The 56238-nt window shown below is 70.7% G+C and carries 50 protein-coding genes and 4 pseudogenes; 22 read left to right on the top strand and 32 right to left on the bottom strand.

All coding sequences use genetic code 11. From position 1 onward, the window contains the following. Positions 1-14 precede the first annotated feature (14 nt). From ACLQ25_RS00590 to ACLQ25_RS00580, 3 genes are all read left to right on the top strand, one after another. Entirely contained in the window at positions 15-1307 is a 1293-nt protein-coding gene (locus ACLQ25_RS00590) for a sensor domain-containing protein (RefSeq protein WP_425728045.1), read from the top strand. Continuing rightward, complete coding sequence (locus ACLQ25_RS00585; protein ID WP_425728044.1) at positions 1295-1960, top strand: response regulator transcription factor; 666 nt, start codon at positions 1295-1297, stop codon at positions 1958-1960. The genes ACLQ25_RS00590 and ACLQ25_RS00585 overlap by 13 nt, the downstream gene beginning before the upstream one ends. 100 nt (positions 1961-2060) lie before the next feature. Then, entirely contained in the window at positions 2061-3122 is a 1062-nt protein-coding gene (locus ACLQ25_RS00580) for a Gfo/Idh/MocA family oxidoreductase (RefSeq protein ID WP_425728043.1), read from the top strand. A 3-nt stretch (positions 3123-3125) separates the two neighbouring features. Here the strand turns inward: ACLQ25_RS00580 and ACLQ25_RS00575 are convergent, their stop codons facing one another. The 4 genes from ACLQ25_RS00575 to ACLQ25_RS00560 form a co-directional block, all read right to left on the bottom strand. Further along, positions 3126-3347: a hypothetical protein gene (locus tag ACLQ25_RS00575; RefSeq protein ID WP_425728042.1), complete on the bottom strand. Its 222-nt coding sequence runs from the start codon at positions 3345-3347 to the stop codon at positions 3126-3128. A 231-nt stretch (positions 3348-3578) separates the two neighbouring features. Next, positions 3579-3737 (bottom strand): GntR family transcriptional regulator, encoded by a 159-nt coding sequence (locus ACLQ25_RS00570; RefSeq protein ID WP_425728041.1) that lies wholly within the window; start codon positions 3735-3737, stop codon positions 3579-3581. Between the two features lie 248 nt (positions 3738-3985). After that, on the bottom strand, positions 3986-4207 hold the full coding sequence (locus ACLQ25_RS00565) for a hypothetical protein (RefSeq protein WP_355050387.1): 222 nt from the start codon (positions 4205-4207) through the stop codon (positions 3986-3988). Positions 4208-4363: 156 nt separating this feature from the next. After that, a complete protein-coding gene (locus ACLQ25_RS00560) occupies positions 4364-5434 on the bottom strand; it encodes a hypothetical protein (RefSeq protein WP_425728040.1) in 1071 nt (356 codons plus the stop codon). Between the two features lie 4 nt (positions 5435-5438). Between ACLQ25_RS00560 and ACLQ25_RS00555 the strand changes: the two genes are divergently transcribed. After that, positions 5439-6437, top strand: coding sequence for a hypothetical protein (locus ACLQ25_RS00555; RefSeq protein WP_425728039.1), 999 nt, complete (start codon positions 5439-5441; stop codon positions 6435-6437). Between the two features lie 11 nt (positions 6438-6448). On the opposite strand, the gene ACLQ25_RS00550 is transcribed toward ACLQ25_RS00555, so the two are convergent. Both ACLQ25_RS00550 and ACLQ25_RS00545 read right to left on the bottom strand, forming a co-directional pair. Next, complete coding sequence (locus ACLQ25_RS00550) at positions 6449-9115, bottom strand: AAA family ATPase (RefSeq protein ID WP_425728038.1); 2667 nt, start codon at positions 9113-9115, stop codon at positions 6449-6451. Positions 9116-9201: 86 nt separating this feature from the next. Next, positions 9202-10290 (bottom strand): NYN domain-containing protein, encoded by a 1089-nt coding sequence (locus ACLQ25_RS00545; RefSeq protein ID WP_425728037.1) that lies wholly within the window; start codon positions 10288-10290, stop codon positions 9202-9204. Positions 10291-10511: 221 nt separating this feature from the next. Between ACLQ25_RS00545 and ACLQ25_RS00540 the strand changes: the two genes are divergently transcribed. Continuing rightward, on the top strand, positions 10512-12551 hold the full coding sequence (locus ACLQ25_RS00540) for a glycosyl hydrolase family 28-related protein (RefSeq protein WP_425728036.1): 2040 nt from the start codon (positions 10512-10514) through the stop codon (positions 12549-12551). Positions 12552-12592: 41 nt separating this feature from the next. Here the strand turns inward: ACLQ25_RS00540 and ACLQ25_RS00535 are convergent, their stop codons facing one another. The 4 genes from ACLQ25_RS00535 to ACLQ25_RS00520 form a co-directional block, all read right to left on the bottom strand. Continuing rightward, positions 12593-13258 (bottom strand): CG0192-related protein, encoded by a 666-nt coding sequence (locus ACLQ25_RS00535; protein ID WP_425728035.1) that lies wholly within the window; start codon positions 13256-13258, stop codon positions 12593-12595. A gap of 15 nt (positions 13259-13273) precedes the next feature. Continuing rightward, the gene (locus ACLQ25_RS00530; protein WP_425728034.1) at positions 13274-14362 is read right to left on the bottom strand and encodes a cellulose binding domain-containing protein; all 1089 of its coding nucleotides are present in this window, start codon (positions 14360-14362) and stop codon (positions 13274-13276) included. Between the two features lie 48 nt (positions 14363-14410). Continuing rightward, the gene (locus ACLQ25_RS00525) at positions 14411-15457 is read right to left on the bottom strand and encodes an NAD(P)H-dependent flavin oxidoreductase (RefSeq protein ID WP_425728032.1); all 1047 of its coding nucleotides are present in this window, start codon (positions 15455-15457) and stop codon (positions 14411-14413) included. 94 nt (positions 15458-15551) lie between these two features. Continuing rightward, a complete protein-coding gene (locus tag ACLQ25_RS00520) occupies positions 15552-16664 on the bottom strand; it encodes a hypothetical protein (protein WP_425728030.1) in 1113 nt (370 codons plus the stop codon). 218 nt (positions 16665-16882) lie between these two features. Here ACLQ25_RS00520 and ACLQ25_RS00515 point away from each other — a divergent pair, with 218 nt between their 5' ends. Next, on the top strand, positions 16883-17155 hold the full coding sequence (locus tag ACLQ25_RS00515; RefSeq protein ID WP_425728028.1) for a hypothetical protein: 273 nt from the start codon (positions 16883-16885) through the stop codon (positions 17153-17155). A 134-nt stretch (positions 17156-17289) separates the two neighbouring features. On the opposite strand, the gene ACLQ25_RS00510 is transcribed toward ACLQ25_RS00515, so the two are convergent. Then, positions 17290-17487, bottom strand: a complete 198-nt coding sequence (locus tag ACLQ25_RS00510; protein WP_425728026.1) for a hypothetical protein — start codon at positions 17485-17487, stop codon at positions 17290-17292. Between the two features lie 203 nt (positions 17488-17690). Here ACLQ25_RS00510 and ACLQ25_RS00505 point away from each other — a divergent pair, with 203 nt between their 5' ends. The 3 genes from ACLQ25_RS00505 (at position 17691) to ACLQ25_RS00495 (ending at position 18631) form a co-directional block, all read left to right on the top strand. Continuing rightward, entirely contained in the window at positions 17691-17912 is a 222-nt protein-coding gene (locus ACLQ25_RS00505; protein WP_425728024.1) for a hypothetical protein, read from the top strand. Positions 17913-18008: 96 nt separating this feature from the next. Further along, on the top strand, positions 18009-18218 hold the full coding sequence (locus ACLQ25_RS00500) for a helix-turn-helix transcriptional regulator (protein ID WP_425728022.1): 210 nt from the start codon (positions 18009-18011) through the stop codon (positions 18216-18218). Positions 18219-18427: 209 nt separating this feature from the next. After that, positions 18428-18631 carry a hypothetical protein gene (locus ACLQ25_RS00495; RefSeq protein ID WP_425728020.1) on the top strand — a complete coding sequence of 68 codons (204 nt, stop codon included), beginning with the start codon at positions 18428-18430 and terminating at the stop codon, positions 18629-18631. 144 nt (positions 18632-18775) lie between these two features. Here ACLQ25_RS00495 and ACLQ25_RS00490 read toward each other — a convergent pair whose 3' ends face one another. Beyond that, entirely contained in the window at positions 18776-20044 is a 1269-nt protein-coding gene (locus ACLQ25_RS00490; RefSeq protein WP_425728018.1) for an Nramp family divalent metal transporter, read from the bottom strand. A gap of 179 nt (positions 20045-20223) precedes the next feature. Here ACLQ25_RS00490 and ACLQ25_RS00485 point away from each other — a divergent pair, with 179 nt between their 5' ends. From ACLQ25_RS00485 to ACLQ25_RS00475, 3 genes are read left to right on the top strand one after another with little or no spacing between them, the layout of a single operon-like run. Continuing rightward, the gene (locus tag ACLQ25_RS00485) at positions 20224-20631 is read left to right on the top strand and encodes a GntR family transcriptional regulator (RefSeq protein ID WP_355050404.1); all 408 of its coding nucleotides are present in this window, start codon (positions 20224-20226) and stop codon (positions 20629-20631) included. Between the two features lie 20 nt (positions 20632-20651). After that, on the top strand, positions 20652-21542 hold the full coding sequence (locus ACLQ25_RS00480) for an ABC transporter ATP-binding protein (protein ID WP_425728015.1): 891 nt from the start codon (positions 20652-20654) through the stop codon (positions 21540-21542). Beyond that, positions 21539-22519 (top strand): ABC transporter permease, encoded by a 981-nt coding sequence (locus ACLQ25_RS00475; protein WP_425728013.1) that lies wholly within the window; start codon positions 21539-21541, stop codon positions 22517-22519. The genes ACLQ25_RS00480 and ACLQ25_RS00475 overlap by 4 nt, the downstream gene beginning before the upstream one ends. A 44-nt stretch (positions 22520-22563) precedes the next feature. On the opposite strand, the gene ACLQ25_RS00470 is transcribed toward ACLQ25_RS00475, so the two are convergent. Together ACLQ25_RS00470 and ACLQ25_RS00465 are read right to left on the bottom strand one after the other, a co-directional pair. Next, complete coding sequence (locus tag ACLQ25_RS00470) at positions 22564-23391, bottom strand: ABC transporter permease (protein ID WP_425728011.1); 828 nt, start codon at positions 23389-23391, stop codon at positions 22564-22566. Then, complete coding sequence (locus tag ACLQ25_RS00465; protein ID WP_425728009.1) at positions 23388-24353, bottom strand: ATP-binding cassette domain-containing protein; 966 nt, start codon at positions 24351-24353, stop codon at positions 23388-23390. Before ACLQ25_RS00465 ends, ACLQ25_RS00470 begins: the two co-directional genes overlap by 4 nt. 92 nt (positions 24354-24445) lie before the next feature. Here ACLQ25_RS00465 and ACLQ25_RS00460 point away from each other — a divergent pair, with 92 nt between their 5' ends. After that, positions 24446-24784 carry a hypothetical protein gene (locus ACLQ25_RS00460; protein WP_425728007.1) on the top strand — a complete coding sequence of 113 codons (339 nt, stop codon included), beginning with the start codon at positions 24446-24448 and terminating at the stop codon, positions 24782-24784. Here the strand turns inward: ACLQ25_RS00460 and ACLQ25_RS00455 are convergent. From ACLQ25_RS00455 to ACLQ25_RS00435, 5 genes and pseudogenes are all read right to left on the bottom strand, one after another. Beyond that, positions 24781-26043: an ROK family transcriptional regulator gene (locus tag ACLQ25_RS00455; RefSeq protein WP_425728005.1), complete on the bottom strand. Its 1263-nt coding sequence runs from the start codon at positions 26041-26043 to the stop codon at positions 24781-24783. The two genes, ACLQ25_RS00460 and ACLQ25_RS00455, sit on opposite strands and share 4 nt — an antisense overlap. Before the next feature lie 112 nt (positions 26044-26155). Further along, a complete protein-coding gene (locus tag ACLQ25_RS00450; protein WP_425728003.1) occupies positions 26156-27262 on the bottom strand; it encodes a substrate-binding domain-containing protein in 1107 nt (368 codons plus the stop codon). 51 nt (positions 27263-27313) lie between these two features. Beyond that, a complete protein-coding gene (gene mmsB / locus ACLQ25_RS00445) occupies positions 27314-28612 on the bottom strand; it encodes a multiple monosaccharide ABC transporter permease (protein WP_425728001.1) in 1299 nt (432 codons plus the stop codon). Continuing rightward, positions 28609-30156: a multiple monosaccharide ABC transporter ATP-binding protein gene (gene mmsA / locus ACLQ25_RS00440; protein WP_425727999.1), complete on the bottom strand. Its 1548-nt coding sequence runs from the start codon at positions 30154-30156 to the stop codon at positions 28609-28611. The genes mmsB and mmsA overlap by 4 nt, the downstream gene beginning before the upstream one ends. 534 nt (positions 30157-30690) lie before the next feature. Continuing rightward, positions 30691-31824, bottom strand: a pseudogene (locus ACLQ25_RS00435) (transposase); the annotation flags it as partial. A 1084-nt stretch (positions 31825-32908) separates the two neighbouring features. Between ACLQ25_RS00435 and ACLQ25_RS00430 the strand changes: the two are divergent. Then, positions 32909-33364: pseudogene (locus tag ACLQ25_RS00430) on the top strand (transposase family protein); the annotation flags it as partial. A 123-nt stretch (positions 33365-33487) separates the two neighbouring features. On the opposite strand, the gene ACLQ25_RS00425 reads toward ACLQ25_RS00430, so the two are convergent. From ACLQ25_RS00425 to ACLQ25_RS00405, 5 genes and pseudogenes are all read right to left on the bottom strand, one after another. Continuing rightward, positions 33488-34774 (bottom strand): IS256 family transposase, encoded by a 1287-nt coding sequence (locus ACLQ25_RS00425; protein WP_425727997.1) that lies wholly within the window; start codon positions 34772-34774, stop codon positions 33488-33490. 168 nt (positions 34775-34942) lie between these two features. Next, complete coding sequence (locus ACLQ25_RS00420) at positions 34943-35140, bottom strand: hypothetical protein (protein ID WP_425728322.1); 198 nt, start codon at positions 35138-35140, stop codon at positions 34943-34945. A 50-nt stretch (positions 35141-35190) separates the two neighbouring features. Next, on the bottom strand, positions 35191-35334 hold the full coding sequence (locus ACLQ25_RS00415) for a helix-turn-helix domain-containing protein (RefSeq protein ID WP_425728305.1): 144 nt from the start codon (positions 35332-35334) through the stop codon (positions 35191-35193). Positions 35335-35479: 145 nt separating this feature from the next. After that, a pseudogene (locus ACLQ25_RS00410) lies at positions 35480-35656 on the bottom strand (helix-turn-helix domain-containing protein); the annotation flags it as partial. Between the two features lie 63 nt (positions 35657-35719). Beyond that, positions 35720-36127 carry a hypothetical protein gene (locus ACLQ25_RS00405; RefSeq protein WP_425727995.1) on the bottom strand — a complete coding sequence of 136 codons (408 nt, stop codon included), beginning with the start codon at positions 36125-36127 and terminating at the stop codon, positions 35720-35722. A 293-nt stretch (positions 36128-36420) separates the two neighbouring features. On the opposite strand from ACLQ25_RS00405, the gene ACLQ25_RS00400 reads away from it, so the two are divergent. Beyond that, positions 36421-37677 carry a family 16 glycosylhydrolase gene (locus tag ACLQ25_RS00400; RefSeq protein WP_425727993.1) on the top strand — a complete coding sequence of 419 codons (1257 nt, stop codon included), beginning with the start codon at positions 36421-36423 and terminating at the stop codon, positions 37675-37677. A 153-nt stretch (positions 37678-37830) separates the two neighbouring features. Continuing rightward, complete coding sequence (locus ACLQ25_RS00395) at positions 37831-38853, top strand: DUF4331 family protein (protein WP_425727991.1); 1023 nt, start codon at positions 37831-37833, stop codon at positions 38851-38853. 4 nt (positions 38854-38857) lie between these two features. Here ACLQ25_RS00395 and ACLQ25_RS00390 read toward each other — a convergent pair whose 3' ends face one another. The 3 genes from ACLQ25_RS00390 to ACLQ25_RS00380 form a co-directional block, all read right to left on the bottom strand. Continuing rightward, positions 38858-41839 carry a fibronectin type III domain-containing protein gene (locus tag ACLQ25_RS00390; protein WP_425727989.1) on the bottom strand — a complete coding sequence of 994 codons (2982 nt, stop codon included), beginning with the start codon at positions 41837-41839 and terminating at the stop codon, positions 38858-38860. A 180-nt stretch (positions 41840-42019) separates the two neighbouring features. Continuing rightward, entirely contained in the window at positions 42020-42250 is a 231-nt protein-coding gene (locus ACLQ25_RS00385; protein WP_425727987.1) for a DUF2188 domain-containing protein, read from the bottom strand. 73 nt (positions 42251-42323) lie between these two features. Then, on the bottom strand, positions 42324-42986 hold the full coding sequence (locus ACLQ25_RS00380; protein ID WP_425728303.1) for a M23 family metallopeptidase: 663 nt from the start codon (positions 42984-42986) through the stop codon (positions 42324-42326). 97 nt (positions 42987-43083) lie between these two features. On the opposite strand from ACLQ25_RS00380, the gene ACLQ25_RS00375 reads away from it, so the two are divergent. The 3 genes from ACLQ25_RS00375 to ACLQ25_RS00365 are packed head-to-tail and all read left to right on the top strand — an operon-like array spanning position 43084 to position 46792. Next, on the top strand, positions 43084-45480 hold the full coding sequence (locus ACLQ25_RS00375; RefSeq protein ID WP_425727985.1) for a PEP/pyruvate-binding domain-containing protein: 2397 nt from the start codon (positions 43084-43086) through the stop codon (positions 45478-45480). Between the two features lie 27 nt (positions 45481-45507). Continuing rightward, a complete protein-coding gene (locus tag ACLQ25_RS00370; RefSeq protein ID WP_425727983.1) occupies positions 45508-46200 on the top strand; it encodes a PH domain-containing protein in 693 nt (230 codons plus the stop codon). A 13-nt stretch (positions 46201-46213) separates the two neighbouring features. Further along, the gene (locus ACLQ25_RS00365; protein WP_425727981.1) at positions 46214-46792 is read left to right on the top strand and encodes a TetR/AcrR family transcriptional regulator; all 579 of its coding nucleotides are present in this window, start codon (positions 46214-46216) and stop codon (positions 46790-46792) included. A gap of 11 nt (positions 46793-46803) precedes the next feature. Here ACLQ25_RS00365 and ACLQ25_RS00360 read toward each other — a convergent pair whose 3' ends face one another. The 4 genes from ACLQ25_RS00360 to ACLQ25_RS00345 form a co-directional block, all read right to left on the bottom strand. After that, entirely contained in the window at positions 46804-48120 is a 1317-nt protein-coding gene (locus tag ACLQ25_RS00360; RefSeq protein WP_425727979.1) for a hypothetical protein, read from the bottom strand. A gap of 13 nt (positions 48121-48133) precedes the next feature. Then, positions 48134-49660: an alkaline phosphatase D family protein gene (locus tag ACLQ25_RS00355; protein ID WP_425727977.1), complete on the bottom strand. Its 1527-nt coding sequence runs from the start codon at positions 49658-49660 to the stop codon at positions 48134-48136. Between the two features lie 115 nt (positions 49661-49775). After that, entirely contained in the window at positions 49776-50753 is a 978-nt protein-coding gene (locus tag ACLQ25_RS00350) for a TolB family protein (protein ID WP_425728301.1), read from the bottom strand. A 5-nt stretch (positions 50754-50758) separates the two neighbouring features. Next, complete coding sequence (locus ACLQ25_RS00345) at positions 50759-52033, bottom strand: MFS transporter (RefSeq protein WP_425727976.1); 1275 nt, start codon at positions 52031-52033, stop codon at positions 50759-50761. Between the two features lie 223 nt (positions 52034-52256). Here ACLQ25_RS00345 and ACLQ25_RS00340 point away from each other — a divergent pair, with 223 nt between their 5' ends. After that, on the top strand, positions 52257-53633 hold the full coding sequence (locus ACLQ25_RS00340; protein ID WP_425727974.1) for a DUF7594 domain-containing protein: 1377 nt from the start codon (positions 52257-52259) through the stop codon (positions 53631-53633). 151 nt (positions 53634-53784) lie between these two features. Next, positions 53785-54828 carry a hypothetical protein gene (locus ACLQ25_RS00335; protein ID WP_425727972.1) on the top strand — a complete coding sequence of 348 codons (1044 nt, stop codon included), beginning with the start codon at positions 53785-53787 and terminating at the stop codon, positions 54826-54828. A 111-nt stretch (positions 54829-54939) separates the two neighbouring features. On the opposite strand, the pseudogene ACLQ25_RS00330 reads toward ACLQ25_RS00335, so the two are convergent. After that, positions 54940-55317 (bottom strand): annotated as a pseudogene (locus ACLQ25_RS00330) (ABC transporter permease subunit); the annotation flags it as partial. Between the two features lie 57 nt (positions 55318-55374). Here ACLQ25_RS00330 and ACLQ25_RS00325 point away from each other — a divergent pair. Then, a partial coding sequence (locus tag ACLQ25_RS00325) for a hypothetical protein (protein WP_425727970.1) occupies positions 55375-56238 on the top strand: 864 nt, incomplete at its 3' end.

Here is a 56238-nt window from a genome sequence, read left to right as displayed (position 1 = left end):
TTAGCGTCAGCGGCATGACCTCGGAACACCCCCGTCACCTCGCCGCCGCCCTGCGAAGGCGCGACTGGCTGATCTCCGCCTGGCCCTGGCGCGCGCTGGCCTACCTGGTCACCACCGTGCCGATCGCCGGTGTGCTCACCGTCGGGCTGCTCGTCATCGGCGCGCCCCTGCTGGCCGCCGCCAACGCGCTGCGACAGCACGGCAGGGCGCCGTCGATACCGCTGATGCTGTTCCTGGCGGTCGGCAGCCTCACCCTGGTGGCCCTCGCGCCGCTCGCTAGCCTTCCGGTCGCCGCCGTCGAACGGTGGCGACTCGGCCTCGTGGACGGCCGCCCGCTGCCGCCCGCGTCGCCGTGGTCTTCTCTGGTCGACCGCTACCGCAGCGCGGCCAGCTGGCGGGAGGTGGCGTACCTGTTCTGGCTGGGCGGTGTCGTGCCCGTCGCGTACTGGACGTTCCTGGTGCTGGTGCTGCTGGACCTCGGGATGGTCAGCAGCCCCTGGCTGGCCGGTGCCGCCGATCCGGTGGTGATCTGGCGGCCGATCGAGAACACCGGCGAAGCCATCCCGTACGCGATCGTGGGTGTGCTGCTCGTCCCGGTGCTCTGCTACGCGGCGGGGCTGCTCGCCGCCGCACAGGCCACGGTCGCGCGGTGGGCGTTGACCAGCCCCGTCGACGCCGCCGCGCTGCGCGAGGTCGCCCGCTCCCGGACCCGGCTGGTCGGCGCGTACGAGGCGGAACGGCGGCGCATCGAACGGGACCTGCACGACGGCGCACAGCCGCGGCTGACCAGCCTCACCCTCCAACTGGGCCTGGCCCGGCTGGACGTACCCGAGGACTCCCCCGCCGCCCGGCCCCTCGCCGTGGCGCACGACCAGGCGCGGGGGCTGATGGTGATGTTGCGGCAGTTGGTGCACGGCATCCGGCCGCAGAGCCTCACCGACCTCGGCCTCGCCGACGCCGTCCGCGAGGTGGCCGACGCGTCTCCCGTCGCGGTCACGGTGCACGCCGACGTCGATGGTGAGTTGCCGGAGATCGTCGAGACCACCGCGTACTTCGTGGTGTCCGAGGCGCTGGGCAACGTGGCCCGGCACGCCGCGGCGACCCGCGCCGACGTACGCCTGACCCGGGCCGGCGGCGACCTCGTCGTCGAGGTGTCCGACGACGGGCGCGGCGGCGCCGACCCCGCCCGGGGCACCGGCCTGACCGGCCTCGCCGACCGGGTCGCCGCCGCCGACGGCCGGTTGCTGCTGGCCAGCCCTCCCGGCGGGCCCACCCTGGTCCGGGTGGAGCTGCCATGTCGCCGGTGACCCGGGTGGTGCTCGCCGAGGACGAGGTGCTGCTGCGCGAGGGCCTGGTCGCGCTGTTGACCCGCTTCGACTTCATGGTGTGCGCGGCCGTCGGCTCCGCGCCCGAACTGCTGGAGGCAGCCCACGCGCACCAGCCCGACCTGGTGCTGACCGACATCCGCATGCCGCCGGGCCGACGTGACGACGGGCTGCGCGCCGCCGTCGCGCTCCGCGCCGAACGGCCCGACCTGCCGGTGGTGGTGCTCAGCCAGTTCGTGCAGACCGGATACGCGGCGGCGCTGCTGGACAGCGGCGACGGCCAGCGGGTGGGCTACCTGCTCAAGGACCGGGTGGCCGAGGTGACCGAGTTCGTCGACACGCTGCGCCGCGTCACCGACGGCGGGACCGCCATCGACCCGGACGTGGTGCGGCAACTGCTGCACCGGCCCCGCGACCCGCTCGCCGCACTCTCCGCCCGCGAACGGGAGGTGCTGGCGGTGCTGGCCGAGGGCCGTTCCAACGCCTCCATCGCCGCCCGGCTGCACGTCACCGAGGCCGCCATCGGCAAGCACGTCGGCAACATCCTGCTGAAGCTCGACCTGGCGCCCAGCGACGACACCAACCGGCGGGTGCTCGCCGTGCTCACCTATCTGCGCGCCGACCCGGTGGGCTGACCAGCGCCGGGCCCGGCCCGGGTCCGGGTCGGGCCCGGCGTAGATTCGACCACCGGCACCGCCGCCGAACCGGGCGCGGGCCAGGAGAAAGGGGTACGGCATGGCGGAGGCGCTGCGGGTCGGTCTGCTGGGGTACGGGCTGGCGGGTCGGGTCTTCCACGCTCCGCTGATCGCCGCGACACCCGGGCTGCGGCTGGACGCCATCGTGACGCGCGATCCGCAGCGGCGCGAGCAGGCCCAGAAGCACTTCCCCGACGCCCGCCTGGTGGACGACGCCGACGAGTTGTGGCGTACACCTGAGGATCTGGACCTGGTGGTGGTCGCGACGCCGAACCGGCAGCACGTGCCGATGGCGCGGGCGGCCCTCGCCGCCGGCCTGCCGGTCGTCGTCGACAAGCCCCTGGCCCCCACCGCCGCCGACGCCCGGGCGCTGGTCGAGGAGGCCGACCGTCTCCGCGTGCCGCTGACGGTGTTCCAGAACCGCCGCTGGGACGGCGACTTCCTGACCGCCCGCGCGCTCGTGGAGAGCGGTGAGCTGGGGCGGGTGCTGCGGTTCGAGTCCCGGTTCGAACGGTTCCGCCCCACGATCAAGCCGGGTTGGCGGGAGCTCGCCGGGGTGGAGGAGGCCGGTGGTGCCCTGTTCGACCTGGGCGCGCACCTCGTCGACCAGGCCGTGCAGCTCTTCGGCGCGGTCGAGCGGGTCTACGCCGAGGTCGACCGCCGCCGCGCGGGCGCCGAAGTCGACGACGACGCGTTCGTGGCGTTGACCCACCGCAACGGTGTGCGCTCGCACCTGTGGATGGGGGCGATCACCGCTCAGCTCGGCCCCCGCCTGCGGGTGCTCGGCGACCGGGCCGGCTACACGACCTACGGGCTGGACGTGCAGGAGGCCGCGCTGCACGACGGCGGCCGACCGGACCAGCCGGGCTGGGGCGAGGTCCCACCGGAGCGGTACGGCCTGCTCGGCGTCGACGGTGACCTGCGCCCGACACCGACCATGCCCGGGGCGTACCAGAGCTTCTACGCCGAGGTGGCGGCGGCGCTGCGCGACGGCACGCCGATGCCGGTGGACCCGCGCGACTCGGCGGCCACGGTCGAGCTGATCGAGCTGGCGCACCGATCGGCGGCCGAGGGCGTCGTGCTTCCGGTCCCGACCGCCTGAGGCTTACTCCGTCTCCTGCTCGGAGGGGGCCTCCTCCTGCTCGGAGAGGGCAATTTCCTGCTCGGAGAGAGCTTCGTCCTGCTCGGAGAGGGCGTCGTCCGGCACGCGGGCGTCGTCGTCGGTCAGCGCGTCGTCCGACGAGGTGGTGAGGGCGGCGAGCCGGCGCTCGGCTTCCCGGACCTCCTCATCGAGCCGAGGGTTGTCCTCGTCGGGACCCTGCGACATGAGCGACCTCCATCGCGCGCGGACCGCCCCCGTGTACCCGGCCTGCCCCAGGGAATGCGCCCACCGGACCTGGCCGCTGGGGTTGATCCACTCCACATCACCGATGTTGCGCTATCCGGGCGGCGTAATGCCCCCACATCGGCGATGTCGAGTTGATCCTGCGCCTCTGGCTTGATCATTTGATGCTCACCAGTTTCAGCAAGCCTCCCCGAACTGGTAAGCATCAAGTGATCAAAGACTACTGACGTCGTAGAGGGCGGAGAGTTCGTTGTACGTGAGCAACCGCTCACCCGGCGCGTACTCCCCACTTGCGATTCGTGCGGCGAGATCCTCGGCCACCTCGCGGTATCCGCTGGTCGGTATGGGCCGGTGAAGGTTCCTTCGTGCCACCGAACTGTTCACCGCCAAACGCGTGCTCGACGCGCACTGGACGGATGCGCTCGACTCACCATGGCGGGCAGGTGGATGCCTGGAGTGCAGGGGCCGGGACGACTGCCCTCAGCTTGAGTGGGCGTCGGCGTTCGCCGCGGTCATGTTGCAGAAGCGGTGACCCCGGGAGAACGGGGTGAGGGGGTGAGGTCGAGCACCGGGGGGGCCGGGGGGCGCGGGGGGCGTTGCCGGCCCGACCCGGTGCCGGATCAGCGCTGCTTCAGCTCGCGCCAGGATGGGTGCGTACCGCGCCAGGCGTCGGCGAGGATGGTCGCCGAGGCCCGGCTGGGGCACTGCTGCACCCGCTCACGGCCCGACGCCCCACCGATCTGGGCGCGGACCTCCCAACCTTGCCCGTCAGTACGGATGTACACGTCCCGGCGCCCGCGCGGGGTCGTGTCACCGTTCCACCAGTGTTCCTCCACCTTCATTCGCCGACCGTATAGCAATTTTCGCGCCGGGGGTACGGCGCAGGTGGGCATATATGGGGTCGATAGCCGCAATTCGGGCGCAGATCGACCTGTGTGTCGGCGGGGAGGAACCGCAACGGCGGCTCCTCCCCGCCTGAGCGATGACTCAGGAGCGACTCAGATGCCGTTCAGCACGCTGGCCAGGGTGTTGGCCAGCTTGTCCTGACCCGATGGGCTGGGATGTGGCGACCCTCCCTCGGCAGTGATCTGGATGTCACCCGGCGTGAACGGCGGCGGAAGCGCCACCCGTACGGCCGGGTCGAACGGGACCCCCAACTGGATGGCCCAATTGAGGTCGCTGATCACGCCCCGCACGGTGCCCACCCAGAGCGGGTCGATCAGCGGCGACAGCATCGACACCGGTTGCGGCGGTACGTAGGTCAGCAGGGCCGCCGGCAGGTACGCCTTGAGCTGCATCCAGCCGTACTGCCCGATGTCGATGTTGGCCGGCGTGATGTCGTAGTAGAGCATCCACACCACCTTGTCGGCGCCCGCCGCCAACAGGGAGTTGACGATGAAGGTGGCATCGGCGCTGACACCGGCGTACTGGCTCGGGCCGTCGTAGCGGGGCACCCGGACGTTGATGTAGTAGTCCTCACCGACCGGCAGGTCGAGCCAGAAGTTGCAGCCGCCGCCGTTGGTGATGATGCCGGCCTTGCCACCCTGGGCCGCCCACTCGAAGCGGAACACGCCGTACGAGTTCAGGGTCTCCGCCGCGAACTCGTAGCCCCGGCACTTCGCCAGCCGGGTCAGCACCGTCGTCCAGTTGGTGTTGTTCACGCCGCCGGTCGTCACGTGGTACGCGTCGTGCTTGTCGCTCTTCGCCTTGGCGATGCGGGCCGTGGCCAGACCGAGCGGACTGGCCACCCGGGCCCACGCGTTGCCGCACGAGTCGGGGCCGGCCCGTCCGGAGATGATGTCGCCGGTGCCGTACCCGGTCCGCGCGTAGTTGTCGTAGTCGACGATGCTGCCGTTCATGTCGAAGTAGCGCCGGGCGTAGCTGTAGACGCCGTTGTTGCCGGGCATGCCCCGATCGTCGAACGACGTGTTCGGGCAGCCGGGACCCATGAACCCGAAGCCGAACTGGTGGTGCGACGAGCTGATCGAGTCGCCGGTGACGGTGAGGACGGTGTCGTCCTCGACGGTCTGCACCTCGCGGCAGCGGATGCGGTCCTTGTTGGCGTCCACGAGGGTGGGGTTGCCGTTGACCTGCGGGCAGCCGGTCGGCGGCGGTGGTGGCGGCGACCCGGGCCCGCCGGTGGGCCAGGGCGGCCCGTCGGTGGGGTCGGTCGGGTTGCTGGGTGACGACGACCCACTGGGTGAGGCGCTGCCCGACGGTGAGGAGCTGCCCGACGGCGACGCGCTACCGGACGGAGAGGAACTACCCGACGGCGACGCGCTACCTGATGGCGAAGAGCTTTCCGACGGGGACGCACTACCCGACGGAGAAGAGCTCTCCGACGGCGACGCGCTACCCGACGGCGAAGAGCTCTCCGACGGCGACGCGCTACCCGACGGCGAGGAACTCTCCGACGGCGACGCGCTACCGGGCGGAGAGGAACTACCCGAGGGCGCCGTGCTCCCCGAGGGCGACGCGCTGCCCGAGGGGCAGGGCGAGTCGCTGGGCGACGAGGTGGGTGAACCACTGGGCGAGGCAGTCGTGGTGGGTGCGGTCGCGGTCGCGCCGGGGGCGCGCTGCACGACCGGCTCAGCCGTCACCGGAGACTGGGTCTGCCGGGTCGGCGACGCCGAGGCCGAGGCCGAGGCCGAGGCCGAGGCCGAATCGGTGGGGGTCGGGCAGTCGTCGGCTGCCGCCCGGTTCTGGGTACGGATCTGCGCGAGCCGCGCCTCGACCTCCGCCGGGAGCTTCCCGCCCGGCTTGACGCACGGGTCGAGCAGCCAGGTCGTGCCCTCCAACTCGCGGGTGCAGGGCGCTGCGTCGTACGACTCGGCCGCGGGGGCGGCGCTCGCCGGGGTGGGTGAGGCGCCCCCGGCGGTCGGGGCGACCACCGCGGTGAGCGTGGCCACCGCCAGCGCCATCCCGGCGGCGAAGAGAACGTTCTGGAACGACCTCGTGGGTCGTGGTCCTGGTGGTCCGCTTCGATCCAACTGGCTCATTGCCGTCCTCCAGGGACTGAGTGCACCGGTAGGTTGTTACCGCACGGTAGGGACGCGCGCGGTAACCCGGTAGATCAGTCGGCCTTACCTACTGTCGAGCGGGGATCGCTCGCGGTGACCCTCTCCCGTACGCCCGACCGTCTCGTGACCGAGCACGACGGCCAGCTCCCGGCGGTTGCGGACGCCCAGTTTCGTGAAGACCCGGGCCAGGTTGTTGTTGACGGTGTTGACCGACAGTCCGAGCCGGTCGGCGATGCTGCGGCTGGACAGGGCGACCGCGAGCAGCGCGACGTCCCGCTCGCGGCGGGTCAGCGTCGCCTGCTCGACGCCCGGGGCGGTCGCGGCGAGCAGCGGCGTGCGTACGCCCCGGCAGGCCTCGGCCAGCGTCGCGGCCCGCTGCGCCACCGCCAGTCGAGGTCGGCCCCGTCGGGCGTACGCCCGGGCGGCGACACCGACCGCCTCGGCGGCGAGCAGCGTGTGCCCACGGGCGACGAGGTCGTCGGCGGCTGCCTCCAGGGCCGGCCCGTCGTCGTGGAGCAGACCGTCGACCGCGTCGGCGAGGGTCGCCGCCAGGCCGCCGAGCTGGTCGGCGAGGGTACGCAGCCGGTGCCGGACCGGCTCCGGTGCGCCGAGGCGCGCGCACTCGTAGAGCGCCACCGCCTCGATGGTGGGCTGCTCGCTGCTGCGGGCCAGGTCGGCCGCGTGCCGGGCGGTACGGATCGCCGCGGTGAGGTCGCCCTCGGCGACCTGCACCCAGGCGCGGTTCAGCTCCACCCAGGCGTGGAAGATCCGGTTGGCGGTCCGCTCCCGGGCGTCCGCCGCGGCCAGCCAGCGCCGCGCGCCGGACAGGTCGCCGGCCAGGGCCCGCACGCCCGCCAGCTCGGCCCAGTACGTCCGTACCAGGTGGTACTGGTCGTTCTCCTCGACCAGGGCGATGGCCTCGCGCAGGTCTGCCTCGGCGGCGTCGAGCTGCCCCTGCGCCTTGCCGATGATTCCCCGGAACCCGGCCCACACGGCGACCATCCCCCGCGCGTCGCTGGCGACCGCCGCGCGGTAGCCCTCGTCGGCCAGCTCGACGGCCTCGGCCAGCTCACCGGCGGCGTACCGGGCGTAGCAGAGCCCCAGCCCGACCTGGGCCTCGTTCCAGGGCAGGTGTTCGGGCGCGGCGGCGAGCACGGCCCGGCCCCGCCGCGCCAGCTCCGCCGCGAGCCCGAGCCGGCCGAGCATGCCCGCCGCCGAGGCCGCGCCCATGGTCGCCCAGCTTGCCGCGCGTACGCCGGTGTCGGGGCGGGCGAGTACTGCCTGACCGACCGCCAACGCCGCCTCGCACCGGCCGTCGTAGAACAGCACCCACGACCGGGTGGCCTCGGCCAGGTCGTGGCCGGGCGAGCCCTCTGGCACCATCCGCAGCGTCTCGTGCGCCTCGTCGATGCGGTCCAGGCCCCAGTACAGCAACCCGGCCCGGGTGATCGCCCAGATGGCGAGGCGCTTGCTGCCCGGGGGCGGGGCCGGCGGGAGCATGTCGAACGCCTCCTGGCTGCGCGCCTGGTACTGCAACACCCGGGCCAGCAGCCACTGCGCCTCCCAACCCGGCCCGGCGTCGTACGCCGTGCGGGCCAGCCGCTCGGCCAGGTCGATGTCGAACCGGTCGATCGCCTGGCGGGCGGCGGCCAGCGCGATACCCGGGTGCCGGACGCTGCCGGAGCGCAGTTGCCAGACACCGGCGACCAGCGCGTCGTCGCGGCGGCGCAGCGGCATGCTCGCCAACACGTCGGCGAGCTGCCCGAACACGGTCCGGGAACGGCTGGCGGGCATGCTGGCGCGCAGCGCCTCGCCGTAGAGCGGATGGGCCATCCGTAGGGCCGTACGCGCGCCCGAGCGCTCCGCGACCACCATGCCGCTGCGCTCGGCGGCCTCGATGGCGGTCGGGTCGACGAACCGTTCCAGCAGGGCCAGGGAGAGTGGTTCGCCGCAGGCGACCACCTCCAGCACCTGCCGGGCCGCCGGTTCGAGGGCGCGCAGCCGGGCGCTGACCAGCTCGGCGAGCCGGGGGCTGCCGGAGGCGGTGCCGCGCCAGCGCCAGACGCCCCGCACCTCGTGCAGGCCGCCGGTCTCCATCGCGTCGGCGAGCAGCTCCCGCAGCAGCAGCGGGTTGCCGTCGGCGAGCTGCCGCAGCCGGCGGCGGCTGAGCGCGTCGAGCGGACCCGGCGCGGCCTCGTCGAGCAGATGGTCCACGGCGGTGGACGGCAGCGGACGCACCTCCAGTCGCCGACCGGAACCGGTCCACAGTGAGGTGAGGGCGTCGGAGAGTGGTTCGCCCGCGCGGACCGTCGCCACCGCCACCGCCAGACCGTGCACGGCGAGTTGGTGCAGCAGCCCGGCGGACGGTTCGTCGAGCAGGTGCGCGTCGTCGATCCCGATCATGACCGTGCGTCCGGCGCTGCGCCGGGCGAAGTCGCGCTCCACGGTGACGACCAGCCCCATCGGGTCGGCGTGCGGCCGGGTCGGTGCGGGGATGAGGTGCGAGACCGCGCCGAACGGGATCGAGCGGGCCGCGCCGGTCGCCGACACCCAGTGGCACTCGACTCCGCTGTCACCGGCGCGTGCCAACGCCTCCCGCAGCAACCGCGTCTTGCCCACGCCGGCGTCGCCCACCAGCACGAGACCGGGCACCCGCGCCGCCACGACGTCCTCGATGGTCTTCAGCTCGCCCTCGCGGCCGACGAGTGTCCATTCCCCACGTCCCGGCATGCCGACCCTCACCTCGCCCTCGGGGCAGCCCTGCCGTCCACCCTATGGGCAGTCCCGACACTTCCGCTCGACAGCGGTCGATGCGGTCAGGACGAGGTGAGCAGGTAGTCGTCCGCCTCCGGGCTCCATCGCAGGTCGACCGCGCCGCTGGTGGCGGCGGCCTTGCAGAACTGCAGGAAGCTGCGGTAGCCGAGCTTCTTCTCGCTGAAGTCGGGCCGCACCCGGCGGAGCTGGTTCTTCAGGCCGGAGAGCGCCACCGGGTTGCCGGCGCTGCCCAGGTCGCCCACCACGCCCCGGAGCAGGCCGAACGCCACCTCCCGGTCGCCGTGCTCGGGCAGGGACACCTCGGGGTCACCCTTGGCGGGCCCCTCGGCCAGGTCGACCACGTTGTGCTCGGCGAGGTGGCGCAGCAGCTCGCCGAAGGTACGGAAGCCGTAGTCGGACTCGCTGAAGGTCGGGTCCTTGCGCAGCAGGGTGCGCTTGAGCCGGGAGGCGGTCACCTCGCCGCTCGCGCTGCCCTGCAGACCGGCCACCGTCTGGGCGACCTGCACGGCGAGCGTGTCGACGTCCCGGCCGGGCTCCTCCCCCACCGGCTGCTCCTCCACCTCCGGCTCCCGCTGCTGCTCCGGCTCGGTCGGCCGCTGGTCGGGGCCGGTCTGCCGGGTCGGCCGGGCGTGCCGGGCGCGGACGGGTGGGATGTCCACGCCCTCCAGCCGGTCGTAGTACAGGAACTCGTCGCAGGCCGGTGGCAGCAGGGCCGACGTGGACCCCTCCACCCCGACGCCGATGACCCGCTTGTTGAGCTCACGGAGCTTGTGGACGAGCGGCGTGAAGTCGCTGTCGCCGCTGCAGATGACGAAGGTGGAGATGTAGTCGCGTTCGAACGCCAACTCGATCGCGTCGACGGCCATCTTGATGTCGGCGGCGTTCTTGCGGGACGCCCCCATCCGCTGCGGGATCTCGATCAACTCCACGTGGGACCGGGTGAGCATCCGCCGGTCCTCGTCGAAGTACGACCAGTCGGCGTACGCCCGGCGCACCACGACCCGCCCGCGCTCGGCCAACGCGTCGGCGATCGGCCGAAAGTCGAAGGCCCCGCCGCCACGATGGTCGCGGGCCCCCAACGCCAGGTTCTCGTAGTCGAGAAAGAGGGCAATCCGATCTTCGTGCTCCACGCGGCTCACCCTACGCCGGCCGTACCGGTTCGGGGCGCACGCGACGCGCCGCAGCTCAACTCGCCATCCGTCCATTTCTTGCGGTCCAATAGTCGTCTCTTTTCAATCTTCGATGGTCGTCTTGCAGTGAGATGTTCGGTGCTGCATCATGGCGATCAATGTCGGGCGTCCAGGGGAACGCCGGGCGGACCTCCACCACCACCCACCCAGGAGGGTCACCCATGTCTCGCAGCATCCTGCCGGCGCGCGGACGCCCGGGCCGCCGCCCGGCCGCCACCGCCGTCGCGCTCGCGACCGGCCTCGCCGTGCTGGTCGCCGGACCCACCGTGGCCGCCGCCGGCCCGGCCAGGTCACCCGGCACGCAGCCGGTCGTCACCCGGGCGGCACTCGATCCGGCGCTCGTCGCCGGGCGCGGGGCCGACGTCGACTTCGTCGAACAGGAGGCCGAGAACGCCCGCACCAACGGCGAGATCATCGGCCCCGACCGGTCCGCCTACACTCTGCCCTCGGAGGCGTCCGGCCGCCGGGCCGTCCGACTCGCCCCGGGTGAGTACGTCGAGTTCGTCCTGCCCAGCGCCGCCAACGGGATCACCGTGCGGTACAGCATCCCGGACGCGCCGTCCGGCGGCGGAATCACCGCCCCGCTGACGGTGGCCGTCAACGGCAAGCACGCGCGCACCATGACGCTGACCTCGCAATACTCGTGGCTCTACAACCAGTACCCGTTCACCAACGACCCGCAGGCCGGCCTGCTGCACCCGGACTGGTGGATCACCGAGTGCCAGTGCGTGCCGTCGGCCACCACGCCGTACCCGAGCATCGACAAGCCGTTCCGGCCCACCCACTTCTACGACGAGCAGCGACTGCTGCTCGGGCGCACCTACCGGTCCGGCGACAAGGTCCGGCTCACCGCGCCGACCGGCACCGCCGCCGCCTGGACGGTCATCGACCTGCTCGACTCCGAACTGGTCGCGCCGCCGCGCGTACGGCTGCTCGCGGCGAACGTCCTCGCGTTCGGCGCCGACCCGACCGGCCGACGGGATTCCGCCGACGCGATCGACAAGGCCATCGCCTTCGCCCGCCGCACCCACCTGAAGGTGTACATCCCGACGGGCACCTACCAGGTCAACCGGCACATCATCGTCGACGACGTGACGATCGAGGGCGCCGGCAACTGGCACACCGTCATCAAGGGCCGTGAGGTCGCCCTGTCGACCCCCGCGCCGGACGGCTCGGTGCACACCGGCGTCGGCTTCTACGGCCGAGATGCCGCCGACGGCGGCAGCCGCAACGTGCACCTGTCCGGCTTCGCCATCGAGGGCGACGTCCGCGAGCGCATCGACACCGACCAGGTCAACGCGATCGGCGGCGCGATGAGCGACTCCACCATCGACGGGCTGCACCTGCGGCACACGAAGGCGGGCCTGTGGTTCGACGGGCCGATGCGCAACGTCCGGGTCACCAACACCATCGTCGTCGACCAGATCGCCGACGCGCTCAACTTCCACACCGGCGTGACCGACTCCCTGGTGGCGCACACCTTCGTCCGCAACACCGGCGACGACGGCCTGGCGATGTGGTCCGAGAAGACCGCCAACGCGCGGAACACGTTCGACCACAACACCGTGCAGTCGCCGACGCTCGCCAACGGCATCGCCATCTACGGCGGCACCGACACGACCGTCTCGCACAACCTCGTCGCCGACCCGGTCCGCGAGGGCAGCGGCCTGCACGCCGGCGCCCGCTTCGGCGCGGAGCCGTTCGCCGGGTACCTGCGGTTCACCGGCAACACCACGGCCCGTGCCGGCACGTACGAGCTGAACTGGAACATCGGGCTCGGCGCGATCTGGATGTTCGCGCTGGACCGCAGCATCGACGCGGCCGTCGAGGTCACCGGTGACGCGTACCTGGACAGCACCTACAACGCGATCATGCTGGTCAGCGACTGGCCGGTGAAGGACCTCTACTCGATCACCAACGTGCGCTTCCGCGACGTCCGGGTCGACGGCACGGGCACCTCGGTGGTCAGCGCCCGTACGGCCGGCTCGGCCTCGTTCGCCAACGTGGACGCCCGCAACGTGGGCGCGGTCGGCGTCAACAACTGCGGGTCGTTCCACTTCACCCCGGCCGGCTCGGAGTTCACCCTCACCGACCTGGGTGGCAACGACGGCGGTTGGCTCGCGCCGTGGCTGCTGCCCAACACGATCACCTGCGACGACCGGCCGCCGGTCGCACCGCCGCCGCCTCCGGCACAGTGGTGAACGCGGTGGGCGGCCCGGTCGACCGGGCCGCCCACCGCCGTCTAACGCGTGCGGACGTACGCCAGCGGCACGGTCGTCGGCTGCCCGTCCCAGGAACCGCGCAGGGTGACGCCCCGAACCTCGCCCACCCCGGCGACCGGCCGGCGAACGACGACCAGCTCGACCGCGTCGGTGACGATGACGGTGTCGTCCTCGTCGACGACCTGCCGGACCGCGCCGACCGCCGGCACGTCCCCGCCGCCGCCCCCGCCGCCGTCGACGTCGACGTCGACGTCGACGTCGACGTCGATCGTCATCGCCGGCGGTCGCACCTCGCGCCGACCGTCGATGACGAAGTACTGCTCCGCCTGACCGGCGCCGCTCAGGACGGCGTGGGTCAGCGCCGCCGCGTACACCGGGTCGGCGCAGGCGTCGTACACCCAGCGGCGGCCGAGCGCCGAATGCTCGGTGGTACCGACCAGCCACTCGTCGGCGTCGTCGAGCGGCGCGGCGCGGTAGGTCAGCGGCACCTGGTGGACGGGCCCGTCGGCGGCGGCGACCAGCATCGTCTCCATGCCGACCTCACCGTCCGGATCGTCGAAGCGGTACGCCCCTCGACTCACCACCTCGACGCCGGCCGGTCCCCGGTACCAGGGTCGGCCGGGCAGCCAGGTCGTCAGCAGTTCGAGCTTCGTGGGGCGCAGTGTCGCCCGGTGCAGCAGTGCCATGCGTCAGGAGCCTAGTCAGAACCCCGCGCAGGGGTTGCCGCCCACCGTGCACCCCTCCGGCTCACGGGCCTTGGGTCGGCTGTCGCGGACGTCGAAGCGGATCGTCCGCGATCCGCCGGCCGGCAGGGCCGCGCCGGTGAAGGTGAGCGCCTGCCCGTCCCGGGACGAGTCCGCCCCGTCGACGTCGTCCACGCTGCTGCCCTCGGCCAGGGTCACCACCACGACCCACTGCTCGACGGGGGCGGGCCCCGGATTGTCCACCACCACCTCCCCGGTGTAGCCGAACAGCCGACTGGAGGCGGTGTCGTACCGCGCGACCAGCGGGGGCGGGGGCGGCGGCCCGGTGGGAGTGGGGGTGGGCGACGGCTTCGCCGACGGGGTACGCGTCGGACGGGCGCTGGTCGGCGTCGCGGTGCGCGACGGGCGTGCGGAGGCCGTGGCCCTGGGTTGTGTGGTCGGCGCCGCCGCCACGACGCTCGGCTGCGGTGGCGTCGGTGTCGGCGACGAGGTGGGCGCGGTCACCGGGTTCGACTCGTCCGGCAGCGTCAGCCACGTTATCGCCCCCGCCGCCAGCAGCACCCCGACGAGCCCGACGACGACCGTCCGCCGACGACGCCGAGCCGGGCCGGTCGCCGCGATCACCGGCAGTTCGGTGGTCAGCCCGGCCTCGCCTCGGCGCAGGTCGACCTGCTGGAACGCGAGCCAGTCCAGAATGGCCGGTAGACGCACGGTGAGCGCCTGACGCAGTTGCTGTTCGCGGGCGTCGCGCTGCTCGTCCGACCAGGCGCCGTGGGTCGGCACCTCCCGCACGGCCAGCCGACTGCCCTCTCTGGTGGCGGTGACGGTGCAGGTCAGCTCGGTGAGCCGGCCCGCCTCGTCGCAGCGCAACGCCAGCAGTTCCGGCACCTGCCGCTCGGTCACCTCGACCTCGACGTCGGCGTCGAAGCCGGGCAGGTCGGCCGTGTGCAGCACCAGCCGGTCCGGTACTCCCTCCACCATGTCCGCCTCGGCGAACCAGCGGCCGAGCAGTTCCCGGTCCGTCAGTGCGAGCCAGACCCGGTCGGACGGGTGGGACAGGTCGACGTGCGCGCCGATCTCGATCACGGCGAGACTCTAACGGGTGGCCAGCAGACTCCGGGGCCGGAGGCCGGCTCAGCCCCAGCGGCCCGCCCGCTCGACGGCCTCCGTCAGCGCCACCCGGGCGGCGGTGCTCAGCTCGGCGACCAGCTCGGCCGCCGGCACGTCCCGGGCGAGAGGGTGCGCCTGCCCGGCCCACAGGTTCGCCACTGAGGCGTCGCCGTCACGCCGGGCGGCGGCGAGCAGCGGACGGGTCAGGTGCAGCACCTGCGGGTAGCCGACCGGCGCCTGCCCGTCGTGCGTCCGCAGGAAGTCGTTGACCACGCCACGGGCCCGCTTGCCGGTGTACGCCCGGGTCAGCGCGGTCGGGGCGACGCTGGCCACCGCCGCGCGGTGCAACGGCGAGCTGCCCGCCTCCGGACAGCGCAGGAACGCCGTACCGACCTGCGCCGCGACCGCCCCGGCGGCCAGCGCCGCCGCCAGCGCGGGGCCGTCGGCGATCCCGCCCGCCGCCACCAGCGGACGGCCACATCCGACGGCCAGCCGCAGCAGCGGCAGCAGCGCGTAGTCGTCGTCATCCGGCTGACCGCCGCGGTGCCCGCCGGCCTCCGTGCCCTGCACGATGACGGCGTCAACGCCCAGGTCGGCGGCGGCGGTGGCGGCGTCCGGTCGGGTGACCGTCGCCCACACCTCGGTGCCGCGCTCCCGCAACGCCGTCACGGCGGCGCGGTCGGGCAGTCCGAACGCGAAGGACACCACCGGCACCGGGTCCGCGAGGAGCGCGGCCAGCTTCTCGGGGTACGCGTCGTCCCCGCCCACCGGATCGCCGAGCGTCACCCCGAACTGCTCGGCCTGCGGCGCGAGCCGCCGCGCGTACGCCGAGACGGCGGCCTCGTCGACCCGCCCGTCACCGGGGAGGAAGACGTTGACCCCGAACGGCCGGTCGGTACGGGCGCGCACCGCGGCGATGTCGGCGACCAGCCGGCCGGTGTCGATCATGCCGGCGGCCAGGAACCCGAGTCCCCCGGCAGCGGAGACCGCCGACACGAGATCCGGCGTGGACGGGCCGCCGGCCATCGGGGCGGCGACGATCGGGTGGCGTAGCGCGGACAGCACGGACATCCACCCATCCTCCCGCACCGCGCCGATCCGCCGGCTCACGGTGCGGCACCCGCCCGCCCGACGTCACCACCGGTCGGCGACGGTCAGCCGCCCGTCAGCGTCGGTCGGTGTGCCGCCGCCACAGCAGTCCGGCCACGGCGAGCAGCGCCAGCAGCGTCCCGGCGCCGGCCGCCAGCGACCACACCTGACCGCCGCCGATACCGGCCGCCTGCGCCGCCGGGCTGGCCGCGGCGGGCGACGGCGGGGCCGCCGTGGTGGACTCCGCGGGATGAGCGGCGGGGGCCACCGTCGCGGGGTACCGCAGGATCGTCGGTCGGCTGCCGGCCGGCTGGTCGGCGGACTCGGAGACGGTGAGCAGCGACCGGCCGTCACGGCTGTAGGTGATCGACTCGCCCTGCGGCTCGTCCGGCAGTGGCGTGCTCCGTGGGGTGCCTGAGGTCAGCGCGCCGACGAGGTCGCCGCCGGTCACGTCGTACTCGAACGCGTCGGCGTAGCTGCGCAGCACCACCCGGCGGCCGTCCGGCGCGCTCGCCGCGCCGGTCACGACGCTCCGGCCGAGAAACGAGTACGGATTGCTGGTCGTGGTGGACGGCAGGACCACCTTGCCCACGGAGGCCAACGGCGTGGTGGCGCCCGGCTTCAGCGCGGTGGTCGGGGCGTACAGGACGACGGTGCCGCTGCCACCCTTGGTGATGATCAGCGGCCGGCCGGGCGCGTCGATCAGCAGCGCCTCCGCGTCGTGCGGATTGTCCGGGTACGTCATCCGGTACAGCACCGGCCGGTCCGCGTCCGGCGCGAGCCGCCACAGCGCGATCGTCTCGCGGTTGCGGTCGTTGTCGCCGATGTCGGCCACCCAGAGGGTGCCGTCCCGGCCGACGGCCAGGTCCTCGGTGTCCCGGGGCTGGGTGGGATAGCTGACCGCCCGCGCCACCGCGCAGCGCTTGTCGAGGAAGAAGATCCGTCGGCGGGCCTCGTCGTCGGCACCGTCGTTGATCACGACGTACCCGTCGTCGGTGTTGACCATCCCGGAGATCTCGTTGAGCCGCTCGTCGCGGATCTCGCACACCGGGTCGCCCGCCGTCGCGGCACCGGCCGCCGCCGGAGCCGCCGGTACGGCCACGGCCAGCGACGCCGTGCCCGCGACGAGAGTCGCCACCGCCGTCGTGCGGACGCGCCGCCCCCGGGTCACCCAGCCGCGTACCGGCATCGTCCGCCTCCTCGTCGCGACCGGCGGCCCGGCCGTCCCGCCCATCCTGGCCGATCGGGGCCGGCGACAGGGACCAACCGCGCGGACCCGACGCATCCGCGTCCGGACGTTGCGCGGACCGCACCGCACGGCGGGTGGTGACGCCACGCGTGAGGACGACGGCGGCGGGTAGGCAACGGCCCGGTGTCATGTCGACATCCGCCGGGCAGGAGGCTTCGATGAGTACGTACCGGGACGAACAGGGCGAACCGATCCCTCCCCCCGAGGCGGACGCCGCCGAGCAGCGGCAGGACGCGTTCGACGTGGGACCGCCGGACCGGGTCTCCGGCGACGTGGACCCGGAGGCGTCCGAGGCCGACCTGGCCGAGCAGGGCTCGCTGCCGGCGGGCACCCTGGAGGAGGTGACGTCCCTGCCGGCCGACGCCAACCCGGCGGACGCCCTGGAGCAACGTCAGGCGATCCCCACCCGCGACGAGGGCCGCCGCACCTGACCGCGCCGGTGACGCCTCGCCTGGAGAACTCCGCCCGCGACCGGCCGCACCCGACCCTGCCGGTCGCGTCGCTTTCGTCGTTGGGGACTGCCTGCTGGCGGCGCCCCGACCCTACGGGCGAGGGGGTACGTCGCTTAGAACCAGTGGAAGTGACCGGAGTCGCGGGGTCGGCGGGCGGCCAAGGCCTGCTTGACCCAGCCCAAGAACCGGCGGTAGTGCTCCACCGGATCGGGTGCGGTCCAGTACAGGTCGGTCAGGTCCCGGCTCGCCTCAGTCAGGCAGTCGACCATGTCCACCCCGAGCAGCTTCGGCTCGTCCGAGTAGTCGGCCACGAGTTCGACTTTCGCCTGCTCGCACGGCCAGGGATGCACGCAGGACGCGCAGAACCAGAACGGCCGGACAGGGGCGTGCCGTTGGCCACTCACTGCTGACCCCCGTGGTAGCGGACCGGCGACCACCGGCCAGGTCGGCGCAGGGTCGACGACTGGCTGTGAATGATCGAGTTGACCGTCCCGAAGATGACACCGGGTGCCCGTTGGACCCTTTCGAGGTCATCGGTCATTCGCGCAACGGCGGCAAGCCGGCCCCGGACATCAAACAGCTCTCGCCGGGCATCCAGGAGAGACGCCTCAAGCTGGCGCACGCGATCGTTCAGCCGCTCTACCTTTTGTTCCTGTTCCACTCCAGCCTCCGGGGGTGGGTTCGGATGGGGCACCTGCCGCCGCTGGGCTCCACATCAAGTGCCGACGGGGCGTAATCGATCCCACCCCAGGCGTCACCCACCTGTCAACCCTGGCGCGCATACTTAAGCGCGCTCACATTGACCTGCTACCAGCGGTCTACCTTCGTTCGCATGGCAGATGGACCGGGCGAACTCGTCGCGGCGGGCGAGGTCCTGGCGATGCTCGGGGTGGGCCGCTCACGGTTCCGCCAGATCCAGCAGTCGCCACACTTCCCGGCTCCGTACGCCCGGCTGTCGGTCGGTTCGATCTGGCTCAAGGCTGATGTAGAGAAGTACATCGCCGAGCACCGACGCCCCCGCCCAATAGACGAGGACGAGTAGGCCCGTCCGCCCGTCCCCGGGCGAAACCGCATTGCGCGAAGGGACCTGTCGCACCCTCCTACCGACTTGTCGGAACCTTGTTGGTGATTGCCGCACGCGCTTGACACCGACCTCTGGCGACTGCCATCTTGCGAAGCAAGGCGAAGCCTTCCCGTGGGGGACGCGGGATCCACAAGGGATCACTGTGTCTACACGGAGGTACACCCTCGATGGGCAACAACGTCGCCACCCGCGTGCTGCTGTTGGTCGTCGCCGTACTGGCGGCGAGCCTGATCGGCATGGCAGCGGGTTGGATCAACTGGGCGACCAAGCAGAGCACGGGCGAGGCCATTATCGCCGCGGGTGCCGCGTTCGGTGGCGCGTTGGCTCTGGTGATCCTCTCGTACAACTTCGTCATGCGCCGCGAGGAGTGAGGCCGCGCCGCACACCCCCGCTCTCCGCAGGTAGGGCCTCGTCTCGGCATCCGACCACGGCGTTTCGCTGCGTCGACAACTCCCCACCCGCTGAAAGTTGAGCAGTCGCGCGGGCCGCTACCGGCGGCGACGTCCCCGGCCGGCTCAGCCGGCGACTACCTGCCACAGCAGGAAGGCGTTGAGCGCGACGACCAGGACGGCGACTCCGGACGCGGTTGCCGTGGTCAGCGGGTGGTTGACGAGGTTGCCCATGAGGTCCCGGCGACGGGTGAAGGCGACCACCGGGATCAGCGCGAACGGGATGCCGAAGCTGAGGATGACCTGCGACAGCACGAGGGCGCGGGTGGGGTCGAGGCCGATGGCGAGCACGGCCACGGCGGGCGCCAGGGTGACCAGGCGGCGCAGCAGCAGTGGAACGCGGCGGCGCAGGAAGCCCTGCATGATCACCTCGCCGGCGTAGGTGCCGACGCTCGTGGAGGCGAGCCCGGAGACCAGCAGGGCGACGGCGAACCCGAAGGCGGCGGCCGTGCCGATGCTCTCGCCCAGGCCCGCGTGCACCCCCTCCAGGCTGTCGGCGCCCACCGGGCCGCCGCCACGGAAGCTGGCCGCCGCGATCAGCAGCATGGCGAGGTTGACCGCACCGGCCGCCGTCAGGGCGAGCAGCACGTCGGTACGTTGGCCCCGGAAGAGGGTACGGCGCTCGGCGTCGTCGGTCGCGGGGATGCGGTCGCGGGTCAGCGCGGAGTGCACGTAGATGACGTGCGGCATGACCGTCGCCCCGAGGATGCCGGCGGCCAGCAGGACGCTGTCGGTGCCCTGGAGGCGGGGCACGAGGCCGGCCATGGCCGAGCCCGGATCGGAGCCGGCGGCGAGCAGGTTGGCCGCGAACGCCAGGACGATGACGCCGAGCAGCACGGCGATGGCGATCTCGAAGGCGCGGAACCCGCGCGAGCGCAGGGCGAGCACGACGAACGCGGCAGCGCCGATGATCAGCCCGCCGGGTAGCAGCGGGATGCCGAAGAGGAGGTACAGGGCGACCGCTCCCCCAATGACCTCGGCCAGGTCGGTGGCCATCGCCACCAGCTCGGCCTGCACCCACATCATCCGGTTGAGCGGGCGGGGCAGGCGCTCGCGGCACAGCTCCGGCAGGCTGCGGCCGGTGGCCAGGCCCAGCTTGGCGGTGAGAGTCTGCACCAGCATGGCCATCAGGTTGGCCACCACCACGACCCAGACCAACAGATACCCGTAGCGGGCGCCGGCCGCCGAGTTGGTGGCGAAGTTGCCCGGGTCGACGTACGCCACGGCGGCGACGAACGCCGGGCCGAGCAGGATCAGCCGTCCGCGTACCCGGCCCCGGGCGCGGGCGATCTGCAGCGGTGTCGCCGTCGTCGCCCGGAGGTCGTTGGTGACCATCGAGCACCTCCCCCTCGAGTACGGATCGCGTGCATGTTCCCTTCCCGGGCGGTTGACCCGTCGGTGCCAGTCGGTGGCCCACGGGTGCCACGGTCCCTTCGCGCTTGACAGACGCCGCCGACCCGACCAAGCTGTCTATTAGTCCTACTGTCGTAGGACAACAGGAAGGATCATCACGAGTGATCGAGTTCGTGCTCGACAGCCGGTCGAAGGTGAACACCTACATGCAGCTCGTGCAGCAGGTGAAGCAGGCGCTGCGGGTCGGTCTGCTCGCGCCCGGCGATCAGCTGCCGAAGGTTCGGGACGTCGCCCAGTCGCTGGCGATCAACCCGAACACGGTGCTGAAGGCGTACCGGGAGTTGGAGATCGAGGGTCTGGTCGGCGGCCGACCCGGGGTGGGCACGTTCGTCCAGCGCACCCTGGCCGGCGCGTCCCTGCCCAACCAGGCCGAGCTGCGTGACGACCTCGTGGCGTGGTTGCAGCGGGCGCGGGCCGCCGGCCTCACGGCCGAGGACGTCGTCGCCCTGGTGGAGACCACGCTGCGCGCCACCCTCACCGACGACGCCCCACAGAAGGAACCCGCGTGAGCGGTACGAGAGGACAGAGGATGGAGATGGTCTTGGAGGCCGACCGGCTGGGCAAGCGGTACGGCAGAACGTGGGCGCTACGGGACTGTTCGTTGCAGCTTCCGGCCGGCCGGATCGCCGCGCTGGTGGGGCCCAATGGCGCGGGCAAGAGCACCTTGCTGCACCTGGCGGTCGGGCTGCTCAAGCCCGACGAGGGCGCGGTGCGGGTGTTCGGCAGGTCGCCGTACGGCGACACGGAAGGGCTGGCCGACATCGGGTTCGTCGCCCAGGACACCCCGCTGTACCGGGACTTCACCGCCGCCGAGCTGGTCATCGCCGGCGGCAAGCTGAACAGGCGATGGGACGCGGCACTGGCCCGGACCCGGTTGGCGCAGCTCGGAATACCGCCCGACAAGCCGGTCGGCAAACTGTCCGGCGGGCAACGGGCCCAGGTGGCGCTCGCTCTCGCACTGGCCAAACAACCCCGGCTGCTGCTGCTCGACGAGCCGGTGGCCAGCCTCGATCCGCTGGCCCGTCGGGAGTTCCTCCAGTCGCTGATGGGCAGCGTGGCGGACTCCGGCACCACCGTCCTGCTCTCCTCGCACCTGCTGGCCGACCTGGAGCGCGTCTGCGACTACCTGATCGTGCTCAACGCCGCCCAGGTGCAGCTCACCGGCTCGGTCGACGACCTGGTTGCCGGGCACCGGCAGCTCGTCGGCCCGCGGCACGACGGCGGTCCGATCGGGGGCGTCGCGCACGTGGTCCGGGCCAGCCACACCGACCGGCAGTCCACGCTGCTGGTACGCACCGACGGTCCCGTCACCGATCCCGCGTGGACGGTCCGCGACGTCAGCCTGGAGGACGTCGTCCTGGCCTACCTGGCCGACGGCGTCGCGCAGACCAGTCACAGCGAGTGGGGGGTGGCGGCATGATCTGGCTGACCTGGCGGCAACACCGCAAGCTGGCGTTCTACACCCTCCTGGGATTCCTGGTGCTCGCCGCCGTGCTGGTGCCGATCGGCCTGTCGATGCGGCACACCTTCGCCAACCTCGGACTCGCGGAGTGTCTACGCCCGTCGACCCTCAGCGAGACTGCCGCACAGACCTGTGAGGTGGGCCTGCGCCGCTTCAGCGACCGGTACGACAGTTTGAACCTGGTGGCGGTGCTGCTGATCACCCTGCCGGTGCTGGTCGGCCTGTTCTGGGGTGCACCGCTGGTGGCTCGCGAGGTGGAGCAGGGCACCCACCGGTTCGTCTGGACCCAGGGCGTCGGCCGCACCCGCTGGGCACTGGTGAAGTTCGGGCTGGTCGGCGGTGCGGTCGTGCTCCTCGCGGTCGGCTACGGACTGGGCATGTCGTGGTGGGTCGAACCGCTCACCCAGGCAGCGCACGAGGGTCGACTCGGCGTGATCGTCTTCGACTTGCAGGGCATCGTGCCGATCGGGTACACCCTGTTCGCCGTGGCGCTCGGGATCTTCGCCGGCACCGTCTTCAAGCGGATGCTGCCCGCCATGGGCATCACCCTGGCCGGGTACATCGGCGTACGGGCAGCGGTGGAGATCCTGGCCCGACCGCACTACCAGCCCGCCAAAACCCAGACGTTCCCGATCGAGGGGGCCGGGATTCCGGAGGGCGACCGGGGCAACTGGGTTCTCGCCCTGGGAATCCGCGACGCAGACGGGACGATGGTCGCGGAGAACACCCGCATCCAGTGCCCGCCGGGCGGCAAGGGCCCGGCCGGCCGAGTCTGCGGTGCCGATCTGGGCCTCGGGCCGGGCGCGTACAACTGGGAGATGTACCAGCCGGCCGACCGGTTCTGGCTGTTCCAGAGCATCGAGACGGGCATCTTCGTGGCCCTCGCCGCGCTCCTGCTCTACCTCGCGGTGCGCCGGGTCCGCCGGATCGCGTAACCGGGCGGGTGATCGCCGGAGCCACGGGGGCCCCGGCGATCGCCTCAGCCGGACAGCCGCCGGTAGCGGACCACCGAGAGCGGCAGGAACACGGCCACCAGCGCGATCGGCCAGACCACGGCCAACCAGAGGTAGTGCTGCGCGGCCCATGAGTCGCCACCCCAGCCCGGGTTGCCGAACAGCTCCCGGGCGGCGCCGACGGTTGCCGACAGCGGGTTCCAGGCGGCCACCGCGCCGAGCCAGGCCGGCATGGTGGACGGCGCGACGAACGCGTTGGAGAGGAAGCCGAGCGGAAACTCCAGGGTCTGCACGGCGACGACGGCCGTCTGCCCCCGGGCGACCAGGCCGAGGAAGATGCCGACCCAGACCAGGGCGAAGCGCAGCAGCAGGATCAGTCCCACCGCGCCCAGCGCGGCGCCGACACCACCGTGGACGCGCCAGCCGACGGCGAGGCCCGTGGCCAGTAGCACCGCGAGGGTGACCAGAGCGAAGAGCAGGTCGGTGACCGCGCGGGCGACGAGCGGGGCGAGTGGTGCGACCGGCATCGAACGGAGCCGGTCGGTCACCCCACGCTCCAGATCGTCGGCGACGGCGATCGTGGTGAGGCTGATGCCGAACACCATCGTCATCACGAACATGCCGGGCATCAGGAACTCCCGGTAGCTGCCCCCGTCGGGGACCTGCATCGCCCCGCCGAACAGGTAGGCGAAGATCAGCACGATCAGGATGTTGAAACCGAGCGAGGCGACCAGCGGCCCGGGGTCACGCCGCCACCGGGCCAGGCCACGCCAGACCAGGGCGCCGCTGTCCGTCAGGGCAGCGGGCCGGCCGGGCGTCAGGTCCACGGTCGCGGGCGGGTGTGTGGCGCTCACGCGGTCACCTCCACGGTGACCCGACCACCCGTGACGTGCAGGAAGACGTCGTCGAGGGTAGGCCGCCGCAGGGCGATGTCGACCACCGTGACCTGCGCGGCGTCGAGCGCCCGCAGCACCTCGACGAGCGCGCCGGCCCGGTGCCCCACGCCGGCGCTGACCGCGCGCCGGTCCACGTCGACAATCGGTTCGTCGACGACCACCCGACGCATCTGCGCGACGGCGATCGCGAGGTCGGCGGACTCCCCCACGACCACCTCGATCCGGTCGCCGCCGAGCTGCGTCTTCAGCTCGTCGGGGGTGCCTTCGGCGACGATGCGCCCGGCCTCGACCACCGAGATCCGGTCGGCGAGCTGGTCGGCCTCGTCCAGGTGCTGGGTGGTGAGCAGGACGGTGGTGCCCGCCCGGACCAACCCTCGGATCGACTCCCACACCTCGCTCCGGCCGCGCGGGTCCAGCCCGGTGGTGGGTTCGTCGAGGAACAGCACGGCGGGGGCGAGGACCATGCCGGCGGCCAGGTCCAACCGGCGACGCATGCCCCCGGAGTACGTGCTGACCGGCTGCTCGCCGACGTCGGCCAGGCCGAACCGCTCCAACAGCTCGACCGCCCGCTGCCGGGCCCGGCGACGGCCCAGGTGGAACAGCAGGCCGAAGAGCACGAGGTTCTGGCGGCCGCTGAGCGCCTCGTCCAGCGCGGGATGCTGCCCCACCAGGCCGATCCGGTAGCGCACCTGATCGGGCTGGCGGGTCACGTCGAACCCGGCGACCTCGGCGTGACCCTCGTCCGGGCGCAGCAGTGTGGACAGGATCCGCACCGACGTGGTCTTGCCGGCCCCGTTGGGGCCGAGCAGGCCACACACCGTCCCGCTGTCCACCTCCAAGTCGAACCCATCCAGGGCCAACCGGTCCCCGTACCGCTTGCGCAGCCCTCGCACCACTATCGCCGCACCGCTCGTCGTCACACCCGTCCCCTTCCACAGCCGAACACCGGAGCCCTACCGTACAAGATACGGTAGAACGTACGGGATCGATGGATCGACTATCGTCCGCGGGCATGAGGATCTCGTTGGACGGCCGGCGGTTCGCCGCCGGAACGGACGTGGCGGCCGGTGAGGTCGGCACCGAGACGGTCTTCACCTACCACGAGCGGGCGGACGAGGTCTGGGCCGAGTACGCCGGTGGGTCCATCCGTCGCGGCTGCCTCGTCGGCACCCGCGACGGCGACCGGTTGGACTTTCGCTACGTCCAACTCAATGTCGAGGGCCAGACGTCCTCGGGCCACTGCGTCTCGCAGGTGCGGGTCCGGGCCGACGGCCGCCTGGAGCTGCACGAGTCGTGGGACTGGGAGTCCCGGCCGGGCAACGGCACCAGCGTGGTGCGGGAGATCGCCTAGACCGGGTCGACGGAACTTGACTGGCCGGCGACGCCGACGTTGAGCGGATCGGCCAGCAGCTTGTCGAAGGCCAACTCGGCGGCCCCGATCAGGACGGCGTCACGGCCGAGAGCCGCGGCCCGCAACCGCAGATGCTCCCTGGAGGCCGGCAGCGGCATGGCGTCCAGCCGCCGCCGCACCGTGTCCGCCCCGGCGATGAAGATGTCGCGCAGCGAGCCACCGAACACCACGGCGTCCGGGTTGACCACGTTGACCAGGTTGGCGACGCCGAACCCGAGCCAGTCGGCGACCCGCTCGACGGCGGCGCGGGCGGTCGCGTCGCCGTCCGCCGCCGCGCGCAGCACGTCGGCCACCGCGGCGCGGTCGTCGGGGTCGCGGCCGGCGTGCCGCAGCAGCGCGGCCTCGGAGATCTCGGTCTCCCAGCAGCCACGGGAGCCGCAGCCGCACGGCAGGCCGTTCGGGTTGACCACCATGTGGCCGACCTTGCCGCTGTGGCCCCGGTGGCCGATCATCAGTCGGCCGCCGACCACGATGCCGGCGCTGATGCCGAGGTCGCCGTGCAGGTAGATGAGGTCGTCGATGCCGGGGGCCACGCCCCGGATGTGCTCGGCCAGGCCCGCGATGTCGGCCAGATCTCCGGCCACGAATCCTGGGCAGTCGGTCAGCTCGGCCTCGAGGGCGGCGCTCAGGCCCTCCTCGACGCCGACGATGCGCAGGCCGCCGTCGGCGTCGCGGGTGGTGTCGGTGACGGCGACCGCGCCGCCGACCAGCAGTGCGTCGGAGGCGGCGCCGCGCTCCATCCCGCGCACGAGGTCGGCCAGGGGGCGGACGGCGTCGACGGCCGACATGCCACCGGGACGGGGTGCCTCCCGCAGGTCGAGGATGCGACCGCCGAGGCCGATCCGCGCCGCCCGCAGTCGGTCCGCGTCGATGCTGAGCGCGTGCGCGTAGACCCGATCGGAGCGGGGGCTGACCACGAGGGAGGGGCGGCCGGCGCGGCGGGTCGTGGCCGGCGCTTCCTCGGTGACCAGACCGCTGGCGGTCAGGTCGGCGGCGAGGGCGCCGATGGTGCTGCGGTTCAGGCCGAGACGGCTGGTCAGCTCGGCCCGCGACGTCGGCCCGTGCAGGTGCACGTAGCGCAGCACTGCGCCGAGGTTCTGCCGTCGGATCTCCTCCTGGCTCGCACCGGGGACCGGGGGCAGTGGGGTGTCGACGGTACGACCGGCGCCGGCTGGCCTGGACCGCACAGGTGTCGCCACGGTCAGACCTCCTTCACGGATCGGTGCCGGGTGAACGATGGGGCGCGGACGACGATGGGTCCCGGAAGAGGAGATCCGGGACCCATCGGCGGTGCTGCCTACCGTGTGGTGATTACTTGGTGAGCGGCGCGAGCTTCGGGTCGTTGGCGTACGCCTCGGCCGCGTTGGCCTTGGTGACGGCGACCGGCGGGAGCAGGAACGTGTCGACGACCTTGCTGCCGTTGTTGTAGGACTTGGTGTCGTTCACCTGCGGGGTGTTACCGGCCTGGAGAGCCTTGACCATGTTGATGGTCTCCTTCACCAGGTTGCGGGTGTCCTTGTTGATCGTCATGTACTGCTCGCCCTTGACGATCGACTTGACCGACTCGACCTCGGAGTCCTGGCCGGTGACGATCGGGGTCGGCTTGCCGGCACCCTTGACCGAGGTCAGGATGGCGCGGGCCAGGGTGTCGTTCGGGGAGAGGACGCCGTCCAGCTCCTTGTTGCCGTAGGTCGAGGTCAGCAGCTGGTCCATGCGGGCCTGCGCACCCTCGGCCTTCCAGCCCTGGATGGCGGTCTGCTTGACGTCCTTCTGACCCGAGGCGACGACGACGTTGCCCTTGTCGATCTCCGGCTTGAGAACGTCCATCGCGCCGTTGAAGAAGACACCGGCGTTGTTGTCGTCCGGCGAACCGGAGAACAGCTCGATGTTGTACGGGCCGTTCGGCTTCTTGGCCTTCATGCCGTCCAGCAGGGCCTGGCCCTGGAGCTGGCCGACCTTGAAGTTGTCGAACGCGACGTAGTAGTCGAGGTCCGGCGTGTTGGTGATGAGGCGGTCGTACGCGATCACCTTGGCGCCGGCGGCGTGCGCCGCGGCGACCTGGGTCGCCAGCTGCGCGGCGTCTGTCGCGCCGATGACGATGACCTTGGCGCCCTTGGTGGTCATGGCGGTGATCTGGGCCTGCTGGTCGGCGACCGTGGTCGACGCGCCGGCGTACTGCACGTCAGCCTGGAAACCGGCCTCCTTGAGACCGTTGGTGAACAGGTCACCGGCGAGGACCCAGTTCTCCGAGGTCTTGGCCGGCAGGGCCACGCCGATCAGCGAGTTCGCCGCGAAGCCCTTGGCGTCGCCGCCACCCGAGCTGCCGGAGTCGCCGTCGCGGCCGGAGCCGCAGCCGGCCAGGGCCAGCATGGCGGCGGCGCTGATGGCCACCACCGACGAGCCGAAGATTTTACGCATGGTGAGGACTTGCCTTTCTGGATGTGAGACGGGTGGAGAGGTCGGTGGCCGTCAGCCGGACACCGCTGCCTTGGCGGGCTCGCGCTCCGCGTCCGACGGTGAGGCGGGTGGTGCGGAGTCCTCGCGGCGGAACGGCCGCATCAGGCTCCCGATGATGGAGAAGCGCCCCTGGCTCTTGTTGTAGACGTCGATCGCTACGGCCAGCAGCAGGACCAGGCCCTTGATGATCTGGACCTTGTCGGTGCCCACGCCCTCGAGTTGGAGGCCGTTGTTGAGCACGGCCATCACCAGACCACCGACGATGGAGCCGCTGATGGTGCCGATGCCGCCGGCGACGGCCGCGCCACCGATGAAGACAGCGGCGATGGCGTCCAGCTCCCAGCCGTTACCGTCCTGCGGCCCGGAGGCCTGCGAACGGGCCACGAAGATCATGCCGGCCAGCGCGGCCAGGACGGACATGTTCATCATGACGAAGAAGTTGACCCGCTTGAGCTTCACGCCGGACAGCTCGGCCGCCCGGGAGTTGCCGCCCACCGCGTAGATGTGCCGGCCACCGGCCGTGTTACGGGTGTAGAAGGAGTACGCGATGACCAGCGCCACGAGGATGATGCCCGAGATCGGGAAGCTGGTGCCGACGCGACCACTGGCGAAGCGCAGCGCCGCGAAGGCGATCACCCCGACCATGACGGCCATCCGCAGGATCGAGATCCACAGGGGCGCCGGGTCGGCGTCCATCGCCCGCCGGGTGTTGCGGGCCCGGATCTCGCGCCACACCACCGCCACCGCGGCGGCCAGACCGAGCAGCAGCGTCGCGTTGTTGTAGCCGGTGTTCGGGCCGAACTCGGGCAGGAAGCCCGAGCCGATCTCCCGGAAGCCCTCCGGCACCGGGATGCTCTGCGCGTTGCCGATGAACTGGTTGCCACCGCGGAAGAGCAGCATTCCCGCCAGGGTGACGATGAACGCCGGCACCCCGATGTAGGCCACCCAGAAGCCCTGCCAGGCGCCGATGACCGCGCCGATGGCGAGGCCGAACACGATGGCTGCGGGCCAGGGCAGATTCCACTCGGTCATCGACTTGGCGACCAGGATGCCGGTGAATGCCGCGACCGAGCCGACCGAGAGGTCGATGTGCCCGGCGACGATCACCATGAGCATGCCGATGGCCAGGATCAGGATGTACGAGTTCTGCTGGAACAGCGCGATCAGGTTGTCCGACCGCAGCGTCAGCCCGTTGGTCCAGATCTGGAAGATCAGGACGATCGCCACCAGGGTGAAGATCATCCCGAACTGGCGGGCGTTGGAGGTCGTGCCTCCAAACAGGTTCTTCTGAAGGTCTCTGATACGGCTCATCGGGTGGCCAACTTCTTCGTCGAGGTCATCTGCTTCATGAGGGTTTCCGGGTCCGCGTCCGCACGGGCGATCTCGCCCGTGATGGCGCCTTCGAACACGGTGTAGATGCGGTCGCAGAGCCCGATCAGCTCAGGCAGCTCCGAGGAAATGACGACGACGCCCTTTCCCTGGTCGGCGAGCCGCTGGATGATGCCGTAGATCTCGTACTTCGCGCCCACGTCGATGCCGCGGGTCGGCTCGTCGAGGATCAGCAGGTCCGGGTCGCTGAACATCCACTTGGCCAGGACGACCTTCTGCTGGTTGCCGCCCGAGAGCTTGGAGACGCCCTCGTCGACCGTCGGAGCCTTGGTCCGCAACTCCTTGCGGTACGACTCGGCCGCCTGGTACTCCTCGACCTCGCTCAGGACGCCGTGGTGCGAGATCTTGGACAGCTTGGCGGCCACCGTCGACGTCTTGATGTCGTCCAGCAGGTTGAGGCCGAGCGCCTTGCGGTCCTCGCTGACGTACGCGAGGCCGTGGTCGATGGCATCCGCCACCGACTTCAGGACGATCTCCTTGCCGTCCTTGATGATCGTGCCCGACTCGTACACCCCGTAGGAGCGGCCGAAGACGCTCATCGCGAGTTCGGTGCGGCCCGCGCCCATCAGGCCGGCGAAGCCGACGATCTCACCGCGGCGCACCACGAAGCTCTCGTTCTTGCAGACCTGCCGCTCGGCGGAGATCGGGTGCCGGACGTTCCAGTTGCGCACCTCGAAGAAGACGTCGCCGATCTTCGGGGTGTGGTCCGGGAACCGGCTGCTCAGCTCGCGGCCGACCATGCCCCGCACGATCCGGTCCTCGTCGACCCCGTCCGCCTTGACGTCGAGGGTCTCCACGGTCCTGCCGTCCCGCAGGATGGTGATCTGGTCGGCGATCGCCTCGATCTCGTTCAGCTTGTGCGAGATCATGATCGAGGTGATGCCGCGGGAGCGGAAGCCGCGCAGCAGGTCCAGCAGGTGCCGGGAGTCGGCCTCGTTCAGCGCGGCCGTCGGCTCGTCCAGGATGAGCAGCTTCACGTCCTTGGCGAACGCCTTCGCGATCTCCACGAGCTGCTGCTTGCCGACGCCGATGTCCTTGACCAGGGTGTCCGGGTCTTCCTCCAGACCGACCCGGGCCATCAGGTCCAGCGCCATCCGGTTGGCGGCCTTCCAGTCGATCGCGCCCCGCTTGCGCGGTTCGTTGCCGAGGAAGATGTTCTCGGCGATCGACATCCCGGGGATGAGCGCCAACTCCTGGTGGATGATCACGATTCCGGCGTTCTCGCTCGCCCGGATGTCGGAGAACTTGCTCTCCGACCCCTGGTAGACGATCTGGCCGGCGTAGCTGCCGTACGGGTAGACCCCGCTGAGCACCTTCATCAGCGTGGACTTGCCCGCACCGTTCTCGCCGCAGATGGCATGGATCTCGCCGGCGCGAACCACCAGGTTGACGTCGGAGAGGGCCTTGACTCCGGGGAACTCCTTGGTGATGGAACGCATCTCAAGGAGGGTCGGCACGTCGCTCATCGCTCGTACCACCTCGCCAACGTCATCGGTTGCCTCCGGAAGGTTGAACCTTCACTTGGTTTTGTTGTTGACGGCAACGTATTGCGGTGAGCAGGCCATCCGCAAGGCGAGGGGGTGTTGAAAATGTAACAATCCGGCAATATAGACGAAGCATAGTATTCGCCCGTCACGCCGGCCCCACGAGTCGCAGTTGGCACCATGGACCGCTCCTGGCAACGTTGTCAAATCCGGAGCCGGCGGCCCATCCGCGCCGATCACCGCAAGCAGGCTCGCCACCAGGCACGATCCGCGCCAGCAGGCGCGGACACTCGTGCTCTCCGGCCGGCGACCCGTCCAGCATGCCTCGGCCGCCGCGGCCTGCGATGTGACCCACGCCTCCACCGAACGAGGGGATCGACGGCCGCCGTCCCGCTGTTTCGTCCGTCGGAGAGGGCTGACGACCGGTTGGTCCGGATCGGTGGAGGGTCGACCGGTCAGTTGGGGTGGAACACCGCCTTGATCACCCCGTCCTCGCGGCGGTCGACGCTGCGGTACCTGGCGGGCGGTGCGGGTGATCCGGGTGGAGTGCAGCAGCCCTAGCGCAGTCTGTGGGGTTCGGCGGTGGCCAGTTCGCCGTGCAGGAGCAGGGTTTGGGTCCAGGCGAGCAAGTCGATGCCGGTCAGGGCGAGTTGCAGCCAGCCCGGTTGATCGCGGACGCCCGCGACGGGAACCGGTCGGAGCCGGTGTTCTCCCCACAGCGGACGCGGTCCTCAGCGCAGGCGTGAGCCGAGTGCCGGGCCTGCGGGAATGGAACGCTGCCGTTGCCGGGTAGGGTGTCGGTGGCGACGGCCTGATGCCTCCAGCCTTCGACAGTGTCGAACAGCGACAGGTGGGTCCGGGATGGGGCGTTCCCGACCGACGAGGAACCTCGTGCTGCCCGGCCTGCCGGCGCCGTCGAACAGGCCGGCGATCTCCCAGACCTCGGCATGGTCACGCAGATCGCCGCCGGTGTCGACAGCGGGGATCCAGCCGGTCGCGGCACGGATCGCTTCCGTGGCCGATTCGTGATCGCGGCGCCGGCGCTAAACGGATGTCGAGGGGCTGCTCGCGTAAGGATCGGATGTGGGCAAGGAAGCCGTGGCTGGAACCGGCCGAGTCCGAACGCAGCAGCCCAGCCAAAAGCTTCACCTGTGTTGTTCAGAAAGCACAGCAGCTTTTTCCAGACTTCCAGGTGCGGGTAGCTGACTCCTTCTCGGACATGACAGATCACGACGGTCGCGTCGATGTCCAGAACCGGGCATCGACCGGCCGGCCCGTCACCATCGGCTGCGGCAGGTCGCCGCAGGCCTCAGCGTGCTGGGCCTAGCCGACTTCACAGGCATGAGCCCGGGCGGAACGCAGGTCGGCCAGCACACTGTCGTCGATGCGGGACAGCGGCCTGCAAGCGGTCGGGTCGGGCGCGACCGGCCCGAACAGGGCCGGCTGGTCCCGCAGCGCGGCCAGATCCACGATGGCCGCACCACCGTCAGCCAGCATCACCGCGAGAGCGACGGCGATCGTGCCCGGGTCGTGCCCGCGCTGGCGCTGCCGCAGCACTGCGAGGGCTTGGCTGAACGCGCTTGTCAGCCCGGTCGCGTCAGCGAGATCGGCGAGCAGCCGGGCACCGGCATGACCGACCACACCCCACAGTGGCCCTCATCGGTCAGTACACCGCCCGGGCCGAGGTACCAGCGCGGCTCCCAGTAGCGGCGCAGCAACCGGTTGAAGCGGAGCGCGCTGCGGCCGTCGTGGACGAACTACCGCTTACCGATCGAGAGTCTGAAGTGGGTTGAACCGGCGGCCCTGCGCCTCCGTTGTATAGAGCAATGCCGAGACTTGCACCGTGAAGGTGGACAATGGGAAAACATCTCAGTGCCGATGCACGCAAGCAACACGTCATGGAGTATGTGAATGCGAGAACTCAAGGCCGCGTCGAAAATTATAGCCAATACGCCACCATACATGGGATCGGCAGGTCGGCACTATATGGGTGGATTCGCGGGAGATCCGGAGTTGCGGCGTTCACGCCTGAAGAGCAGGAGCTGATAGACCGGGTAGAGGGGCCTGTCACCCGTACTGGTCCGCGAAATTTGGCTTATCCGACAGATGTCCGCAAGATGCATGTTATGGAATGGGTGGCTGCGAATGAGGGCACAAACTCCTTGACTTATGCCGATTACGCACGGCAAAAGGGCATCGAAACCTGGCGGCTACATTCTTGGATTGAAGGGAGGGGAGGCGTTGACTTTACGCGCGGAGAGCAGGAGCGAATAGACAGGGCGAGGTCGCGCGCCGCTCGCGCGGTTTATTCGCCAGAGGAGCGCAAGTGGTATGCTCTGAATTTTGCGGATGAGAATCAGGAGGGCTACTCCTCGTCCTATGTCGATTACGCGCGGCGGAACAACATCGACGAAGAGACGCTAAAGCATTGGGTGTGCGTGCCGAAGGCCGTCGAGTTTACGCCTGAAGAGCAGGAGCGCGTAGACAGGGCGAGGAGGCATATGAACCCGGGGGTTTCGTATTCGGGTACGGGTCCATCGGCCCCGTTCGACTCGTTATCGGGTACGGGGCCATGGGCCCCGCAGGCGAGCGGATTCGGACAGTACGCGGGGATGCAATCGATAGCCGCTCACACCGAAATCCGGCCTCCTTCTTGGCAATCTGGGGATCGGACCCTCAACCAACAAATGCCAGAACGGAATGCACCTCCCCGCAGCCCTCGCCGCTAAGGGACGTCGTCGACGGCACTCTGGTCCCCACCCGCGATCACCGCCTGGCCGCCAAGAGCAAGAACTACCGGTACTCGACGAACCTGCAGATCGCCATCGACGCCTCCACCCGCCTGGTCATCGCCGTCGGCGATGACCAGGCGGGCAACCGCAACGACACGATCGTCTACCGCAGCTCGGGCATCGCCGAAACGCTGGACGGGCGGCCGGTGATGCCCGACGGCGGCTACCGGGCAACCCCGAGGTGATCACGCCGTACCGCAAGCCCTCCAACGGCACTGACCTACCGGACTGGAAGCAAGCCCTGAACGCCGAACACCGCACCGTTCGAGCAGGGGTAGAACACCCAGGCCAGGATGAAATGCTTCAAGATCCTGCGCGACTACCGCCGCGCCGGCCACACATTGGCCGACGCCGCTTCCGGCATCGCCAACCTCCACAACATCATCCTCGCCGGCTAACCACCAGCCCGGCCCTGGGCAACACCTTCACCCAGTTACGAGACGTCCCTTAGCTTGATCTTTAACCCCGCGGGTCCTGTTGGGACGGGGCTGTCTCGTTAACGGTGTTTCCGGCGATCTTGGTTAGTAGGTTTCAGCGGCTGGGAAGCGGTCGCTGAAGGTGATGGCGAAGGCGTTCAACGCGGGTTTCCAGCGCGTCGTCCATCGGGTTCGGCCTGCTCCGGTGGGGTCCAACGATCGGGTCACCAGATGCAGACACTTCAACGCGGCCAGCTCGTTCGGGAAGTGGCCGCGGGCTTTCACGGCCCGTCGGTAGCGGGCGTTCAACGACTCGATCGCGTTCGTGGAGCAGATCACCCGCCGGATTTCGACGTCGTAGTCGAGGAACGGGATGAACTCAGCCCACGCGTTGTCCCACAGGCGGATCACCGCCGGATACCGTTCGCCCCACTTCTCCGCCAGGTCCTCGAACGCGGCCCGGGCGGCGTCGGCGTTGACGGCGGTGTAGATCGGTTTGATGTCGTGCTTGAGCGCGTCCCAATACTTGCGGGAGGTGAGCCGGAACGTGTTGCGGATCAGGTGGATGATGCAGGTCTGCACGATCGTGGCCGGCCACACGTTCGTGACCACCTCGGGCAGCCCTTTCAGGCCGTCGCAGACGAGGAAGAACACGTTCTTGACGCCTCGGTTGCGCAGGTCGGTCAGCACGCTCATCCAGAACTTCGCGCCTTCACCACCGGCGCCGGCCCACAGCCCGAGGATGTCCTTCTCCCCGTCGAGGGTGACCCCGATCGCGGCGTAGAACGGCCGGTTGGCAACCTGCCCGTCACGGACCTTGACCACGATCGCGTCGATGAACACCGCCGCGTAGACCTCATCCAACGGTCGGTGCGACCAGTCGGTCATCTCCTCGATCACCTTGTCGGTAATCCGCGAGATCGTCTCCTTCGACACCGAAGCCCCGTAGATCTCGGCGAAATGCGCCGAGATCTCCCCAGTGGTCAAACCCTTGGCATACAACGACAACACCACCTCGTCGACCCCGGACAGGCGCCGCTGCCGCTTACGCACGATCTGCGGCTCAAAGGTGCCGGCCCGGTCCCGCGGCACGTCGATCTGCACCGGCCCCGACACGTCGGTCAACACCGTCTTCGCCCTGGTGCCGTTGCGGACATCGCCCGACCCAGCACCGGCCTGGTCATGTTTCTCATAGCCGAGGTGCCCGGTCATCTCCTCGTTCAACGCGGTCTCCAGGACCGTCTTGGTCAACTGCTTGAGCAGCCCGTCCGGGCCAGTCAGCGACAGCCCTTGCTCCTTCGCGGCCCGGACCAACTCGGCAGCGGCCTTCGCCTCCGCAGACGGCTCAGGCCGCTTCCGACGTCCGGTCTCGTCGTTCAGTGTCGCGGTCATCACGGCACCCTCCTCACCAGGCACAACGCCCGGCGGGTCAGGCCGGAAACACCGTTAGATCCACAGACCCGTTGGGACCCCGGCCGAGCACGGAAACAGCCCTTGGTTGATGCTCTTCTTGTCTAGGGAAGAACATTGAGCTACCCCCGTTTTCATGGAGCTTCGTAATCATGGTCTGATGGCCATGGGGAGGAAGTTTCTGTGGCGGTGCAGCCGGATTCGCCACATCAGCCGGCCGCGCTGTCCGGGCTTGAGGCAGACCAGGCCGGCGATCGAGACCCGGCCGGAGCCCTTGCCGGACACCTCGACCACCGGCGTCTGCCCCCGCCGGGCGCACGTCTTGGCCACCGGCGGTCGCAGTTGCATGACCTGGCCTGCCTCGTCCTGGAAGCAGAGCCAGGCCCCTTGCGCCGCCGCTAACCTCTTACCGACGGCCACCGCCCGCGATGCCAGCCGGCAATCGCTTCCGGATCGCGTTCGATCGCCCGACGAGTGGGCACCTGCTGGCTGCCCCCGAGGCGATGCAGCAGATAGGACACACCGCAACGACGCTCGATCATCGGCCACCCGTCTGAGGGTCCAGCGGGCATCGTCCCAACCGTGCAGGATCGGACCCTCATCGAGCATCTCGGCCAACTGTTTGCGCTGCTCAACGGAGAGTTTGCAGTCCGAACCGCCCGGCCCGGCCGACGCCAGAGCCTCCGTTCCGCCAGCAGTCCACTGCCGCCGCCACACACGGACCGACTTCTCAGAAGCCCGCAGCTCAGAAGCGATCTGCGCGGTCGGTACGGACTTCTCGAACATCGTCGCGGCCTGGATCCGGACCTTCTCACGCCGGACCCGGGCTGCCGCGTTTATCCCACCACCAGCCGGATACCTCATACCTCCCGGCTCACCGAACCCATCGACCGAGATCACGCAGACACGCCGACGGACGTCAGGCTCTCAACTTTTGTAGCCGACCTGGGCCACCGGCGCCGGGCGGTGCGTGATCTCCTCCATGAACGCGAACCGGGCGGTCAGCTCGGCGAGGGTCGCCCCCTCCCGCCAGGCCGAGGCCACCTGGGCGACCTGGACCAGGTCCATGCAGTCGCCGCGGGCCAGCACCTCGCCCGCGGAGCGGACGTCGATCATGAAGTATCGGGCCTGCGAGCCCAGCCCGACACAGACCACGCCCTGGTCGGAGTGCAGCTCGGCGCAGGTGAACCGGGCACGCCCCTGCTCGGGTGCGGTCACCCGGCCGATATCGAGCCGGTGGCGGTCGGCGGTCTCGATGAGCGCGGGGGCCAGGCCACCCCGCTCGACCAGATCCGGGTAGAGGCGCACACCCAGCGCCGTCGACGCGTCGCTCATGACTGACTCCCACTTCCTTGTGACAGAGACCAGCAGCACGCAGGTTACGGGGAGGTTTCCTGCGGACCTCGTCATCCTGTCCCGCGTGGACGCTCCACGGCAATAGGAAGTGTCGATTCGACCGCTATCGAGGGGTGCGATCGGGCGGTAACGGACCGTCGCGGTATTGGAAACACTCTTGACAGAAAGGCCACCATATAGACATGCTTCGCTGATAGAGCGCTCTCCGCGCTCCTCTGCCGCGCCGCCTCCGACGCGCCGCCCCCGCTAACCACCTCGCCGAGGAGCCTCCCGTGTTCACAGCCCGACCAACCTCCCGCAGCCGCCCCCTCCTCCTCGCGGCGGTCGCCCTCGTCACCACCCTCGCCTCCCTTGCCCTCCCGGGTCAGTCCGACCGGGCCGAGGCCGCCATCGGCCCGATCACCTGGCAGGACGAGTTCAACGCCCCGGCCGGTACGCCCGTCGATGCGAACAAGTGGCGCTTCGACATCGGCGGCGGGGGCTGGGGCAACAACGAGCGGCAGTACTACACCAACAGCACCAGCAACGCCGTACACGACGGCCAGGGCAACCTCGTCATCACCGCCCGCCGGGAGAACCCCGCCAACTACCAGTGCCACTACGGCCGCTGCGAGTACACCTCGGCCCGGCTGCTGACGGCGGCGACCTTCAACCAGACGTACGGTCGCTTCGAGGCCCGCATCAAGATCCCGCGCGGCCAGGGCATCTGGCCGGCGTTCTGGATGCTCGGCAACGGCGGCGGGTGGCCCGACTCCGGCGAGATCGACGTCATGGAGAACATCGGTCGCGAGCCCAACACCGTCTACGGCACCATCCACGGGCCCGGCTACTCCGGCAGTGGCGGCATCACCGGCAGCCGCACCATCGGCGGTCCGCTCGCCGACGGTTTCCACGACTACCGGGTGGACTGGGAGCCGGGCGCGATCACCTGGTACCTGGACGGGGTGCAGTACCACCGTGTCGACCCGGCCCGCCTCGGCGGCAACCGGTGGGTGTTCGACCACCCGTTCTTCATGATCCTCAACGTGGCGGTCGGGGGAAACTGGCCCGGCTACCCGGACGGCTCCACCCAGTTCCCGCAGCAGATGCGCGTCGACTACGTCCGGGTGTCGAGCTACACCTCCGACGGCGGTAACCCGCCGTCCGGCACCACGCGGATCCGGGGAGCGCAGAGCGGGCGCTGCGTCGACATCCCGAGCGCCAACCCCGTCGAGGGCGCCAAGCTGCAGATCTGGGACTGCAACACGACCGCGGCGCAGGCGTGGACCTTCGCCTCCGACGGGACCGTCCGGGCCATGGGCAAGTGCATGGACCCGGCCTGGGCCGGCACGGCCAACGGCACCGAGGTCAACCTGGTCAGCTGCAACGGCAATCCAGCCCAGCGCTTCACGCTCAACAGCGCGGGCGATCTGGTCAACCTCAGCGCCAACAAGTGCGTCGACGTACGGGAGGCCAACCCCAACAACGGCGGCAAGCTGCACCTGTGGGACTGCCTCGGCGCGTCCAACCAGAAGTGGTCCCGCTTCTGAGCAGACCGGCGTGAGCGAACGGGCCGTCCGAGCGCAGCCTCGGACGGCCCCTTCGCGTGCGCGGCAGTGCCCCGAACCCGATTCGGTCGGGCGATCACTCTACGACCGCTATGTTCGGTCTAGTCCGTATATAGCCATCACGGGAGTGAGCCCATGTCGCACCACCTCGACACCCCCCTCGCGGCCCAGGGAGGTCAGCTCTACATCGACGACCTCTACGTCTTCGACGGCGACCACGCCACCGTGTTCGTCATGGACGTCAACAGCTCGGTGACCAGGGCCGACATCAAGCGTGGCTTCCACGCCGAGGCCCGCTACGAGTTCAAGATTCACTTCAACGGGGCGGACACCGAGGAGCTGATCTACCGGTTCGCGTTCGGCGAGCCGGACGGCAACGCGACGCAGACCCTCCAGCTGTACGAACTCACCGGCGCCGACGCCCGGGACGACGCCGCCATGGGCACTCCGATCGCCGAGGGCAGGACCGGCGAGGTGACGACCGGGCAGCACGTCCGGGTCTGGGCGGGCCGGATCACCGACCCGTTCTACATCGACCTCGGCGAACTCGCCACCATCAACGGCGCGGTCAAGAACGGGGCGAAGGTGGACCGCTCGACGTGGCGGGCCGACCAGGCGACGAACAGCTTCGCCGGCACCACCGTCGAGTCGATCGTCCTGGAGGTCTCCCACGACGAGCCGATGCTGCGCGAGGGCACCGAGATCGGCGTCTGGTGCCGGACGCTGCTCGCCACCGACGCGGGCGGATGGCGGCAGATCAACCGCGCCGGCCACCCCATGATGTGGCCGGTCTTCTGGCCGCACGACACCGACTTCTCGGATCCGGCGAACTTCCGGCACCCCAAGCAGGACCTGCCCGAGGACGGAGAGGAGATCGCCAAGGCGGTCGCCGGGGTCGTCGCGGCGAACGGCACCGCGCCGGACCCCCAGGCGTACGGCTGGAGCGTCGCCCGGGCGCTCTATCCCGACGTGCTGTCGTACACGGTGGGCACGGCCGCGAACTACGGCTTCGCGGTCCGCAACGGCCGCACCATGGCCGACAACGCGCCCGAGGTGATGTTCTCCCTGGTCCTGAACACCGGCACCACCTCCGGACTCGCCCCCGACGTCACGAAGGCCGCCCGCGCCGACGCGTTCCCGTACGTGGTACCGGCCTGACCGGTCAGGCGACCGAGTGCGTCACGACGGCTACGTAGTCGCCGGCCACCTTCGCGTTCGGAAACGTCACCACCAGCGTCGGGTTCCAGGTCGCGGAGTTCGGACCGCCCGTCTGCCCGGACCAGCCGGCGGCCGTGCGCGGTGTGTCCAGAACCGCGCCGGGCTGCGGTAGGAACGTCCCGACGCCGGTGGTGGCGAGGGCCGGCCCGGAGGCGTACGTGACGTTGCTGTTCGGAATGGTCTCGGCCGGCGTGCCGGAGCCCGTGGTGAAGCTGGTGGTCGAGACGACGCTGACCCACTGTCCCGAGAGCGGTCCACGATCGTCGGTCACGGTCACCGGGCCGAGTTGGCCCGAGACGCCGGTCGCCTGGGAGGTGACGGTGCCGAGCGAGAAGATCGCCGGGACACTGATGGAGAGCCCGCCGAGCGGGCTGATGACCAGTTCGACACCGCGGGTGTCGGACTGGTCGAACGAGTCGGTCACCCGCACGGTGAAGGGGAACGTCCCGGACACCGTGGGGGTGCCGGAGAGCAGCCCGCTGACCGGGTCGAGGCTCAGACCGGCAGGCAGGCTTCCGGCGCTGATCGACCAGGCGAAGGGGCTCGTGCCGCCGGCAACCGTGAACTGGTACTGGTACGGCACGTACGCCTTGCCCGGTGGTGGCGGCGCGAAGTTCAGCGTCGGCGGCGGGTTGACCGTCACCGAGGCGGAGGGGGCCGACTGGGGGCCGGTACCGGCCGCGTTGATCGCGGCGACCCGGAAGGTGTACGTGGCGCCAGCGGTCAGTCCGGTGACGACCTGGGTCGTGGCGGCTCCGCTGAAGGTCTGTGGGGTCTGCGCCACCCCGTTGAGGTAGGGCGTCACCGTGTAACCGGTGATCGGCGACCCCCCGTTGGCCGGCGCCGTCCAGCTCAGCCTGGCGGCGGTCGTCCCTCCGGTGACCGAGGTGATCGTCGGCGCGCCCGGCAATGTGTACGGGACCACCGCCGCCGAGGCGGGGCTGGCCGCGCTGGTGCCGTACGCGTTCACCGCCGCCACCCGGAAGGTGTACGAGGAGCCGGCGGTCAGCCCGGTCAGTGTGCGGCTGGTGGTGGAGGCGTCGAAGGAGAGGGTCGGTTGCGTGACGCCGTCCCGGATCGGGGTGATGAGGTACGTCGTGATCGGACTGCCGTTGCTCGCCGGCGCGATCCAGCTCACGGTGGCGCTGGTGACACCCGCGACGGCGGTCGGCGTGGCCGGCATGGCGGGCGCCGAGGCGTAGACGTAGTTCGCCGACCCGGCGGCGCCTCGGGTGACGACGCTGACCGTGACCGTCGCCGCGCTGGACCGGGCGGGCATCGAGGAGATGCCGAGGGTGCCGTCGGGGTTGACGGTGAAGCAGCCGGCCGCCGGGCCGGAGGTGCAGGGCAGCAGCAGCACCGACGTGGCGGACTGCTGTTCGGCGGTCGTACCGATGGTGATCGCGGTCGCACCGGTGAGGTTGCTGCCACCGACGGTGACGGCGATACCCCCGGCGATCGAGCTCTGCGCGGGGGTGACGGTCACACCGCTCGGTGCGGTGGCTGGCGCGACGCCGGTGGCGATGCCGGAGTACCCCGGGTTGGCGTCGACCGATGACGAGGTCGCCACCGTGGCCGTCTGGATCAGCGCCGGTGTCACCCCGGTTCCGGTCACGGTGGCGACGACCGTGATGGGCGGCAGGAAGGTCCCGCCGGGGAACGGCCCGTTGCTGTTGGTGCAGGTGATGCTCTGTCCCGATGGTGCGCCGCAGACCCAGCCGGCGCCGAACGCGCCGCGCGGCGTGACGCCGGTCGGCACGGTCTGGGTGACCGAGATGGGCGACGTCTCCGTGGCGCCGGCGTCGACCCCCGCGATGACCGAGTAGGTGACAGGGTCACCGGGCTGCGGGGTGGGGCCGACCGCGCTGGTCTGCGAGACGTTCAGGTCCGGCACCTGGTTGAAGCTGACCGCCCGGGCCTCGTCGATCTCGTGGAAGTCGGTTACCGAGCCGGTCGAGCCCACCCAGCCGAAGGCGAGTTGCCGGGGGTAGCCGTCGGCGTTCAGCCAGGTCGGCGACGGGTACAGGGTCGATGGCACGACCGGCAACGCGCCCTGAAGGGTCTGCGCGGAACCGCCGACCGGGGTGAAGCGGATCCGGTACTGCCCGGCGGGAGTGGTGATCCCGCTGTCGGTGGTGTACGGCGAGGCGGTGGTGTTGATGACGACCTCGACCGGCACCACGGACGCCGCCCGGGTGCTGGCCCGCAACGCCAGGGCGGGGGCCGAGGTGCTGCCGGCGCTGCTGTTGATCGCGCAGTAGCCGACGCCGTTGCGGCCCGGACCGCGGACGACGACCTGCCCGGGTACGCGCCCCCCGGTGGTGGAGATGTAGGGCGGGTTCGTGCAGCCGGTGCCCTGGTACGTGCTGCTGCTGAAGTTGCCGAAGACGTCCAGCCCGATGCCCATGTAACCGTTGGACAGGCCGGCCGACACGCCGTTGAACGCCGCCGAGTAGCCCAGCGAACCGCCCGTCTGACCGAGGGTCGCCGGGGACCGTGGGTTGGCGGGATCGACAGCGGCCAGCGCGAAGGCGAGGCCGTCCGCGCCCGGGTTGGAGCCGCCGTACTGGTAGGTGTTGAAGGTGAGGTGCAGACCCTGCGAGGTGGGAACGCTGACCGCGCCGAACACCCCGCCCTGGCGGTTGACGGTGGCGGGGGTGAGGCGCAGCTTGCCGGCGCCCTGCGGGTCGGTGGAGGTGGTGCAGCTCAGGAGCGGGCCGGTGGTCGTGTTGCCGGCCGCGCTGAGGCAGGCGGCATTGGTCGCGCCCGCGGTGGGCACGCCCGGCACCGTCACCGGGCCGATGCCGTTCGCGGTGTTGTTGTGAAAGGGTTGGTCGAACAGGACGGACCCGACGGCCGACGCCGGTAGCGGTGTGAGCGTCAGCGCTCCCGCGGTCACGGCGGCAACGAGAGCCAGGGTGCCCATCGGACGACATCGTCCCCGAAACACCACGTCCACCCCCGCTGCCACTTCAGCCCCAAAAGGGACTCTATATCCCAAAACCTCCCAATACTCTGGGTACGTGGAAGCCGGCGAAGCCCATGCGGAAGCGGACCGGCCCCACTCGGTCACACCGAGGGGGCCGGTCCGCAGGCAGTGGGGTGATCAGCCCGCGATGTCGCGGGGGTCGCGGCTGCGCGGGTAGGTGTTCTTCTCCCCGATCGTGCCGTCCTGCTTCTTGATCACCTGCTCGACGCCCCGGTCGGCCGCCATCTCGCGGCCCTGTTCCTGCGCGTCGGCCTTGGTGTCATGCGTACTGCTGGCCCGGTCGTTGCCCTCCGGGCGGTTCTTCCACTGGCCGTTCTCCTGGTAGGTGTCGACATCGCCCTTGGTCATCGCCAGCTCCTCCCCTGCGTCTGCGCGGTCGTCCTCTTCAGTGCCCCGAGCGGGGGCGGGCAAACCGCTGTCCTCAGGAGACGGCCGGACAGTTGTTGCTCACCCGGCGGAGAATCTGTTCGCGGTCGTCGGTCGTGATGCCCGACGGCGTGCCGTCGAAGTGGGTCTCCACCTTGTCCCAACCTCGGCGCTGCTCGTAGTGCAGGTGCGGAGCGCCCGAGTTGCCGGTGCTGCCGAGTCGACCGATCTGCTCGCCCTGGGTGACCTTCTGACCGACCGTGACCAGCGGCGGTTCGAGCAGGTGCAGGTACTGCGTCTCCCAGGTGCCGCCGTGGTCGATCTTCACCCAGTAGCCACCGCCGCGTCCGCGCGGACCTTCCGGGTTCTCCGGCGTACGACCACCCAGCGAGCCGTTGATGCCGGCCACCGTGACGGTGCCGCCGTAGGAGGCGAGGACGGGACGCCCCCACGACTCGCCCTCGATGGGGAAGAAGTCGACGTCGTAGTCGTCGTGGCCGGGGTAGGTGCTGAGTTGCCACGTTTCCCCGCAGGTGACGGGCATCTGGAAGAGCGGGCGTGGACCGGCCGGTCGCAGCATCGGCACGACGACCACGGCGACGCCGGCGACGGCCGCCGCCGCCGCGACGAGCGCGAGCACGATGACGAGGGTCCGCCGACGGGGGCGGCGATGGGTGCGGACTCTGGTGGGGCGGCCGGTCGTCACCGGCCCGAGCATGGCAGACCTCGGCAATCCCCACCACCTCCACGTTGCAGTTGCATTGTAAAGGCGCTACCGTCGAAGCAATACAGTCGTATTGCAACTGGAGGTCGGCGTGCACGTGCTTCCGCTGTCCGAGGTGACCGCCGAGCTGAGTGACCTGGTCGGCGGGAAGGCAGCCGGGCTGGGCGCGCTGCTCCGGCACGGCGAACGCGTCCCCGAGGGGTTCTGCGTCACCACCGAGGCTTACCGACACGGCGTCGTACCGGTGGCGGAGATCATCGGGGCGTACGAGCGGCTCGGGGCCGGCCCGGTGGCCGTACGCTCCAGCGCCACCGCCGAGGATCTGCCGGACGCCAGCTTCGCCGGGCAGCAGGACACCGTCCTGGGCGTCACCGGCGCGGAGGAACTGGTCGCCGCCGTCGAGAAGTGCTGGGACTCCCTGCACAGTGACCGCGCGACCGCGTACCGCGAGGCCCACGACATCGACCCGCAGAAGCTGGCGATGGCCGTCGTCGTGCAACGCATGGTCACGCCCGTGGTGGCGGGAGTGCTGTACACGGCCAACCCGTTGACCGGTCGGCGTGACGAGATGGTGGTCGACGCCGCGCTGGGGCTCGGCACCGCCGTGGTGGACGGCGCCACCGCCGTGGACCACTACGTCCTCGACGGCGTCGCACGCGACGACACCGGGTGCCTGACGTCCGCGCAGCTGGAAAGGCTGCGGGCGGCCGGCGAGCGGCTGGCCGGGCACTTCGGCTGCCCCCAGGACGTCGAGTGGGCGATCGACGCGGACGACGTGCTGTGGTTGCTGCAGTCGCGCCCGATCACCAGTCTGTTCCCCCAGCCACCGGCCACCGGCAAGCCCCTCCCCCGCGTCTTTCTGGAGTTCGGGCACGTCCAGGGCATGCTGCGACCGGTCACCCCGATGGGCATGGCGTCCCTGCGGGCACAGATCACCGCGATGCTCGCGGCTCTCGGCATCCGGGTGGAGATCGTCGACATCGGCGGCCGCCTCTACGGCGACCTGACCGACCTGGCCCGGAGCAGGTCGTCCCGGCGACGACTGGTCAAGCTCATGGCCGTCGACTTCGGCCCCCGGGCGCAGGCCGTGATGCGGCACGTCCTGGCCGATCCGCGATTCGCCCCGACCAGCGGCGGGCGCGGCACGGCGCAGCGGGCGGCGTCACTACAGACCGCCGGCCGGGCGGCGGTGGGAATCGTGCGTGCCCTGGCCCGCCCGGAAACCGCACGCATCCGGATGTTCGAGGCGATCGATCAGCTCCGAGCCCGCTCGGTGGCCCCGGACAACCTGCGGACCACGGCCGAGCGGCTGCGGTTTGTCGAGGCGCGCGACGACACCGACCACAGCGACGCCATCATGTGGCCGATCGTCGCCGGGATGCTCGCCACGGCGCTGCCGTCCCCGCTGCTCAAGGGCATCGCCGGTCCGGCCGAGATCCACGCCGTGCTCGGCGGGATGCCACACAACGTCACCATCGAGATGGACCTGGCGCTGTGGCGACTCGCCCAGGGCGTGGGTGAGCACCGGCGACTGCTGCTCGACACACCACCGGACGAGTTGGCCGCCCGCCACCTGCGCAGAGCACTGCCCGACATCGGCATGGCGGACTTCCTGGACGCGTACGGGCACCGCGGTGCGGCCGAGGTCGACCTCGGGGTGCCGCGCTGGGCCGAGGACCCCACACCGGTCTTCGCCGCGCTCGCCAACTACCTCCGGGTCACCGACCCGGAGCAGGGCCCCGACCAGCGCTTCCGCCGGGCCGCCGCGACGGCGGAGACCGCACTGGAGGAGCTGGTCGCGCGGGCCCGCCGACAGCGGCCGGTACGCGGTCGGATCGCCGGCTTCCTGCTGGGTCGCGCCCGCTCGCTGGCGGGCCTGCGCGAGGCCGGCAAGTTCGCCGGGCTGTACCCACTGCGGGAGACCCGCCGACAGTTGCTGCTGATCGGAGCGGACCTGACCGACGCCGGGCTGCTGGACCAGCGCGACGACATCATGTTCCTGACCCTCGACGAGGTGCGTGTCGCCGTACACCAGGGTGTCGACAAGCGCGACGTGGTCGCGTCCCGGCGGTCCGCGCACCGCCGCGAGCTGCGTCGCCGGTCGGTGCCGGTGGCCTTGCTGTCCGACGGCACCGACGTCGAGACCGTCCTGGCACGGGCTCACGGCGGTGACGGGACGCTCGTCGGCGTGGGAGCGTCCGCGGGTCGGGTCACCGGCCCGGCCCGCGTCGTGCACGATCCGGCCACCGCCCACGTCGAGCCCGGCGACGTCCTGGTCACCACGACCACGGACCCCGGCTGGACCCCGCTGTTCCTCACCGCCGCCGCCCTGGTCAGCGAGACGGGCGCGATCATGGCGCACGGCCCCACGGTGGCCCGGGAGTACGGCATACCCGCCGTCATCTGCGTGCCGGACGCCACCCGAACGATCACCACGGGTCAACTCGTCACCGTCGACGGTGGCGCGGGCACCGTGACCGTCCACTGACCACCACCTGAAACCCCGAGGACGACGATGACCGAGACGAGGACGCCGACCAGGGCGGCTGTGGGGCCGCTACTGCGCCGGGCGGTCGTGACCGAGGCGGCGATGTGGCGCAGCCTCTACCTGTGGGCGCGTCGCCGTCCCCTGCCGCTCGGGCCGGGTGACGAGCCGTTCGGCTACCTCGGCGTGGTCAAGCCGATCCTCGGGATCTTCATCGCCCTGTCGGCCGTCGAGATCCCGATCTTCGACCTGATCGTCACCAACGTGGTGCCGTGGCGGCCGGCCCGCTGGATCGTGCTCGGCCTCGGCATCTGGGGTCTGCTCTGGATGGTGGGCCTCTGGGCGAGCATGACCATCCACCCGCACATCGTCGCCGACACCGGGCTGCGGGTACGCAACAGCTCCGGCATCGACATCTGGATCCCGTGGTCGGACGTCGCCGCGCTGCGCAAACGTCACCGCTCACTGCCGTCGAGCAGGTCCATCCAGGTCGAGCAGGAGGGTACGCGCCAGATCCTGCACATCTCGGTCGGCAGTCAGACGAGCATCGACGTCGTGCTGCGCCGGCCGACGACCTTCGACCTGCCCAGAGGCCGGTCCGTGCCGATGGACGAGCTGCGACTGTACGCCGACGACCCCGACGGCCTGCTACGCAGCGCCCGGGGCACGCCCGCGCCGGAGACTGACCGCCGCACGACGGCGGCTCCCGTCCACGCGCTGTGAAACGATCGAGGCCATGCCCAAGAAGGTCGATCACCAGCAGCGACGCACCCTCATCGCGGACGCGTTGATGCGGGTCGCCGCGGATCAGGGCCTGGAAGCCGTCAGCCTCCGTCACGTCGCCACCGAGGCGGGCGTGTCCGCCGGAATGGTCCAGCACTACTTCCGCACCAAGGACGAGATGATGGCCTTCGCGTTGAGCGTGGTCCGCGAACGCAGCCAGATCCGGGTCACCGAGGCGGTCGCGCGACTCGGCGAGGCCCCGGCGCCCCGGCTGCTGCTGCGTACGATCATCGCCGCGCTCCTGCCGCTCGACGCGCACACCCGCGACGACGGTCGGGTAGCGCTGGCGTTCCTCGCCTACACGGCGGTGCGCCCGACGGCCGCGACCGGCCTGCGCGAGGGCACCGCGCAGCTCACCGCCTTCGTCGCCAGCGTCCTGCCCACCAACGACGTGTCCGCCGCAGCCGGCCTGCTGGCGCTGATGGAAGGGCTCGGCGTCTACCTGCTGGGTGGGCAGTACACCGCCGAGCAGGCGCTGGACGCACTGGACGCCCAGCTCGACCTGCTCTTCGGCACACCGGCGACGGCGTGATCCACTCGGTTTTATGGAACCCGAGTTGCTCCTGCCAATCTGCGCTGGCGCAACTCCTCGGCGGTCATCAGCCAGGTGGAGTTCGTCGCCCCGAGACCGACAAGCACCTGGTCGAAGCCGTTGCCATCGTTGTCGTCGGTGTAGCAGAGGCTCACCTCGCCCCACGGGGACGCGGCGATGGCCAGGTCTTCCTGGCGACCGGTCGTGGTCTGGCTCAACGCCTGCGCCGCCAGCCGACCCGTGGTGCTGCCGTCCGGGTTGAGGCCACGCGCCCAGACGTCCGGGTTGGCACCGGACACCGTCCAGCCCACCACGACGTTGCCCTCGTCGTCGACGCCGACGCCGGGAGCGACGGCCCCGGTCCCGGTGGACACCTGGACCTCGTCGTGGCGGGCCGCGCCGGCCGCGGTGAACGAGCGCGCCCAGACGCCCTTCGTGCCGGTGTGGTCCGACTCCCAACCGACGGCGTAGTCACCGGAGTAGGTCGACGCGACCGATGCCCGCCGCTGCTGCCCGCCGCTCTGCGCGTTGGCCGTCCGCCGGGACAGCACCACCGCGCCGTTCGCGCGGGCCAACCGGGTCAGACCGATGTTGTACGACCCGTTCGCGTCGGCGTCCTCGTCCCAGACCACCAGCGCCTCGCCGGAGGCGGACACCGCCACGTCGGGGCGGTGGTGGCTGCCGGTCGTCTGCGAGGCCGTCACCTCGTACCCCTTGGTGGTGGGGCCGGTGAAGCCGGCGGCCTTGACGGTGGCCGGCGCGGTTCCCTGCACGTCCTCCCAGACGACGGCGAAGCCGACGGCCGCGCTGATGGGCGCGCCGTCCGGGTCGACGGCCACCTTCGGCCAGATCTGCTGGCCGGCGTCGCTGGCGTTGGCCTGCCCGGAACCGAGGATCGCGCCGGCCGGGGACACCACCCGGTACTGGATGTTGTAGACGCCGTTGCCGTCACCGTCGGCGGCCCAGACGACCACCGCGTTGCCCCGGTCGTCGAGCCCCACGTCGGGGCTGATGTGTCGCCAGGCGGCCCCGCTGGTGCCGCCGGTCGAGAGCTTCAGCTCGTAGCCGGGCGTGCCGTCGCGGAACAGGCGCAGGTAGATCTCGGTGTGGGTGTCGTCCTCGGGCGCGGTGCTGTCCCGGTCGTCCTCCCAGGCCACCGCGACCTGTCCGGTGCGGTTCATAGCGATGGCGGGCAGGTCCTGGTCGCCGGTGGCCGTGCTGTTGGCGGTGGTCCAGGTGATCGCGTCGGCGGTCATGGCGGTCGGAGCGGGCGCCAGCGCGGTCGGCACCAACAGGGACGCGGTGAGCAGTGTCGTGAGTGCGGTCATCGGTGTGCTCCTTCTACCCGGCCTGCAGGCCGGGCTGGCCGTCGAGGATGACGAACGAGCGCACCGTCGACGCTGCCGCGCCGTGCTCGGTCACCGTGTTCACCGCGCGGAAGTCCGCGCGGACCTGGCTGCGGCTGATCGTGGTACGGACGTAGCCGCGCCGGTCGGAGTAGAACTTCAGGTGCGGGTTGGTCGCCGCGTTCGGGATGGTGGTGCTGCCGGTCCCGTTGCCCGTCGAGGTGATCGAGGTGCAGACCAGCTCGGTGCCGATCGTGGCGGACGACGGGTTGGCGTAGTCGGCCTTCAGCTCGTTGGCCCAGGACTTGTGCACGTCGCCGGTGAGGACGAGCGGGTTGCGCACGCCGCGCTGCTGCCAGCCGGTCTGGATGCGGCTGCGCGACGCCCGGTAGCCGTCCCAGGCGTCCATGTTCGCCGCCCCGCTCGCCTCGAACTGGCGGGCGAAGAACACCTGCTGGCCGAGGATGTCCCAGGTGCCGTAGTGCTGGGCCAGCCCGTCGAGCAGCCACGCCTCCTGAGTCGCGCCGGTCAGCGACCGGGAGGCCAGGTCGGCATCCGCGCAGACCTTCCAGCCGTCGCCGCACGCCTGGTCGTCGCGGAACTGCCGGGTGTCGAGCATGTGGAAGGTGGCGAGCTGCCCCCACCGCACGCGGCGGTAGAGCGGGATGCTGTTGCCGCTCGGCGCGGAGGCCGGTCGCAGCGGCATGTTCTCGTAGTAGGCGCGGTACGCGGCGGTACGGCGAGCGGTCCACTGGGCGGCGGTCAGCGTGGGGCTGCTGTCGGCGCGGACCATGTTCGCGTAGTTGTTCTCCACCTCGTGGTCGTCCGGCACCACCAGCCAGGGCGCCGCCGCGTGCGCCGCCTGCAGGTCCGGGTCGGACTTGTAGAGGGCGTACCGGCGGCGGTAGTCGGCCAGCGACACGATCTCCGCGCCCACGTGCTGGCGCACCGCCGAGGTGTTGACGCCTCCCTCGTAGATGTAGTCGCCCAGGTGCAGGATCAGCCCCGGGTTCTCCTCGGCCATCCGCCGGTACGCCGTGTAGTAGCCGGCTTCGTAGTGCGCGCAGGAGGCGACGGCCATGACCAGGTCGCGGCCGAACGTGCCCGCCGCCGGTGCGGTCCGGGTACGCCCCACCGGGGAGATCTGCCCCTGGGCCCGGAATCGGTAGTAGTAGTCGGAGTCGGCCGCCAGCCCACCCGCGACGACGTGCACCGAGTGGGCATCGGCGTACCGGGCGACCACCGAGCCGGACGCGACAAGCGACGAGAAGCGGTCCGTGGTGGAAACCTGCCACTCGACCGTCACGTCGGCGTCGGCCATGCCGCCCTGCCCGTCGGCGTTGAGCGGTGACGGCGCCAGGCGGGTCCACAGGACCACGCTGTCGGCGGCCGGATCACCCGACGCCACACCGAGTTTGAAGGGGTACGGCGCCGCGGCGCGGGCAGTCTGCCCGGGGGTTACCGCGGCGCCGGCGGCGGCGAGTCCACCGAGGACGAATATGCGACGACTGAGCCTTGTCATGGTCAATACCTTCGAGGCCGTCGATGAACGGCGAAGGCTGTGGCGCGGAAGCCGACATGACGGGACGTTGTCCGCGTCAAGGCCGTCAGGTGTCGCGCCGCGCGGCCTAAGGTCGTCAGGTCAGCGGCGACGGTGACTCGGCACCGGGGATCAGCAGTTTCGGCCGGCCAGACCCGTCGGCGGGGACGCCGAAGACGTCGGGCCGGCCCTCACTCTGGCGCAGCGTGTAGGCCAGCGTCGCGTCGTCCAGCCAGGCCGCCTGGTCGTCCACGCTGGCGGTCTCCGCCGTCGCGGCGATCCGCCCCGAGGCCAGGTCGAGAACAGACAGCCGCCAGCCCTTCCTGGGGTCCGCGTCGATCGCCTGCTTGAAGGCGATCCGGGTGCCGTCGGGCGACAGCGACGGGCACTCGACGTTCTCCCGCAGCGTCTCCACGGTCCGGGCGGCCACGTCGCCGCGTACCAGGTAGCGCTTCCCGCCGGTCGACATGGTGGCGTAGAACCGGTTGTCGTCGGCAGTGAAGGTGACGCCCCAGTAGTTGACGTCCGGGCTGCGGTAGGCGCTGCCGTCCCGCGTGACGGCGAACCCTTCCAGCGACGTGACGGTCGCCCCGGTGACCGTGTCGAGGATGCCGGTGCGGGTGGAGAAGCCGCTCGCCGTGTAGGAGTCGCCCCCGACGAACGTCGTCCAGGAGACCATCCGGCCCGACGCCGAGACCCGGGCCCGGTTGGGCAGGCCCGGCACGCTCAGCGTCCGCTTCTGGTTCAGCGCCGCGTCGAGCACCACCACCTGGTACGACCACGCGGTATCCGGCTTGAGGCAGACACCGGTGCCGGCCGCCGCGTACACCCGCAGGCATTCCAGGCCCGAGACGGTACGCGGCCCGGCGGGGTCGGCGGTGGCGACGCTGGAGACGTACCGGTCGGTGACGGCCAGGAGGCGCGGGCCCGGCGTCAGCGTGACCGCCTGGTCCCCGGCGGCGGCCGGTGGCGGGGTCCGGGGCGGCTCGGCGGCGATGGCCGCGTAGCCCACGGCCCCGCTGGCCAACAGCACCGCCGAGGCGGCCACCACACCGAGCTTGGCCCGGGTCGACATCGCGGTCACGAGGGCACCTTCCGGGGGATCAGACGGGACGGGGAAGCCAGCAGGAGCACGGTGACCACCAGGACACCGGCGACGGCCACGGCCGCCGCCCGGACCGCCGTCTGCGGCCCCCAGGCCTGCCAGGCCAGACCGAACAGGACCGAGGAGACGAGGTACGCGAGCGCCTGCCCGGTCTGCACCAGCGCGATCCCGGTGGTCCGCAGCCGCGGCGGCAGCACCGGTCCGGCGAGCGCGATGAGCACCCCGTCGGTGGCCGCGTAGAACGTGCCGTAGAGCGCCAGCGTGAGCACGAGCGCCGGCCAGCCGTGCAACGGCCCGGCCAGCAGCAGGTAGGTCGCGCCGAGGGCGAGGTAGCCGCCCACCACGACCGGCAGCCTCCCGACCCGGTCGGCCAGGACACCGAGCGGGGCGGCGAGCAGCAGGTACGCGAGGCTGGTGCCCACCGCCAGCAGCGGGAACCACCGCAGGCCCAGGTCCTCGCGGCGTTGCAGCACCAGATAGACGAAGCCGTCGCCGATGGTGGCCAGGCCGAGCATCGTCGCCGCCAGCAGCAGCCGACGGGCCGGCCGGCTGCGCAGCAGGCCCCACGCCTCGCCGACGGAGACCCGGGGCTCGTCCGGCTTGTCGGCGGGCTCGCGGTTCGGGCGCTCCCGGACGAACAGCACGAGCACGACGAGCGCCAGGGCGGCGACGCAGAAGCTGGTGACGAAGACCGCGTCGTACGACTGCCCGACGGCCAGCAGGACGGCGAACGCGGCGAGCGGCCCGAGGAACGCGCCGACGCTGTCCATGGCCCGGTGCACCCCGAACGCCCGACCCAGCGCCTCGGGCGGGGTGGAGAGCGTGATCAGCGCGTCCCGGGGTGCGCTGCGCACGCCCTTGCCGAGCCGGTCGACGGCGATGACCGCGCCGATGGCGGGGACCGACCGGCCGGCGAGCAACAGGCCGAGCTTGGCGACCGCCGAGAGCGCATAGCCGACACCGGCGACGAGTTTGCGTCTCCGGAACCGGTCGGCGACGAAGCCGCCGACGACCCGCAGCAGCGCGGTCGCGCCGGTGTGTACTCCGTCGAGCACACCGAAGGCCACCGGGCTGAGTTGCAGGCCCAGCACCAGGTAGAGCGGGAGGACGGCGGCCACCATCTCGGCCGAGACGTCGGTGATCAGGCTGACCGTGCCGAGCGCGACCACGTTGCCGCTGACCAGGGCGAACCGGCGGCGGCGCGGCCCGGGTGGGTCGGCGACCGGACGGGAGACGGTCGACAGGTACACGCGCATCTCCTGGACATCGGTGGGCGACGGTCAGCCATCGTGACGATCGGGTGCGAAGGGCCACAAGAGAGCACGGGCTGCGGGCAGGCGTGCGGTGGGTGAACATCGGACGAACATCGAGATGTTTCGCTGTCTGAGCGTACTGTTCACCTGGCGGCAGTGCGCCGGTTCATCGACCTTCCTACGTTCCTTGCGCTCTACACCCGCAACGAAGGGGTCCTGGATGGACATTCGAATCGCCCGCCCGCCGGTGACGGTCGGTACGGTCGCGGTGCTCGTCGCCGCCACCGCCGCCGTCGTCCTGACCGGCTCGGGCACGGCCTCCGCGGCGAGCGTGACGTTCACGCCGGTCGCCGACACCTACGTCCAGAGCGACACGGCATCCACCAACTACGGCACGTCCACGCAGGTCGTGGTCGACAACTCGCCCGCGCGGCGCATGTTCCTGCGCTTCACGGTGAGCGGCGTCAGCGGCACGGTGACCAGCGCCAAGTTGCGGTTGCGCACGATCAGCGGCAACAACGGCAGCGACGCCGGCGGCACGTTCCGGAGGATGTCCAGCACCACCTGGTCGGAGACCGGCACCACCTGGAACAACCAGCCGGCCATCGACGGGGCCACCCTCGGGACGCTCGGCGCGGTCTCCGGCAACACCTGGTACGAGGTCGACGTCACCTCCGCGGTCACCGGCAACGGCACGTACAGCTTCGGCGCCACCTCGACCAGCGGCGACGGCGCGTACTACGACACCCGCGAGAGTGGCGGCGACGCACCGCAGCTGGTGGTCACGACCGGGACCACGACGCCGCCGTCCGGTGACCCGGTCCTCGTCGGCGCCGGCGACATCGCCACCTCCGGCTCCGGCGACACGGCCACCGCCGCGCTCCTCGACAACATCTCCGGCACCGTCTTCACGACCGGCGACAACGTCTACGACAGCGGCACCGCGTCGCAGTTCGCCAGCTACTACGAGCCCACCTGGGGCCGGCACAAGAGCCGCACCCGCCCGTCGCCGGGCAACCACGACTACAACACGTCGGGTGCCACCGGCTACTACAACTACTTCGGTACGACCGCTGGCCCGAGCGGCCGGGGCTACTACTCCTACGACCTCGGCAACTGGCACGTCGTGTCGCTGAACTCGAACATCAGCATGTCGGCCGGCTCCGCCCAGGAGCAGTGGCTGCGTGCCGACCTCGCGGCCAGCAGCAAGCCGTGCACGATCGCGTACTGGCACCACCCGCTCTTCACGTCCAGCGCCGACCACTCGCCGTCCACGTCGACGCGCCCGCTGTACCAGGCGCTCTACGACTACAACGCCGACGTCGTGGTGTGGGGCCACAACCACGTGTACGAGCGGTTCGGCCCGATGAACCCGTCCGGGAGCTACGACGCCAGCCGGGGCATGCGTAGCTTCGTCGCCGGCATGGGCGGTGCGGACCACTACGGCTTCGGCACCATCCAACCCAACAGCGAGGCGCGCAACAGCTCCGCCTGGGGGGTCCTGAAGTTCACCCTGCACTCCGGCAGCTACGACTGGCAGTTCGTGCCGGTTGCCGGCCAGACCTACTCCGACAGCGGCACCGGCAACTGCCACTGACGGCCTGATCCCGCTGCGCCGTTCGCGGCGCAGCGGGATCCTCCGCCGCGCCGGCGAACAGGCCCCAGAAACTCGAAGAGCCGCTTGAACCGCCCCCGGACCCCGCCGTAGTACCCGTACCGATCAGGGCATCGAACCGGGAGGTCTATCAGTGGCACCGTGGGAACAGCAGCCCGACCAGAACTGGCGCCTGTACAACGAGGCCGGAGATGTCGTCGGCACCCGAGCACGCAACCCCGACGTCAGCCCCCGAGAAGCAATGGTTGGTGTCTGGGAGAATCTGCCCGCGAGCGCGCTGGTGGAGTCGGCCGTACACCTCGGCCAGGAGGCCCTTGCTCAGTTCAACAGCGTAGAACGACTGGTGGAAGACGCCACGCCACTTCTGGAGCAGCCCGTCCCCAGCGGAAATCTATTGGAAGGCCTTGCGGACCAACTGGGAAGGAGCATCGCGGGGATCGATCGGGCGGTCCTTGCGATGGAGACGACCATCGCCTTACTCGACATGGTCAAGCAGCGGTGGGGCCCAGCCGGCACCTCGACAGCGCAAAACGTGCAGATCATCAGGAACCAGACGAGGACCACGACGAATGCGATTGACTCGATCAAGATCTTCTTGCGCCTCCAGCGGGACGCCGCCACGGCGCTCAGTGAGGCCAGAAGGTTGGGTTTGCAGCATCCGGGCTTCGGCGAGGCACACCACGCGGCAATCCAGAGCCTCGGCGAGATCGTCGTGGGTTCGTTTGGCGCCCGTCTCATCCTGAGAGCAAACGCCGAGGATGTGGCCAACACGTCCGGCCGGCTCGGCCCGCTGCCGGCCAGCCGAAGCAACCTGCCTGAGGACCTGGTCAACAAACTGGCGGGGGCGCTGCGCGGCGGGGTCTACACCGACTCCAAACCGTACGGCGCACAACACCCCTCCACCACGCAGAAGAACGCGGAGGTAACCCAGGCGGTCATCACGCTGCTGAACGAGGCGGGCATGAGCGACCATCAGATGGCGCGGCAGGCGTATCACGCCCGGCAGCAGCACCGAGGCGAGGTATTCCCGGCCGTCGACTTCTACCCCGAGAACTCCCGGTCGCGGCTCGCGGCCAGCCTGTCGATCGGCAACCGGCCGGGCCAGGGCACCACCGACGTGGCCACGACCAGCAACCACCGTGCCACCACGCCCCCGCCGCGACCGCACCGGCGATGACGGCGTCGGCGCGCACCTGACGTGTGCGCGGGTTTCGGCATCCGGGCGGCCGAGCGACATGTGCCCCCGCCCCCGGTAGGGGCAGGGGCACACGTACGTGCCGTTGGTGCGTCAGCGGGTGCCGGCCGCCCGGCGCTTGTTGTAGACGTCGAACGCGACGGCGACGAGCAGGACGAGCCCCTTCACCACCGACTGCGTCGACTGGTCGACGCCCATGAGCTGCATGCCGTTGCTCATCACCGCCATGATCAGACCACCGACCATCGCGCCGACCACGGTGCCCACGCCGCCGGTGACCGCCGCGCCGCCGATGAAGGCCGCCGCGATCGCGTCCAGCTCGAACATGTTGCCGGCCGCGGGCTGCGCGCCGTTGGACCGCGACGAGTAGATGACGCCCGCCACGGCCGCGAGGAAGCCCATGTTGACGAACATCCAGAAGTTGACGGTGCGGACCTTCACGCCGGACAGCGCCGCCGTTGAACCACCCCCCGGGCCCCGCCGTAGTACCCCGCACCCGAACAGAACACCTAACCGGGAGACCTACCAGTGGCACCATGGGAGCAGCAGCCCAACCACAACCGGCACCTGTACGACAACGCGGGAAACATCATCGACACCCGAGCACGCAACCCCGACATCAGTCCCCAAAAAGCAATGCTTCGCCTCTTGGACAACATACCCGCGAGCGCGCTGGTGGAGCCGGCCGTACACCTCGGCCGGGAGGCGCTCGCTCGGTTCAACGACGTAGAACGACTGGTGGAAGACGCCACGCCACTCTTGGAGCAGCCCACCCCCAGCGAAAATCAACTGGACGGCCTTGCGGACCAACTGCTGAGGAGCATCGCGGGGATTGGCCGCGCGGTCCTCGCGATGGAGACGAGCAACGCCTTACTCGACATCGTCAAGCAGCGGTGGGGTCCAGCCGGCATTTCGTCTGAGCAGAGCGTGCAAATCATAACCAACCAGACGAGGATCACGACGGATGCGATCCACTGGATCAAGGGCTTCTTGCGCATCCAGCAGGACGCCGCCACGGAGCTGAACGAAGCCAGAAGGCTGGGTACGCAGCATCCGGACTTCGGCGACGCACGCCGCACGGCAATCCAGAGCCTCGGCGAGGTCGTCGAGAGTTCGTTTGCGGCCCGTCTCGTCCTGACAGCAACCGCCGACGATCTGGCCAACACCTCCCTCCGGCTCCGCCCGATGCGGGCCAGCCGAAGCAACCTGCCCTGGGACCTGTTCAACAAACTGGCGGGGGCGCTGCGCGGCGGGGTCTACACCGACTCCAAGCCGTACGGCGAACAGGACCCCGCCACAACCGTGGCGAATGTGGAGGCAACCCAGGCGGTCATCACGCTGCTGAAAGAGGCGGGCATGAGCGACCATCAGATGGCGCGGGACGCATATCAC

This window comes from Micromonospora sp. DT44 (assembly GCF_049841635.1).
Taxonomy (GTDB): Bacteria; Actinomycetota; Actinomycetes; order Mycobacteriales; family Micromonosporaceae; genus Micromonospora.
This window is presented reverse-complemented; position numbering and strand designations above follow the sequence as displayed.

What these genes read in the sequence shown, in the direction of transcription:
- ACLQ25_RS00585 (WP_425728044.1), top strand. Translation starts at nt 1,295, where the DNA reads ATGTCGCCGGTGACCCGGGTGGTGCTCGCCGAGGACGAGGTGCTGCTG.
- ACLQ25_RS00490 (WP_425728018.1), bottom strand. Translation starts at nt 20,044, where the DNA reads ATGGTCACCAACGACCTCCGGGCGACGACGGCGACACCGCTGCAGATC.
- ACLQ25_RS00450 (WP_425728003.1), bottom strand. Translation starts at nt 27,262, where the DNA reads ATGCGTAAAATCTTCGGCTCGTCGGTGGTGGCCATCAGCGCCGCCGCC.
- ACLQ25_RS00385 (WP_425727987.1), bottom strand. Translation starts at nt 42,250, where the DNA reads ATGACCAAGGGCGATGTCGACACCTACCAGGAGAACGGCCAGTGGAAG.
- ACLQ25_RS00550 (WP_425728038.1), bottom strand. Translation starts at nt 9,115, where the DNA reads ATGCCGGGACGTGGGGAATGGACACTCGTCGGCCGCGAGGGCGAGCTG.
- ACLQ25_RS00415 (WP_425728305.1), bottom strand. Translation starts at nt 35,334, where the DNA reads ATGATCGAGCGTCGTTGCGGTGTGTCCTATCTGCTGCATCGCCTCGGG.
- ACLQ25_RS00590 (WP_425728045.1), top strand. Translation starts at nt 15, where the DNA reads ATGACCTCGGAACACCCCCGTCACCTCGCCGCCGCCCTGCGAAGGCGC.
- ACLQ25_RS00420 (WP_425728322.1), bottom strand. Translation starts at nt 35,140, where the DNA reads ATGCAACTGCGACCGCCGGTGGCCAAGACGTGCGCCCGGCGGGGGCAG.
- ACLQ25_RS00525 (WP_425728032.1), bottom strand. Translation starts at nt 15,457, where the DNA reads ATGTCCGTGCTGTCCGCGCTACGCCACCCGATCGTCGCCGCCCCGATG.
- ACLQ25_RS00355 (WP_425727977.1), bottom strand. Translation starts at nt 49,660, where the DNA reads ATGACAAGGCTCAGTCGTCGCATATTCGTCCTCGGTGGACTCGCCGCC.
- ACLQ25_RS00360 (WP_425727979.1), bottom strand. Translation starts at nt 48,120, where the DNA reads ATGACCGCACTCACGACACTGCTCACCGCGTCCCTGTTGGTGCCGACC.
- ACLQ25_RS00580 (WP_425728043.1), top strand. Translation starts at nt 2,061, where the DNA reads ATGGCGGAGGCGCTGCGGGTCGGTCTGCTGGGGTACGGGCTGGCGGGT.
- ACLQ25_RS00520 (WP_425728030.1), bottom strand. Translation starts at nt 16,664, where the DNA reads ATGCCGGTACGCGGCTGGGTGACCCGGGGGCGGCGCGTCCGCACGACG.
- ACLQ25_RS00515 (WP_425728028.1), top strand. Translation starts at nt 16,883, where the DNA reads ATGAGTACGTACCGGGACGAACAGGGCGAACCGATCCCTCCCCCCGAG.
- ACLQ25_RS00390 (WP_425727989.1), bottom strand. Translation starts at nt 41,839, where the DNA reads ATGGGCACCCTGGCTCTCGTTGCCGCCGTGACCGCGGGAGCGCTGACG.
- ACLQ25_RS00500 (WP_425728022.1), top strand. Translation starts at nt 18,009, where the DNA reads ATGGCAGATGGACCGGGCGAACTCGTCGCGGCGGGCGAGGTCCTGGCG.
- mmsA (WP_425727999.1), bottom strand. Translation starts at nt 30,156, where the DNA reads ATGAGCGACGTGCCGACCCTCCTTGAGATGCGTTCCATCACCAAGGAG.
- ACLQ25_RS00475 (WP_425728013.1), top strand. Translation starts at nt 21,539, where the DNA reads ATGATCTGGCTGACCTGGCGGCAACACCGCAAGCTGGCGTTCTACACC.
- ACLQ25_RS00350 (WP_425728301.1), bottom strand. Translation starts at nt 50,753, where the DNA reads ATGTCGACCCGGGCCAAGCTCGGTGTGGTGGCCGCCTCGGCGGTGCTG.
- ACLQ25_RS00480 (WP_425728015.1), top strand. Translation starts at nt 20,652, where the DNA reads ATGGAGATGGTCTTGGAGGCCGACCGGCTGGGCAAGCGGTACGGCAGA.
- ACLQ25_RS00395 (WP_425727991.1), top strand. Translation starts at nt 37,831, where the DNA reads ATGTCGCACCACCTCGACACCCCCCTCGCGGCCCAGGGAGGTCAGCTC.
- ACLQ25_RS00535 (WP_425728035.1), bottom strand. Translation starts at nt 13,258, where the DNA reads ATGGCACTGCTGCACCGGGCGACACTGCGCCCCACGAAGCTCGAACTG.
- ACLQ25_RS00380 (WP_425728303.1), bottom strand. Translation starts at nt 42,986, where the DNA reads ATGCTCGGGCCGGTGACGACCGGCCGCCCCACCAGAGTCCGCACCCAT.
- ACLQ25_RS00365 (WP_425727981.1), top strand. Translation starts at nt 46,214, where the DNA reads ATGCCCAAGAAGGTCGATCACCAGCAGCGACGCACCCTCATCGCGGAC.
- ACLQ25_RS00340 (WP_425727974.1), top strand. Translation starts at nt 52,257, where the DNA reads ATGGACATTCGAATCGCCCGCCCGCCGGTGACGGTCGGTACGGTCGCG.
- ACLQ25_RS00405 (WP_425727995.1), bottom strand. Translation starts at nt 36,127, where the DNA reads ATGAGCGACGCGTCGACGGCGCTGGGTGTGCGCCTCTACCCGGATCTG.
- ACLQ25_RS00540 (WP_425728036.1), top strand. Translation starts at nt 10,512, where the DNA reads ATGTCTCGCAGCATCCTGCCGGCGCGCGGACGCCCGGGCCGCCGCCCG.
- ACLQ25_RS00425 (WP_425727997.1), bottom strand. Translation starts at nt 34,774, where the DNA reads ATGACCGCGACACTGAACGACGAGACCGGACGTCGGAAGCGGCCTGAG.
- ACLQ25_RS00575 (WP_425728042.1), bottom strand. Translation starts at nt 3,347, where the DNA reads ATGTCGCAGGGTCCCGACGAGGACAACCCTCGGCTCGATGAGGAGGTC.
- ACLQ25_RS00460 (WP_425728007.1), top strand. Translation starts at nt 24,446, where the DNA reads ATGAGGATCTCGTTGGACGGCCGGCGGTTCGCCGCCGGAACGGACGTG.
- ACLQ25_RS00565 (WP_355050387.1), bottom strand. Translation starts at nt 4,207, where the DNA reads ATGAAGGTGGAGGAACACTGGTGGAACGGTGACACGACCCCGCGCGGG.
- ACLQ25_RS00370 (WP_425727983.1), top strand. Translation starts at nt 45,508, where the DNA reads ATGACCGAGACGAGGACGCCGACCAGGGCGGCTGTGGGGCCGCTACTG.
- mmsB (WP_425728001.1), bottom strand. Translation starts at nt 28,612, where the DNA reads ATGAGCCGTATCAGAGACCTTCAGAAGAACCTGTTTGGAGGCACGACC.
- ACLQ25_RS00495 (WP_425728020.1), top strand. Translation starts at nt 18,428, where the DNA reads ATGGGCAACAACGTCGCCACCCGCGTGCTGCTGTTGGTCGTCGCCGTA.